Raw genomic sequence first — 57,671 nt, 5'->3', positions numbered from 1 at the left:
TCACTGTCACCAAACATTGTGATAATGTACTCATGCTTTTTGCACCTCTACCATTTATAAGACTGTTTTAGTGTACAAACATTTTTGTTGTTTGTCAACTTATTTTTAATCAATTTGAAAGGTTGATTTCTATGTATCTCTCACAAGGTGATTACCTTGAATCCTCATGAACACCACTGTCAAGTTATTGCGATTGTTGGATATCCTCAAACAGGTAAAAAAACAATCATTCATTACTTATCTTCACTTCATCCCCAAGATCAATTCATCCCTTTTCATGTCACACCCGATAATTACAATAACATCGCAAAAATGATATCTTCATTTCATTGTCATCAGATTGTTATTGTTTGTTATGCCGGTCAATTCAAAAGAGATTTAAAACTCTTTACTCATATTCACCCTTACTTCCAAAATATTATTGTTTGTTTAAACTTTATGGATCAAGCCTATCTTCAACAAATAGATATTCCACTTTATCCATTGGCTCAGTTTCTTCAAGTTCCACTTATCACAACAATTGCTCATCAACATAAAGGTTTATCTTTACTTGAATTTTGTTTATATCATAGAAAAAGACCAACTATTGAGAAATCTCAATAATTGGCATTTTTTATAAATCATCTTCAATCGCACTTGATTTGGCATAAGCGGTTGATTTGGCTTCAAAAAAGTCTGTTTTGATATCATTAGCGTTGCTATAAAGGCTTACCCATTTCATTGATTCAGGTTCTTCACGATAACCATCATATAATGGTTCAAAATGCAATGAAGTGGCACGTAAATTACCAAGATAATGAATATAATCACTGACCATGTTCATTGTTAAGCCTTCAATACGATCACCTAAAACATATTGACCCCAAGCAATTTCTTCTTCAACACCACGTTTTAACATTGAGCGATAAACTTCAATTTTATCTGGCGTAAATAAATCAGGTTCTTCTTTTTGTAATTCTAAAATCATATTTCTAAATAACCAAAGATGGGTATTTTCATCACGGTTAATATAACGAATTTCTTGGGCAGAACCAGGCATTTTTCCCATTCGGCCTAAATTATAGAAAAACATGAAACCAGAATAGAAATAAATACCTTCTAAAATATAATTAGCCATAATCGTTTTCATCAAATGGAAACTGTCACGATTTTCTAAAAAGGCATTATATTGTTCGCCAATAAATTGATTTCTTTTCAAAAGATGTTCATCATATTTCCATTGATACAAGATTTCATCTCTTTTTACTGGTGAACATATTGAATCAAGCATATAGCTATAACTTTGTGAATGAACAGCTTCTTGAAAAGCTTGAATCGTTAAACACAGATTAATTTCATTAGCTGTAATATATTCTCCCACATGAGGAAGATTCGCGGTTTGTAGAGAATCCAAGAAAACCAGAAAGGAAAGAATTTTATCATAAGCAACTCTTTCTTCATCTTTTAGTAAACGATAATCTTTCATATCCTGAGTTAAATTAATTTCTTCTGGAATCCAAAAATTATTCATGGCTTGTCGATACCAATCACTGACCCATTGATATTTCATATTATTAAAATCATTAAGATTTGTTGTATTTCCATTAATCATTCTACGCATTCTCACATCCGTATCACCGGATGCATTAAATAAAGCTTTTTGTTTTAATTCCATAATTTCCTCCTATGCACTGCATGATTCACATTCATCAACTTCTAAAGATTGACTTCTCACATAATATAATGTTTTCATTCCAAGTTGCCATGATAAGATATATAAATCAAGTAACTTTCTAAAAGTAAATTCATTGGTTATGTAGAGATTGACTGATTGAGATTGATCAATGTGTCTTTGACGAATAGCAGCAGCTTTGATCACCCAAGTTTGATCAATATAATGCGCATTTTTATAAAGCCAAAATGTTTTCATATCTAAATCAGGAGCGACTCTTGTAATCATGCTTCCCTTTTTTTCTTCTAAGAAAAACTTTTTCATAATAGGATCAACAGCAGCCGTTGTCCCAGCGATAATGGATGTTGAACTGGTTGGAGCAATCGCTAATAAATAACCATTTCTTAATCCATTGTTTGCTATCTTTGATTGAAGTTCTTGCCATTTTTGATGAGTATAATGACGCTTTTTAAAATATTGACCATTTTGGAAATCACTTCCCTGAAAATAAGCATAACTTCCTTTTTCTTGAGCTAAGTCACATGAAGCTTCTAAAGTCATATAATTGATTTTTTCATAGAGCTCATCAACAAATTGTAAATGTTCCTCACTTTCAAAAGACATACCAAGTTTCACTAACATATGATGATATCCACTTGTACCAAGTCCAATAGGACGATACTTTTGATTTGTGACTTTAGCAAAAGGAATTGGATAATAATTTAAATCAATCACATTATCAAGTGCTCTCACAACAACTTGAATAATATGTCTTAATTCTTCATCATTTCTAACATCAATATGCCCTAATGTTAATGAAGCAAGATTACAAACAACAAAATCACCTGGTTTCGTTTTTTCAACAATAATTGTTTCTCCATCTACTTGAACTTCTTCATAAGGTAAAATATCCATAGCACTCATATTTTGAGCAATCTCACTACAAAGATTACTACAATAAATCATTCCTTGATGAGGATTAGGATTCATTTCATTGACATGATCACGATGAAAAGTAAATGGTGTTCCTGTTTCAACTAAAGATTTGATAATCAAACGAACAATTTCTTTGACTGACATCACACGTTTAGAAATACGTTCATCATCAACACATTCATAATACTTTCTTTCCCATTCTTCCCCATAACAATCCTCTAAAAAGTACCCTTTGACTTCATGAATTTCATGTGGACACATCATATACCAAGGTGCATCTAAATCGTTTTTAGCCAATTTCCAAAACAAGTCTGGATAACAAACACCAGGAAAAATATCATGTGCCTTCATACGGTCATCTCCATTATTGGTACGGAGCTGTAAAAATTCTGGTAAGTCCTTATGCCATGCATCCAAATAAACCGCTGCTGCCCCTTGACGAACACCTAATTGATCCACAGCTGTTGCCGTATCATTTACAAGTTTTATCCAGCGAATGACACCACCAGCAGCCCCTTTGAAACCACGAATACTGCTGCCATTGGCACGTACTTTTCCAAAATATAAGCCCATACCTCCACCATGTTTAGAAACCTTCGCAAAGTTATCTATACTCTTATAAATTCCAGCTAAAGAATCATCAACAGTATCAATAAAGCAAGAACTCATTTGATGAAATGGTTTTCTTGCATTAGACATTGTTGGAGTTGCCATAGTCACTTTCAATGTACTTAAAATATCATAGATTTCCTTTGCCCATTTGACACGCTCTTGTTCTGGTATAGCCAAGTGCATAGCAATCCCCATAAACATTTCCTGAGGTTTTTCTAAAATTTCACGTTCATGATTTTGAATAAGATATCGTTTCATAACCAATTCCAAACCACTATATGTAAATAATTCATTTCTTTCTTCTTTGATATAAGAACTTAATTCATCAATATCTGCTTTTGTATAATTTTCTAAAATATAACGACCATAATACCCTTCGTTTGTTAAATACTTTATTTTTTCATAAAATGAAGATATGTTTAACTGTTGCATTTTTTCTTTTATTGTCTTATGAATTTGATAATTTAAAAAACGGGCTGATATCATTTCCCATTTTGGTGCATCTTTACTAATTAACTCAACACTCGCTTTGATTAACATTTGAAAAGCTTCTTTTTGATTCATATTGTTTTTATAAAAAGTTTTCAATTTAATCAAAAGAAACTTTAATGAATATTCATCTTGTGGATAATCTTTTTGAATATTTTCAAAAAGTTCTATCAATTCCTTATCATTCAATATTTCTATCAAGTCCCAAATCACTGCACGATTTTCACTATGTTTTTGACGATATAAGATATATGCTTTTGCCACTTGATGATATCCATATTTCATTAAAGTTTCTTCTACAACATCTTGTATCTTTTCTACTGACATCTTTTCATAAACTTGTTTTTCAACATCATAAACTAATTCGTTTAACTGTCCTTCATCAATTTGAACTTGTAAACTTTGAAAAGCTTTTTGTATAGCTGATTTAATTTTATAAGCATCATAGTCTTGATAAAGACCATTGCGTTTTTGTATTAACATTTCTTTCACATCCTTTATGCCATTCTAGCATATCTTAAAAACAGTCTGCCACTTATATGCTTGAAATAAACATGTTTTATATTTTATAACAAATATAACAAAGAGCATTAAACATGTATGAATAAAAGAAAAATTATTATATAATGAGTCCACAGGATGGTGAATACGAATGATACTTTATATCGATGAAACTGAATCAGATGACTATTTTATAGTTGCAGGATTGTTAACTTCTTCTAAAGCAGCAACAAATCTGACATACAAACATTTTAAAAAGAAACTAAGATCAATGAAGATATCTGACAAAGAAAAACAAAGAATTTTTTATGAATTTAAAGCGGTTCTTCTTGATAGACATTATCAAAGAATTAAGATAAAGATGTTAGAGGAATTACAACAACTAGATCATAAAATTATTTATACAGCATATTGTAAAAAAGATAATATTTTTAATCAAAAAGAGAAAGAAAAACAATACATTAAAATGTTAAATAAAATTGTTCATTTTATAAAAAATGATGTAGATATTATTTTTGACAGTTTCAATAAATGTGATTTCGAAAATAGAATTATTACTGAAATCAGTTTACATAATCATGTTTTATCAATATGTTCCAAAGAATCATTTGCTGAGGAGGGATTACAGTTTATTGATAATATTTGTAGTTGTATCCGTTTATATAAGTCAAATCTAAATAAAGATTTTTATCAAATGATTGAAACAAATATTATCGAACTTGAGCATTCATAAAATGAAATCTTGTTCTATTTTTAATACATATCTTTATTTTTACAAAAACACTGAAAAAGTATTGATTTAATTGACTTTATTTCTAAATAGTGGTATATTTTTAGTAGAAAAAAGATATACTTTTTATGGATATGGATTTCTGGCTTCTTGTAGCTGGATGTGCAGATTGATGCGGGTCCATATCCTTTTTATATATAAATGATTCATATATTTTCGTTTCAAATCAATAGCATTATAAAAAGAAGTTCAAACACTATTCAATAGTGAGAACTTCTTTTTTCTATATCTTCTTTTGTATCAATATCGAGCAACTCCAATTCATCTTCAACTTTCACTTTTAAACATGCATTTTGATAACGATTGATAATCTTTCGACCACCTTCATCGTTTTTTAAAGACATCAATTCATTATAAAATTGACAATGAAACAAAGTTGGATTTCCAACTTTTTCTTGGTAAGCTAAAGTTGAAAGTATAGCTTTTTGTAAAAGTGTTTCATCAATAAGTCTTTGAATTGTTGATGCTTTTATATATGGTTGATCAGCCACTAGAAAAAGAAAATAAGCATCTTTTTCTTGATTATACTTTTTGATTCCAGCTTGAATAGAATAGGCTATACCTAAATGACTTTTTGGACTCTTAATAACATAAAGTCGAGGATAATTAAATTGCTTTATATCAAATATAATTTCTGGATATTGTGTAACAACATCTAAAGTATAATTATCATTGGATAAAAGTTTTAACAATTGATTAAATCCATAACGATATAACGGTTGCCCTTGATAGTTATAGAGCAATTTATTATCTTGAAAGCGACGGCTATTTCCCGCCGCTAAATAAATCATATGAATTTTCATTCTTCACACAAACTCATCGCGATTTTTTCTGGTGTCATTGGTAAATCTCTTAACCAAACACCAGTTGCATTATAAATAGCATGTGCAATGGCAGGAGAAGGCGTATTAATAACAATTTCACCAATTGATTTTGCTCCAAATGGACCAGTTTCTTCATAACTGCTTTCAAACTCAACTCTTAATTTTCCAATATCTAAACGGGTTGGAATTTTATATTGCATAAATGAATTTTCAGCAATAGCTCCCTTATCATTGTATTGAACATTTTCATAAAGTGCCATACCAATTCCTTGAACAATTCCACCTTCTGTTTGTACACGAGCTAAATTTGGATTAACCACAGTTCCACAATCAACAACTGCAACATAATCTAAAATATCAACTTGACCGGTTTCTTTATCTAGCTCAATTTCAACCATACCAACCATAAACGGTGGTGGTGAAACTGGTGAAGAATGAGTCACTGTAACTTGTGTTGCTATTGTGTTTCCACACATTGATTGTGTCGCAATATCATGAAGTGTCACTTGTTTATGATTACTTAAACATGTGACAACTTTTCCATCAAACTCTACATCATCATTTGAACATTCAAGCATTTGTGCAGCAATCATACATATATTTTCTTTTAATTGACAACATGCCTTTTCTACAGCTTTTCCTGTGACATAAGTTGTACTTGAAGCATAAGACCCAGAATCATAAGGTGATGCATCACTATCAGCTCCAAAAACAATGATATCATCAACTTGACATTCTAAACATTCAGCTGCCATTTGCGCTAAAATCGTATCACAACCTGTTCCCATATCAGCAGCACCAATAGATAATGCATAGAAACCATCATCATTTAATTTAATAGTAGCAGACCCAACATCAACTCCAGAAATTCCTGAACCTTGCATTGCCATTGCTACCCCAGCAGCGCGCACTTTACCATTTGGCATCACACGAACTTTTGATTTATCTTGCCAATTGAATAATTTTTTTGCATGTTCCATACAACGATTTAATGCACAACTCTTTGTCATTTCGTTATAATAAGCACTCATGACTTGTCCTTCTTGAACCATGTTTTTTTCACGAATTGCCACAGCATCGATACCTAAACGAGCAGCTAATTCATTTACTGCGGATTCAACCGCAAAGATTCCTTGCGTTGCTCCATATCCACGATAAGCCCCAGCAGCTTGAACATTGGTATAAACAACATCATAAGCAAAGCGAAAAGCTTCTAAATGGTTGTTATATAAAGGAATTGATTTATGACCAGATAATCCAACTGTTGTTGGCCCATGTTCACCAAAAGCTCCAGTATTCGATAATGTATAAACATCTATCGCACGAATCGTACCGTCTTTCATTGCGCCAACTTTCACAGTGATTTCCATTTCATGACGTGGCGATCCAGCAATTTGACATTCTGTACGTGAATAAATCATTTTTGATGGCTTCTTTGTCATCCATGTCACAAAGGCTGGATAAACTTCGGCAACAACTGTTTGTTTTGCTCCAAAACCACCACCAATTCTTGGCTTTTCAACATGAATCAATGATTTTGAAATATTTAATGCATGTGCTAAAATACGACGAACATGGAAAACAATCTGTGTTGAACTAATAACATGTAAACGACCAAAAGGATCAATTTCACAATAAGTGCGGAAAGTTTCCATCATGGCTTGTTGATTTGCACGCGTATGATAAGTTCTTTCAACCACTTCATCACAACTTGCCAATACAGCATCAACATCTCCATCTTGGTTATATTCACTTGCACAAAGATTTCTTTGATTATCTGCTCCGACAGGACACAGTGCTTTCCAATTATCTTCTGGATGGACTAAAACCGGATGATCTTTAGCTTGATGAAAATCCAAAACAGCTTCTAAAACTTGATATTTAACCTTAATTAATTTCATCGCTTGATCAACTGATTTTTCATCTGCCCCAGCTACAATCGCAACTGCATCACCAACAAAACGAACGCGTTGATCTAAAATCAAACGGTCATAAGGACTCGGTTCGGGATATGTTTGTCCCGCCATTGTAAAACGATTTTGAGGAACATCATGATATGTATAAATAGCTTCAATCCCTGCAACTTTTTGAGCATCACTCACATCAATATCTTCAATCATTGCATGTGCATGAGGCGAACGTAAAACTTTCACAACCAAACAATTTTGTGGTGTTATATCATCTACATATGCTGGCTTTCCTAATAAAAGATTCATGGCATCTTTTTTACGAACAGGTTGATTAACTTTTTGGAGGGTTTCTTTCATGATAAATCCTCCTTTCCACTTCTTTTTAAATAAGCAATATAATTTTTAATTCCTCGTAATTGTCCTTCATATCCTGAACAGCGACATAAATTTCCTGCTAAATAATTCAAAATATCTTCATCACTTGGATCATCATTTTCTCTTAATAAAGCCATCGCATTCATCATCATACCTGGATTACAAAAACCACATTGTTCAGCCCCTTGATCAGCTATGAACTCAGCAAATCCTTGTGCTTCTTTTTGCATTCCTTCAAGCGTCACAATTTTATGTCCAGCCGCTCTAGCAGCTAAAACACTACATGATAAAATCGGTTGATCATCTTGAAACACAGTACATAAACCACAATTGCTTGTATCACAACCACGTTTGACACTTAAACAACCCTGTTGACGTAAAAAATCAATTAATAAAGTATCAGGTTCAATAGTTGAAACAATATCTTTACCATTTAAATTTATTTTAATTTCCATGATTGTGTTCCTCCCTTAATTGCCATAACGCTCTTTTAATAAGAACCTTTGTAAGATGACGACGATAATCAGCACTTCCCCTTAAATTGCTTCCTAAAGTTACTCTTTGTGCAATATCATCAGCAAATGCCAAGATACTTTCATCACTTAAAGAACTATCTAAAAGATGTTTTTCATCCAATAGTAAAGTTGCTTTTAAAGGACGTGCACCAATAACACAATAATAATCTTGATTCATTTTTGAAATGGCACATGTTAATACTGGAAAATCTGTTTGGGTATTTCTTTGAGAAAGATAAACAACTTGCATAGGTGTCTTTTTCACAATAATACGAACCAAAATATCTAAACTTGGTCGCATCTCAACAAATTCACGGATTGAAACAATTCCGCCATGATACAATTCAACATACGCATCTAAAGCTAAAAACATTGTTAAAACATCAGAAAATCCATAACGCCCAAATAAGCTTCCACCAATTGTCGCAAGGTTTCTAAATTGTACACCAACAATATGTTTTACACTTTCTTTTAAAGCATGATGGGTATATTCATTAAGTAAAGGATCTAATTCTAATTGACGAAGCGTAACCATAGCACCAATATGAATTTCATCTCCCTTATCTTCAATCTGATTTAATCCCAAATCGCATAAATCAATAGCAGTATCAACACTTCGATTTTGCATTTTCAACCAAAGCATTCCTCCAATGATCACATTACGTCGATTTTGACATAAATCATAGGCTTCTTGTAAACTTTGGACACGGACATAATTTTTGATATCTAACAAAACAATCCCGCCTTTCTATTTGACTTTTTCAATTGATTTTTCTTCAGGTAAACAGATGTTTAAAATAATCGCAACTAATGCTGCTGGGACAATTCCTGAACCACCAAAAATCATTTGCACTGCTTCAGGTAAACCAGCTAAAACTGCACTGTTAGCACCAAGCCCATAACCTAATCCTAAAGCGACTGATACGATTGTCATACGACGTGCATTTAATGGTTCTTTAGTAATTAATTGAATCCCACTCATTACAATTGATGAGAACATAATAACAGCAGCTCCACCTAACACGCTTTGAGGCATAATAGAAATTAATGCTGCTAACTTAGGAAATAAACCACATAAAATAAGGAAAATAGCTCCACATGCTAAAGCAAAGCGATTAACGATTTTTGTCATGGTAACCAAACCAACATTTTGACTAAATGATGTATTAGGTAAAACTCCAAAGACAGCAGCTAAACTTGAACCAAGACCATCACAAATAACACCACCTGATAATTCTTCATCAGTTGCTTCACGGTCCATTCCACCTTCAATAACACCAGAAATATCTCCGACTGTCTCTACCGCTGTAACAATAAACATAATTAAAACTGGTAAAATGGCACGTAAATCAAAGACTGGTGTGACTGGTAAAATCTCAGGAATCGCAAACCATTTCGCATTGGCAACTGCATCCCAGTTAATGACCCATGATTTTACAAATTCAACACCTTCACCATTGACTCCAGTTGTTGGTAAAACAAGTGCCATAATACTACAAAGTATATAACCACAAATAATACCAATTAAAATACATGAAGAACTCATCATTCCATGTGTTCCATGTTTTAAAACCAAAATAATAATTAAAACCACCAAAGCTACAAATAAATTTTCCAATGAACCATAATCCTGTGCACTACTTCCTCCACCAAAAGAAGCAACTCCTACCCCAATTAATGAAAGTCCAATGGATAAGACAACAGTTCCTGTCACAACAGCTGGGAAAAAGCGACGTAATGGTTTTAATAAGAAACCTAAAACACCTTCAAATAAACCACCAATAATAGAAGCTCCCATAATAGCTCCATAACCTAAAATTCCGCCACCCATGACTTTAGCAACACTTTGGAAAACACCGATAAATCCTGAACTTGTTCCCATAATAATTGGAACTTTACCACCGACTGGACCAATTGCAAACAATTGAATCAAAGTGACAATTCCAGCAATCAACATTGCATTTTGTAATAATGAAACTTGAATGGCAGCAAATTCACTTGCATCACTCATTGCTGCACAAGCACTTGTAATAATTAAAATTGGGGTTAAATTCCCTACAAACATGGCTAAAACATGTTGTAACCCTAATGGTATCGCTTGTTTTAAAGGAAGTTTTCCTTCAAAATCATATGGCGATGTATATTCTTGATTTTTTTTCATTGATAAATATCCTTTCTTATTTCATAAAATAATAATATTGTTGTAAATCTTGATCTTTTTTGATAATGATATCTGGATAAAGATTCTGTATTTTTAAAGTGATTTCATCACTTGTTTGTAATGAAGGAATAATTTCATCAATTATCTTTCCTTCACTCATTAATAAAATGCGATGACAATACATTAAAGCAAAGAGTGGATCATGAATAACAACCAATCCAGCTTTTTGTTGAGACATGATTGAATTTTGAATCATTTGAAAGATAAAATGACGATTATCAAAATCCAAGGCATTATCGGGTTCGTCTAATAAAAATACGGGTGTATTTTGCATAGCTAAACAGGATAATTGAACCAATTGTTTTTGACCTTCACTTAATGTTGTATAATCTTGATCTAATAAAGAGAAGATATGATAATCTTTGGCTAATGTTGTTATGGTTTGATTATCATCTTGAAAACTAAAAAAAGAAGATGAAGCATAATTTCCTAAAGCAATCATTTCACGTACCGATAATCCCTCAATCACATTGTTGCGTTGCGTCAGCATTGATAAATAACCAGCACGTTTTTTTATATTCATTTCAAAACAGTTACGTTCTTGTACTTGAACATAGCCCTTTTGAAGTGGACAATTGCCCATAATTACTTTTAATAAAGTTGATTTTCCACAACCATTACGTCCTAATATTCCAACAAGTTCTCCAGCTTTTAATGTCAAAGATACATCTTTCACAATATAGTCTTGATAACCCGCAAAAAGATGTTCTACTTTTAATAAAACACTCATAATAATTTTCCTCTTTGTTTATACATATAGAAAACAAGAACCGGTGAAGCTAAAAAGATAGTTAAGATACTTAATGGTAATTCGCCTCCAGGTATCAGACATCTTGCCAAAAGATCACCTACTAATATAAGAATAGCACCTATAAATCCACTGCAAATAAAGAACGCTCCCGTGCGTTTATGTAACAATAAATAAGCAATATGTGGAGCAATTAAGCCAACAAAGGAAATCACACCTGTTAAAGCAACAACAGAAGCGACCATCCAAGTCGTTAGTATAAAAATAAAGATTTTAAATGTTTTGGTATTGAGACCTAAATAAGTTGCATTCTCATCACCTAAAGAAAGCATGGTAATTTGTCGATGACAAAGCAAAATCAATAACATAGGAATCATCACACCGATTAAAGACATCATCATTTTTTCCAATGTCATAGAAGCTAAACTTCCCATTGTCCAAAACTCGATAGCTGCTAATTCTCCTAAAGGATCTGCCATATACTTCAATAACATGATGAAAGCATCACCCACTGATGAAATAACAATCCCCGCAAGCAGATAAGTCATAGTGCGGTGAACCCCAGTTAATTTAACTAACAACAAAACAAACCCCAGTGATAACATACCCACCACAAAAGCTCCACTCATCATTTCATAAGGAGTCCCAGCTCCTAAAACAATCGCTAAAGCCGCTCCCAAACTTGAACCTGTTGCGACACCCGTTAAATCAGGTGATGCCAAAGGATTAGAAAAAACCATTTGATAAACTGCTCCAGCAATACCTAAAGCTAATCCTGCAATCACAGCCATCATGACCCTAGAAAAACGGAGATTAAAAAAGACTTGTGATTTCATAAAATCTGTTGATTGACCAAGTAAAATATGAAAAATATCTGAAATTGATAAAGCAAAACTGCCTTTTGTTAATGAAAATAAAAAGAGAGTTATTAAAAGAAAGCATAAAATGATGACATAATGTTTTGTTTTCATCATTTTGTTATGAGGCTCTCATCAATTTCAAAGCCATAGAATGTTTGATAAAAAGATTTAACATCCTTCACAAATGTATCAAATGAATATTCCTTTGGATGCAATAAACTACTTAACCACATTGTTCCTAAGATTCCTGAAGGAACTGGTGAATCCCATTCTTCTAAACCTTTTGGCATTTGATAAATAGCCTTATTTTTTACAGCTTTTAATGAAGATAATTGTTTATCATTCATGATATCTTTTTTTGAATAATGAGCAGATGATGGGATTACAATCATATCTGGATTCATATGAAGCAAACTTTCATAAGACACTTTACTCCAATAGTTACCTGGAATATCTTTAGCAGCATTGCTCCCTCCTGCTGTTTCAATCAAAGAACTTTGATACATGGAAGCTGGTGCAGTTTCTAAATAACTAGAGTTTCCACCCATATAAATAGTCTTTTGAATATCAGGCAATTGTTTCATTTTATCCATTTGTGTTTGATAATAATTGACAAGTGATTTTGCTTTTTCTTCTTGTCCAGTTGCTTTTCCGATTAAAGTCAACATCTCAACCAATTGATCATGGGTTTCGGGATTAACAATCAAAACAGGAATTTGTAAATCTGTTAAAGCTTGTGCTTTGTCTTTTAACTTCATTGGCATTAAAACCAAATCAGGTTTTAAATTTGCAATGGCTTCAATGTTTAATTCTTTTAAACTTCCCACTTGTTTTAAGTCTAATAACTTTTCATTTGCCATTTTATAAATAGGTCGACTCTCTGCTTTCTTTTCAATTCCTACCAATCGATCACTGATTCCTAAAGATAGTGTTGCATAAGTTGTAATATAATAACAACTGACAATCTTTTGTGCTGGTTGTTTTAAATTCACTTGACGCCCAGCTTGATCTGTTAATTGAATGGCTGATGATGTTTCTTGTTTTGTAGATGTACATCCTATTAAAGACATCCCCATTGTAAGAGTAATAATAAAACATAATATCTTTTTGAAAAATCTTTGACTCATTTCATTCTCCCTTCTTTTTGTAATTGAAAAATAATGGCTTGAAATGCTTCTTCAAATGAAATTGTATTGAGATCATATAAACAACAATCTGTACGTTGTTTTATCTCATTGAGATAAGGAATTGGCTCATCTTTAATCACTGCTAAAACAGTCTTTGAACTAGATAATAAATCATGGACACAAGCAATAAAATCCTGATTATGTCTTTCAAACCTTCCCAGTTCATCCATAAGAACATAATTTTCAGACGCATAAAAAGCATTTTTTAAACATTGAACACCTAATGTTGAAAAAGTCTCAGGAATCCCTTGAATTTTTAAACCATCATAAAATGAAATAGGTTGTCTTTCTTTCGTTTTGATATCAACAAATTGATATGTCCAGCCTATTCCTACATTTTCATTTTGTATCGTTTGAAAACCAACACAGTCTAATTGTAATGTTTCTATGATGTGTTGTCGTAATGTTGATTTGCCAATATGGCGTTTTCCCGTAATCAAAATATTCATCATTTCCAACTTTCCTTAAAAAATCCCCATTTCATAAATAAAAAAACATTTTCCACTTATTTCCTCTAAGCTTTTACAAAGCGCCACTATTATAACATAATCGTTTTTATTCTACAATCTTCTTAGCTTTTTTATAAATGAAAAAAGGACTTATAAAGTCCTATAATAATGAATCCAACCATTCATCAACTTGTGGTAAATTCTGATATGTTGGTTTATCAATCAAATGACCTCTTACCATAACCATTTGAATATCTTTTAAACGTTTTAAATCTTCTAACGGATTCTCTTTAACAACAATCAAATCTGCACATTTGCCTATCTCAATACTTCCAATTTCTTCAGATAAACCAATAATTTTAGCATTACCTAAAGTTGCCGTATGAAGGGCAAAAGCATTGCTGACATCATAGAATTTATGGAAATAATAGATTTCTCGCCACATATTATAAGCTGTTACAAGAGGACAAGATTCATCAGTTCCAAGTCCTACAGGAATATCATTTGCCAAAGCTTTTTTCGCTCCATCAATCATGCCTTTTAAAACAACTTCTGAATTATAAACACATAAGTCATTGAGTTTTGTAATTTCTGGAGATAATCTGGCTAATGGCAAAGCTGGAGAAGTCGTAACAATAAACGCAGATTGTCTTTCTTTAAATAATGCAATGAGTTCATCATCTAAGAAACTTCCATGTTCAATGGTGTCAACACCACCCTCTAAAGCAATACGAATACCTTGGGAACTTTCGGTATGAGATGCGACTTGATAACCATAGTCATGAGCTCTTTGACAGACAGCACGTACTTGTTCAAGATTCATTTTGACAACACCAGGTTCTCCTTTTACTTTCGCATCCATAACTCCACCAGTTACACAAATTTTAATACAGTCAACATGATGATTATAATTTTCATCAACATAACTGGCTAAAGTTTGTGGATCATTGCTCGTTACTGCAAAAGTGCCATCACCATGCCCTCCAACACATGTGATTGCTGGTCCTGGAACAAGTAATCTTGGACCTAAAATTTCATCTCGATTAATCTTATCACGAATTCTAACATCTGAATAAACAAAATCACCTGAACTACGAATTGTTGTTACTCCAGAATGTAATGCTGTTAAAGCATGTTCCTTTACCATTTTATCAATCACCGGTTTTCCTAATGGTGAATGAACAAATTTCATCAATGCCTTTTGTGAACCTCCACCACCAAGTGTTTTACTTGGTTTTCCTGTTCCAAATAAATGAGCATGAAGATTAATCAAACCTGGTAATAAATATTGTCCTTTTAAATCAACAACTTGAAAATCTGATGGAATACTTGCACCATCGGGAACAATCTTTTCAATTACTTCATTGTTAATGAGAACTGTTTGATTTTCTAAAATTTCATCAGTATCATAGCCAATCCATACATTGGCGTGAATTAAAGCATACCTCATAATAAAGCCTTCTTTCATTATTTATTGATATTATTATATCACAAATTTTTATTGAAGAATAAAATATAGTCTTATAAACAATTTTATTTCATTGACATAAAATTTTTATCCTGTTAATGTTTTATTTGAGGAAGATCTGACTCACACAAAAAGGAGGAAGATATAATTATGTATCATGTAAGATTTAAAAACAATCATTATCAAGCAGGTTATAACTTTGGTCAAAAACTTTATCAAAAACAATTATTACTGGAAGATAAAATAGCTCTTTTTCAAACTTCAAAAAGAAAAGCTTTTATGCAAGCATGTTTGCCCATATATCAGAAATTTTATCCAGAAATATTAGAAGAAATAAAAGGAATTGCTGATGGTTTGAAACTTACTCATGAAGATTTATATACATTTTTATTGAGTATGTATTGTTTTGAAGTTGAAAATAAATGTACTTGTTTTGCATTTCATAATGGAAAAGAAACCATTCTTGCTAGAAACAGTGACTTTTTAGTTGAATTAGAAAAAACAAATATGAATTGTCTTTATTCTCTTGAGCATGTTTATGCTTTTCAAGGTAATACCACAGCATTTGTAGAAATGGAAGATGGTATGAATGAACATGGACTTGCGATTGGTTTAACTTTTATCTATCCAACGATAAGAAAACCAGGATTCAATGCCGGTATGATTGTGAGGTATTTATTAGAGAAATGTCAAACAACAAAAGAAGCAATTGATAAACTCAAGTCTCTCCCAATTGCTTCTTCACAAACATTAACAATTGCTGATAGAAATGGAGAGGTTGTTGTGGTGGAGTGTAATCCTGAACAAATGGCTATCATTCGTCCTCAACAAAATGAATCATTTGTTGTTACAACCAATCATTTTCATACCTCAAAACTCTATCCCTATAACAATTTCAATATTGATAATTGGAAATCAGAAGAACGATATCAAACAGCTTATCATACATTAAAAACACATCAAAATTATTCTGTTGATCTTGCTAGAGATATTTTATCTGGAAAATATGGATTTATGTGTCAATATGATAGAAAAACTGGTGCTGATACAGTATGGTCAGTTATCTATTGTTGTCAAAGGAAAACAATTTTTAGAGCTGAAGGGAATCCTTCTAGAAAGAAATTTCGTGAAGATAAAAGATAATGATAAAAAGCAGTTCGATTTGTGAACTGCTTTTTACTATTTTTTAATATTTTTTTGTAAAGTTTTTTCATTAAAGAATAAGATTGGTCCATCTTCCATAATACGATGACTATCCATAAATTGTCTAATATAGCGAAAATATCCATCTTTACCAAATTCCTTATCCCAAAAATCAATACTATCTAAAACCTTATTTAAACATAAGAATACATTTTTAAAGATATAATCAAAGTTTTGTGGTTCATGAATATTAACATAAGGTTTTAATACTTTTTCTAATTCTTCATTAATATAAGGATTACAAATTTCTTCTAATCCATCAGCCATATATAATAAATCTTCACCTGCAAAATCACTATAATCTGTTGAATCTTGATTTTCAATATCTAATAATCTATTCATCACAATATGAATGATTTTTTGAGCATCACGCCCAGAAACTTGTAAAGCATCATTTAAGACCATTAAATAACTTTCAATCGCATAAAGCTCAGCTTCAAATACTTTTGTTTCATTTTTTATAGAACCAAAACGTTTTTTTATTTTTCTAACATTTTGTTTTGCATCAAACTGATCAAAACTGTATTCACCATTATGGAGTTTCACAGGAACTTGATTTAAAAAATCTAACCATGTTTCTTCTTTGAAATCTTCACTATGACGAGGATTTTGTCGAAGATAAACTTCATAGAAATAAGCTAATGATTCTTTAGCACGTTGTTCATTTAATCCTTTATCTAACAGTATTTGATAATGTTGAACAGTTGCGGGAGATAATTCGTTATTGATTTGGTTTTCAATGATTTTTACAAATTCCTCTCTAATGATTTTTCTTGCCATTGGGCATCACTCCTTTGTTTTTAGTTTTTGAATATCTTCTAATAAAAAATTGCGACTTTTTTCTTGTTTTCTTAAAAATTCATCAAATTTTTCTTGACCCAGTGCCTCTACTTCTAATTTTAACTCACGCGAAGACATTCGTCTAGCCCCACGACCTATCACGATAGTTTGTTCTAAAGCATCGGATGTTGCGACAATGACACGATAATCACTGGCTAAATGATGAGTTACCCGTTCAATATACATATCAGCTGTTTGTGCTTCTTTGGTATAAACAACATACACATTATGATTCTTTTCTAATGTGCCTTGATTATCTTTGACCTTGTAAGCATCAAAAACAATAATCATTAAACATTGACGATAACCTTGATAATTACTTAAAATATCAATCAAACGTTCTCTTGCACTTCCGAGGTTGACACTTGCTAAATCTTTGAGTTCATCCCAGGCATGAATAACATTATAACCATCAATCAAAAGACATTCTGGTTTCATTTTGACTTGCATAGATTCTTGAACAGGTTCTTTACGATAATAATCATCGGCTAAGCGACGTTGCACAGGTCCATAGGTGCGGGTAAAGATATCATCTAATTCTTCGTCTTCATTGGCATATGTACGTGTTGTTTGTTGACTAGTGGATACTGTTTTTTCTTTCAAACCACTTTGAATATGCATATAGCTACGAACTTGATCCCAGCTCACATAAAAACCTGCCCCATGAGCACAAAAAACAGAACCTGTTGGATAATGCATATCTGTTTCACTATCATATCCTATTTTTTCTATCACTTCATCTTGATTATGACAAGGTTGATATCCTTTAAGTGAACATGATAACTTTCCTTTTCCTTTACTATAAGCAATCACTTCTTGATGGTAATTTTGCATACAAGCAACTGGTGCTTCTCCTTCAATAATAATTGTTTCTAATGATGTATCTGGCATTTCAAAAGTTCCATGCATTTGCTCAATATCATATAACGCACGACTTAAACAAGTTGAAGGAATTTCTAATCGAAATTGATAATAAGGTTCTAGTAAAATAGATTGTGCCATTTTTAAACCTTGTCTTACAGCACGATAAGTTGCTTCTCTAAAATCCCCACCTTCGGTATGCTTTTGATGTGCTTTTCCACACAAAAGTGTTATTTTCATATCGGTAATTGGGGAACCTGTCAAAACACCTAAATGTTCTTTTTCTTGAAGATGCGTTAAGATTAAACGTTGATAAGAACGACTTAAAACATCCTCAGAACAATCGGTTTCAAATTGTAAACCACTTCCCACTTCTAAAGGTTCTAACAACAAGTGAACTTCGGCATAATGGCGTAAAGGTTCAAAATGTCCAACACCTTCAACAGGATTTAAAATCGTTTCTTTGTAAAGAATTTGTCCTTGATCAAAGGATACATCAACATGAAATCTTTCTTGTATGATATTTTTCAATATTTCAATTTGAATTTCACCCATTAATTGTATATGGATTTCATCTAATTCTTGATGGTAAGTCACATGTAATGTTGGATCTTCTTGTGATAATTGTTGAAGATTTTTTAACATTTGATGTTGATCACAATCATCTGGTAAAACAATTCGATAATTCATATAAGAAGATAATAGTGGGGATAGCGAAGTTTGTTTATAACCTAACCCTTCTCCTGGTTGAATACTACTAAGACCTTTTAAAGCAACAACCATTCCAGGAGTTGCAATTTCTAACATTTCGTACTTATGTCCAGAATAACGTCTGATTTGATCAACTTTTTCATCATCTTTGATTTTTTCTTTTGTTTTTAAAGAACCGCCAACAATTTTCACATGTGTCAAGCGATGTCCACCTTCATGTGTCACTTTATACACTTGCGCTCCAAATTCATCTGGATAACATGGCTCTTTTGTATAGGTATCTAAGGCATCCATAAAAACTGTTACACCGTCAGTTTTTAAAGCTGAACCAAAATAAACAGGAAAGATTTTTCTTTGTTGAATATACGGAATTAATGATTGTGTTTGGATAGTTTGATGTTCCATATATTCATCCAATAAATCATCATCAACAAGTGCTATTGATTCAAAAAAGATTTCATCTTGATTTGTAAAATCAAAACAATGTTCATCAAGACGGGATTGAATATTGCCCAAAAGATGTTCTTGAGAATAAGACGTGATATCCATTTTATTTATAAATAAGAATGTTGGAATATGATAATGTGAAAGTAAATTCCAAATGGTCTCACTATGGGTTTGGACACCATCTAATCCATTAATCACAACAATAGCATAATCTAAGATTTGTAAAGTTCTTTCCATTTCGGCTGAAAAATCAGCATGACCAGGAGTATCAATAAGTGTGATTTCTACATCTTTCCAATTGATAATAGCCTGTTTAGAAAAAATCGTAATCCCACGATTTCTTTCTTGCATATCATAATCTAAAAAAGCATTCTGATGATCAACACGTCCAAGTTGTCGGATACGCCCAGATAGATAGAGCATGCTTTCAGATAAAGTTGTTTTTCCTGCATCAACATGAGCCAATATTCCAACAACTAATTTTTTCATTCTTTACACCTTCAATCTTTTAAATAATGAGAATGGAACTTTATATAATATAGTATAAATAAAATTGACGTCACTGTCCATGTTATTGGATAAGAAATAATAACCATCTTAAATGATGTAAAGAATGGAGAAACAAACATCACCCATAAAATTCTTAAAACACAAACCCCAAAACATACCAGTAACATTGGCTTAAAGGCATCTCCACAGCCACGCATGATCCCAGACATAATTTCAACACAACAAAAAGTAAAATAGAATGGAGTTAAGAAATGAATGATTTGATTACATTCTTGAATAATCTGTGGATCAGTTGAGAAAATATGACATATTGCATTGCCAAAATTCCATAATAACAAACTGATAATTGCTGCTGAAACAAGAGACATCATTAAACATGTTTTGAGTCCATCTTTTACCCGTTGATAGAAATGTGCTCCATAATTTTGTCCTGCAAACGTTGTGATTGATGAACCAAAAGCTCCTGAAATCATCCAATATAAAGCATCAATTTTGATATATACAGCCCAAGATGCAATCGTATTTGTTCCAAAAGTATTGATTCTTGTTTGTAAGACTATATTTGAAACAGAATACATTGTTGATTGAATTCCTGCTGGTATTCCTATTTTAATAATACGTTTTAAGATAGGATAATCAAAAGCAATTTCTTTTAATCTTAATTGATAACAATCTTTACTACGCATTAACTTGATACTCACTAATATTGCACAAACGAATTGAGCAATCACAGTTGCTATGGCAGCTCCCGCAATGCCACTATTGAAATAAACAACAAAAAGATAATCAAATAAAACATTTACAAAACAACAAACAGCAAGATAATAAAGTGGTGTTTTTGAATCACCAATGGCTCGTAAAATACCTGCTCCAATATTATAGACAACGCCTGGTAACATACTTAAAAAATATAAACGCATATATAATGAAGAAGCATCAATAATATCATTAGGGACTCCTATCATTTGTAAACACTGATAAGCAAAAACGAGTCCAAACAATGTCATGAAAATACCACAGACAAGTGACATCGCAATCGATGTATGCACGGCTTTAGATACACGTTTTTTCTCATTAGCACCATAAAATTGAGCAATGACTACTGTTGCTCCAGAAGATAAACCAACAAAGAAATTAACAATTAGGTTTGTTAAGTTTCCTGTTGAACCAACAGCTGCCAAAGCAGAAGTTCCGACATATTGCCCAACTATAATAGTATCAACTGTATTATACAACTGTTGAAAAAATGTTCCTATTAAAATAGGAAAGAAAAATAATAACAATTGTTTCCAAATCGTCCCCTCAGTTAATCCTAATTTTCTTGAATCCATAACTATCCCCTCTCATCTATGAAATCATTTGTTTTAACTCTTTTCTCTTATAAAGCCATCCTACAACAAAAACCACATCAGCAAAAAGCCAAGCTAATGGATTAGCAATACAAATAGCATCAAAGCCTAACATTCCAACAAAGCAAAAAGCCACAATACATCTGGCAATCATTTCTGCAACTCCACCAAACATCGCTAAGAAGCTATAACCTAAACCTTGCAATAAATTACGTAAGATAAATAAAATACTTAAAATATAATAACAGATAGAATTGGCAATTAAGTATTGCTTAATTTCACTAATAATGACTGTTTCACTGGCATCAATAAATAATAGCGAAAGATAATCAAATGTGAAATAAACAAAGACAAAGGCAACCACACAATAAATGGCACCAATGATATAACTCACATGAACACCTTTAAAGATACGTTCAATTTGATTTGCACCTAAATTTTGACCACCATATGTTGCCATTGTTAAACCTAATGTTTCTAATGGCTGTGTTAACATAATTGATATTTTCATTGCGGCAGTAACAGCTGCTACAACATCAGAACCTAAACTATTGACAGCGGACTGAATGACAACACTGCCAATTGCTGTAATTGAAAATTGTAATGCCATTGGTAATCCCATTTGTAATAGTTTTTGACACATTGCTTTTTGAAATCTTTTTTCATCATGTTCAAAAGTTAAAATATCTGTTTTTTTCTTCATATAAATAAAACATGCTATACCAGAAATAAATTGAGCAATGACTGTTGCATAGGCTGCTCCTGGAGCACCCATATGAAATTGGGTAATGAACAATAAATCTAAAAGAATATTAATAACTGATGATAAAATCAAAAAATAAAGCGGTGTTTTTGAATCCCCAATTGCTCTTAAAATACTTGATAACATATTATAAATCATAGTTGCAAATAATCCTAAAAAGATTACCACAATATATCCATACGCTTGTTCATAAATATCAGCCGGGGTTTGCATCCAAGTTAAAATGGTTGGTAAAGCCAATACTGTCACAATCGTCATAATGACTGTTATCATTGTACAAAGATAGAAAGAATGAATAATATATTCTTTCATTTGTTTGATTTTCTTTCCACCAAAACTTTGTGCAATAGGTATTCCAAAACCACTACATATCCCAATTCCAAAACCAATAATCATAAAGTTCAATGAGCCTGTTGAACCAACTGCAGCTAAAGCCGTTTTTCCTACATATTTTCCAACAATAATACTATCAACCATATTATAGAACTGTTGAAATATATTCCCAATAACCAAAGGAATCCCAAAAGCCAAAATGAGCTTCCAAGGGCTTCCTACTGTCATATCTTTTTTCATGATATCGCCCTCCCATTTCAATACTTATCTATTATACATTTCTTGTTGATGATTATAAATATAAAAATTGACTTTTTAAACAAATTTCTAATTTTGAAAAAAATATACGCTCGAGCGTATATTTTTATCGTCTTATTCATTAATTGATGGTAATTCAAGAGGACTTAAATCCTCTTGAACAGGTGCCATTAAAACCTTCCCAGTTCCTCTATAGACATTAACCAATCCTTCACCTGAAACAGCTGAGCCTGCAAGTGTTTTGCCTGAACGTTCAACAGTAAAGTCAAGACTTCCACTCCATGCAATAGCCATATTTCCATCAATCTTTAAAACATCATCTTTTAAAGTAATTTCAACAAGTTCTTCCTTAGGACAAGCAGATTCAAGACAAACAACTCCATCACCTTGAATACCTAAATTAAACAATCCTTCATTTCCGGCAATGGCAGATGATAGATTTGAACGCATCACCGCCTTATGTTTAAGCTTAGAATCACAAGCTAAAAACAACCCATCATCTAATACAATAGAACCATTCCATTCTTTTAAATCAAGCAATATAATATGTTTATATGTTGGTTCTAAAACTAATGTTCCATCACCTGTATATTCTGGTTTAATTGTATCTTCACCAGTTACTTTTCCTCTTACTGCTTTTGATAAAAAATCACCTACACCTTTTAATCCTGTTGTTGCTGCTACATTTCCTACCATCCATTGCATAGCACCAGACTGAACTGTTATATGGGCTTTACTTAAATCACATATAACTTGTCGTTTACGAATATTCATCTTATCACAAAAATAAGCCTTTTGTGCATCATGAGGCATTACACTTAAATCTCTTTGATATTCAATGACTTGAAATGGTCCTAATTCTTCTATCACTTTAACGTCATCATTATGAGTAAAATTTGAAATTGTATACATATATTTTTTCTCCTTTTTCTATTTATCCTTATTATAACATGATTTTTATTTTTATTCTTGAAAAACAAGCGTAAACATCATTCCATCTTTCTTTTTTTGAGCATAAATCATTCCTTCCATCTTCATCATCAATTCATGACAAATATATAATCCTAGTCCATTACCAGATTTGCCTTGACTATTTCCTCCTCGATAGAAGCTTTCAAAAAGATGATTCAGTTCACTATCGCTCACAGTATCTCCACTATTAAAAATATGAATCAATTGACAATAATCTTCTTCCTCAAAAGTGATTTCAATTCGACGACCATCTCCATATTTCAATGCATTTTCAAACAGATTCTCTAAAACTTCCTGACTTCGTGATAAATCACCACGAAGTAATTTATTATCAAAAGACTGAACAATCAATTCAATTTGTCGCAGAGCACATTGTTCGTTATAAATTGAGAAAACATTTTGTAATAAGTCATTTAAATAAAATTCTCCTTGATGAACTTCTAAATCTAAGATATCAACACGTGCTGAATGAATAATTTCATCAATGTATTTTTCTATTTCTCTTGATTTGATTTCAATTTGTTCAATTGCATGTTTTTGCTGTGAATCTGTTTGATAAACATCATTTAAACAAGCTTTACTATAAAGTTGAATAAGATTCAATGGTGTTTTCATATCATGTGAAAGAGATAATAACAAAGTCTTTTTCTCTTTCATTAATTCTAATTGTCTTTTTTTAGAAACTTCTAATTCATCTTTTAATTGACTCATACTCCACATGAATTTTCCAAAGAATTGACTTTTTGCTTCTTTAACCTCACCTTTAAAATGACCTTTTGCAAGATGAATTGGTAAGTCATTTAATTGTTGAAAGGGTTGAATCAATTGCTTTTTCATATACCATAAGATAATCAGAATAAAGAGTTCTAAAACGAATAAACTGATTTGCATAATCAAAAAGACATGTAAAATATCAAATATTGGGAGTTGATAAGTGAATTTTAAATAACCTTGTAATTGATTGTTTTGATAATAAGGTAAGATTTGTGTTTGACCAAGGTTTGATTCTAAATAAAATGAATCTAATTGATTTTGATTGATAACATTTGATTTTATATAATCAATAGCTTTTACATATTGATAATCTCTTAAGTCTATTTTTTCTACTTGTGAGATATCTTGAATTTGATTGATAATCCGTTGGCTTTCAACTCGGTAAGCATGACTTTGTTGATTTTGACTAACCAAAAGGGCATTTCCTGATAGAAATGCCAAACCTAAATAAATGATGATAGATAAAATGATGATACGATTATATTTCTTCATAACGATAGCCAACTCCCCAAACTGTTTGAATACGTTTTGGATGTCGTGGATCATCTTCAATTTGTGTCCTTAACATCTTAATATGAACAGTCAATGTTTGATTTTCACTTTGACTGTCAACACCCCATATTTGATTAAATAAATAATCTTTATGCATTGTTTTTCCTGCATTTTTAACCAATAAGACTAATAATTCATATTCCTTCACATTAAGATCTAATAATTGATTTTTCAAGTAAACTTTATGTGCCTCTTGATCAATTGTGATATCTTTTGAAACCAATAGATTATGCTTGGTCTGTTGACTTGAAATGCGTTGAAACAAAGCGCGAAGCTTCGCACAAAGAATATCCGGATCTACGGGTTTTTCAATATAATCATCAGCGCCCAATTCAAAGCCTAATAACTGATCTGTCTTTGTTGACCTAGCACTCATCATAATAATTGGAATCTGGCTATGTTGACGGACAGTCTGACAAAATGCAAAGCCATCCATGCCTGGTAACATAATATCCAAAAGAATCACTTTTGGTAGATGGTTAAAAAGCCATGACAAAGCATCTTCACCATTTATAACAGGATAACATGTCCAGCCTTCTTTACTTAAAAATGTTTGAATCAATTCAGCCAATTCTTGATTATCTTCAACTAGCAAAATATCTGCCATGATTACCACCCCAATTTAATTAACCATTCATTTAACTGTCTTTCACGTTGACGAATATCTGATGTTGATATACATTTACCTAAAATAATCTCATCACGAATATTTCCATCCTCGATATAAAGAACTCGCTCACATTTACTTGCAACACGCATATCATGTGTCACTAACATAATACTTGTTCCTTCCACATTAATTCGTGTCAGTTCATCCATAACTTCAATTGAATTTTGTTTATTTAAAGCTCCTGTTGGTTCATCAGCAAAAATAATCTTTGGCTGATTAATCAAACTTCGACAAATACAAGCACGTTGTAATTGACCACCTGAAACTTCATTGACACCATTATCAGAAACATCACTAATACCCAGCTTTTGCATTAAGATTTTTGCACGTTCTTGAATATCATGACGATTCTTTTTTTGATTTGCTTGATATGCTGGTAAGATAATATTATCATAAATAGACAGATTTTTCAGCATATACATCTGTTGAAAGACAAATCCCATCTCTTGTAAACGTAAATCACTGATTTCATTTGGTTTTAACATTGTTAATTCTTTACCAAAGAAATTCACTTTTCCTGCAGTTGCATCATCCATTCCACTAACTGTGTAAAGCAAAGTTGTTTTCCCTGAGCCAGATGGTCCCATAATCGCGACCATTTCCCCAGCTTGAATTTCTAAATTAACATTTCTTAAAACATTATTTTGACGTTTGTTTACAACATACGTTTTACATAAATTAGTTACTTTTAAACTCTCCATACCACTTTCTTCTCCTATTCCAAATTATTCATTTCACGAATATTAATATTTTTAACACTATGTGTTGCAATAAGTGTTGAAATCATAATTCCTATTAATAAAATACCAGGATAAATCAAATATGCTTGTAATGGATCTACTTGAATATTGACTTGAGCTCCCATAATTGCAAATATTGGTTTAAGAATTATTGTATTACTTAATAATGATAATGGAATTGATACAATCATTGCTACAATAACAACAAAAGCCATTCGCATCATTTGCCATTTTTGAATTGTCTTATGTTGAAAACCAATACTCTTTAACATGGCAATTTCACCTTTTTCACGTGTAATAAATAATTTTTCCATTAATAGGGTAATAAGCATAATGACACCACATAATAGGATTGTCATCGGGATAATCATCTCTTGTAAACTTGTTTGAATACCGCCAATTGTTTCATCGGCAAGTTCTTGTCCACTTTGCCATTTGTATTCAGGAAATTCTTTTTGTAACGTTTGTATAAGTTTTTCTTGTGATTGTGAACTATGCACATTAACCATGATACTCCAATAATCAAACATCGTTTCTTGATCACAGTTAATTTGTGAATTGAGTCTAGCACTTTTTCCAAGTTGCATGTAATCAGTAAATGTTCCACTGATAATCATATTTTGTTTTTTTCCATTAATGTTTGCTGTAACAAAATCCCCAATTTGCCAATGATTTTCTTTCATAATATCTTTTGAAAAGGCAACTTCATTTGGAAGTTCTGGGGCATATCCTTCATCATAATCAAGAAAATCTCTAGGATGACCAACCAATTGTAAAGTCATAAGATTGTTATTTTTTTGTTTCTTATGATTGGTGTAATTGATAAAATAAAGTGGTTCACCTGTCATATCTACTTGATAACCTTTATCCTCCATTTTCTTTTCTACTCGTTGCATTCCTTCAATCAGATCAGTTACAAAATGATATTTTATACCTTGAGAGACTTCAATATTTTTTAATAAAACTGAAGCATTAGGATCAATGGAAAACTTTTTTAAAATTTCCTGACTGTGCATTGTATTAATTGTATTTAATGGAACTGTAATTAAAATAAAACTTAAACAAAAGGTAATAATCAAAACAATGTAACGTGTTAAATGGGTTGTGATATCATTAAATCCAAGATAGTTAGACACTGATAAATATTTCATTTTAGATAAATGAAATCCCCGATAACTATGGTATCTTTCGCCTGTATAACCACCTCGAATAGCTGTGATTGCTGAAACTTTGTTGAGTTTTCTTGTTGATAAATAACAAAACATAATAACTAAGGCAATAATTGATAATGCACAACCGATATTAATTGCTAAATTAAGTTCATCACTTGCCATAATCATATTTTGACTCACACTTTGAATCATCACTTGACTGACTGGAATACTCAATAATGTTCCTAACACTGCCCCCACAACAACTATCACAAAATATTTGATAAGATATATTTTTTTAATATTCCTATTCTTTAATCCAATGGCTTTCAAAATTCCTATTTCTTGATATTGTTCTTCGATTGAAAAAACAAGAGTAAAGCGTAAAACCAATAAGGCAATACAAATCAAACAGATTCCTACAGCAATTAACAATCCTGCAACAATCATATCAAAGGCATAAACCATTTTATATGTGTCTATTGAAATAATATTGATGATTTGTGTGAATCCTTGATGATTTAAAAGCTCAGTAAAAGCATCAATATCCGGTGTCATAATATAATAAACGCCTAAAGCATAAGTTACAGGCTGATAATCCTGAAAATCTTTTTCATTTAAAAGAAAACGACTTATCCCAACCATTTCATTTCCAAATGCAGCATCTTTAACAGCTGCTTTGATTGTTAAATCTTTAGAAACACCTTTACTTTGAATTGTTATTTTTTCTCCAATATGCAATTTTTCTGTTTCTAGCATTGTTTTGGATACAAGAACTTCGCCTTGATTGACGATAGGAACGTTTCCATAATCATCATAAACTTTACTGTAATCAACATCCATAGTTGATAAATACAAATTAGCCCCTTGATTTTCTATCGTTTCTTTTTGTTGGCCTCTTTTGACACTCACAGACTTTGCTGACACTTCTAAAAATTGATTATATTCAAAATCACTGATGAGGTTTTTTTCTTTTTGCTGTTGTAACCAATGATCAATTTGTGTCTTATCTTTTTTTGAATCAATAATTATATTGACATCAGGTACATGGGCATAATCCATATAATAATCAACGGCTGAAGAAATAATCGTAATGTTGTTGATACTACTCGCTAAAAAGACTGTTGATAATGTAATAAAAAGAAACAAGATTATATTAACCCCTTTACGTTTTAACATATCTTTTTTTAATATTTGATAAAGCATAACTCTTTCTCCCCTCTCTTATCATCTTCATTATAAATAATCAATTCTTAAAAAATCCTTAAATAATAAAAAAATCTCATTTTCATGAGACTTTCTATGATAAGACGATACCTTTAACAACGGTAAAGTATAAAATCACAATAATTGCAATAGGAGCAATGTAACGAATAGAAAACGACCAAGCTTTTTTTAAAGGAAATGTCACACCTTCTTGTTCAATTTCAGCAATTGCATTTTGAGGTTTCCATACCCAACCAACAAAAATACAAAAAGCCAATGCTCCTAAAGGAATTAAAACATTATCCGTTAATTTTTCCATGACAGCATTCATTGCGAGCATTTGAAAACCATTAGAAAAATCAAACCAAGGCAAGTTGATTCCTCGTGTTGAAAGTTGTGATAATGAATAACCACAAGAAAGTAAAGTTAAAGGAATAACCATTATTGCCATACTTTTTTTACGACTGATATGAAATTCTTCACTGACACAAGCAACTAAGCTTTCTAAAATACTCAATGCACTTGTTAAAGCAGCCAATAATAACAAAACAAAGAAAATCAATCCAAAAATATGACCGATTCCTCCTGGTAATGTTTCAAAAACATGTGGTAAAGCAACAAAAGCAAAGCCACCACCCATTCCAAGTCCATCTGGTCCAACAGTCACAAAGACACTTGGAATAATGGCTAGTGCAGCAAGTATAGCCACAAAAGTATCTAAAATACAAATCCACTTTGCACTATTAACCATATCAGTTTCTTTGTCTAAATAAGAACCATAAGTAATGAGGATTCCCATACCAACTGATAATGAGAAAAAGGCTTGGCCAACAGCTGCCACAATCATATCCGAAGTCAAATCTTCTAGACGGAATGTAAACATAAAACGCAATCCTTCATCAGCACCAGGGAATGTCACTGATCGAATAGCAATCCCAATTAATAAAACAAATAAACCTGGCATTAAAACCTTACTTACTTTTTCAATTCCTGCAGAAACACCCTTAGAAATAATGAAAATACAAACACCTAAAAATAATAAATCCCATAAGATTGGTTCAACTGGCGAAGTGATAAAATTAGTAAAATAAGTTGCATAAGCATTACTTCCATTACCAAACTGGGCTCCTGTTAAGTAAGTGATAACATATTTAGTAACCCAACCACCAACAACTGCATAATAAGATAAGATAATAAATAAAGCAACAATTCCTATAACACCAGCAAATTTCCATTTTTTATTCAACATAGCAAATGCCCCTACAGCATTTTTATGTGTCTTTCTTCCAATCGCAAATTCTGCCATCATAACAGTAAAACCAATAATTGCCACAACAATCATATATGTGAGAAGAAAAGCTCCACCTCCATTGGCACCAACTTTCCCAGGAAACTTCCAAATATTTCCCAAACCAACTGCCGATCCAGCAGCAGCTAATATAAAACCTAAACGACTATTCCATTGTCCTCTTTTCTCTTTCACAATCAATCCCCCATTTAATAAATGTGATTTTTATTATACACGAATTGTGTGAACATATAAACAAAAATTTGCATTATTATGACAATTTTTATAATAAAATTCTTTTTATAACAAAAAATCATATCATAAAGATATGACTCCTTGATTATTTTTGAAACATTTTTTCTTTATGAATCATCCAGTCAATAGCATCTAACACAGCTTGATCATTGTTAGAGCCAATCACATAATCAGAAACTTCTTTTACAGATTCTTTAGCATTTGCCATGGCAAAACTATATTCAGCTTCTTCTAACATTTCTTGATCGTTACCACTATCACCAAAGGCCATTGTTTCTCCATCTTTGATTTGCCATCTTTCTTTTAGAAATTGAATACCGTGTGCTTTATTGATACCTGGAATAATTAAATCTATTCCAAAATGACCACAATCAACTGGTGTCATAATATGTCCAATTTCTGCTTTTAATTCCGTTAAGATCGTTTCAAAATTATCCTCATTACAATGTAAAAAGACTTTAAAAATTGTATCATCGAAAGAATCAAAATGACTAACTTTCTTTAAACGATGATAATAGAAATTCATATGTTGATAATAATCTTCATCCACCTTGTCACTTATATAAGCACTTTTTTGTCCACAAACAACTTTTTGAACTTCAGGATATTTGTTGATTGCTTTTAAAACTGTTTGGATATCTTCTTCCTCTAATTTTGCAACAAAAACATCTTCTCCCTTATCAACAATATAAGCCCCATTTTCAGCAATGAAAGTTAATTCTTGTTGAATTTCTGGGAAGAAAGAACGTAATTGATAATATTGATTACCACTTGCTACAACAAAATGAATATCATTGGCTTTCATATATTCATATTGTTTCATAAATCTTTCTTGATCATATGTGTTATCACTTGTTAAAAACGTTCCATCCATATCTACTGCAATTATTTTGACACTCATCTTCTCTACCATCCTTTTATCTTTCGTCAAGTATTGACGAATCTTATTTACTCATATTATAACGTAAATAAAACAAGATACAGTAGAAATTTCAGAAAATGAAAAAAGAACTTTTATTGTTCTTTCATTTTGTTTGTTTGACTTAAAATATTTTTTAAGTCATTGATATAATTGGTTTGTTGCTTTTTTAAGTATCCTTTCACAAAAGGTTTCATAAAGATTTTTTTAGCTTCAACATTTTCTGTAAAATCAAGGGTTGTTATTCCATCATGATATGTAAATACACCTACCCAATGTCCTTTCATATTTGTGTTTTCCATATTAAACTCATAACGTTGAAATGGATCTTTAACTGTAATCGTAAATGTTGTTTGATAGCCCTCTGGTGTATGTTCTATAAATGTCTTTTCATCAAGAATTTCAACGGACGCAACATCACGACGCCAAAGTTGCTGATTTAAATTTGTAACAAACTCCCAGACATCTTGAATATCTGCTGATAATGATACTTTTATATTTGAATAAGCCATATTTATTCCTCCTTTTGAATAACTGGTAACCAATACTCATAAATAGCGTTTTCAGGATTAGGATTGATATAAACTTCAATATCTGGAATATTTGCATATTCATATCCTGAAGTTGGTAACCATTCTAAAATCACTCTTTTTTCTAGGTCTTGAATTGTCTTTGTATGGCCATGTCCTTTAAAAATTGCCCATGTTGTATTAGGAATAATGTATTCATTAAAATCTTGACTTTCTTTTTGTGAACTCACGGCAATCATATATTTCCACTCACTGGAATGATGAATGCTGACACCTAATAATCCTTTAGGTTCACTATCCATAAATGATATTAATTGTGTAATTGTGCCATTTTGGACTGCTTGATTCCATTGATAAGGAATGTCTTTAAAATTGTTTTCTAATTGATGACTCAAAGGGCAGTCAATGCCAACAACCCGAAATGAATCCTTTTCAACAATTTGAAATTGTAAAGGTACACTTCCTTGAATAGACAATGAAAAAGTAAAAGGTGGATAAGCTTGAATAGATTGACAAGTTTTTCTAATTACTGAAGGAGCAATTCCATGAACACTTTGAAAAGCACGATTAAATGCTGTTGGAGAATCATAACCATATTTATAAGCGACATCTATAACTCGCATATGATGATTCATTAAATCTACAGCTGCAAGCGACATTTTTCTTCTTCGTATATATTCGTTTAATGAGATATTTGTCATATATGTAAAGATTTTTTGAAATTGATAATAAGGACAACCTGCGATGTTAGCTAGTTGTTGATAATCAATAGTATCAGTCAAATGTTGTTCAATATATGTCATTGCATGATTGAATTGTTCTAACCAGTCCATCTTTATCCTCCTTCTTTATTCTATCTATTATGATATAATATATCCTCTCTTTTTACCAACAAAAAAAGAGAGATTTTTATAACTCAAATGTCTTTCATTAACTCTCTTATTTTTTATTTATATATGGTGCAAAATTTATCATTAATAGAAACTTATAATGATAATGCAAATTCTATGACTTGATATAATAATTGTTTTCTCAAATCTTTTGTCATTTTCCATTCCCAAGTTTCATTTTCTTTTGAAATTGGATGTTTATCAGAGACCATTAAAATGGAGACAACTTGCAAATCAAGATACTTACCAATACTCATCAAAGCAGATGTTTCCATATCCACTCCAACACAACCTTTTTTTCTCCATAACGCTTCTTTATAAAATGTTTGTCTATAGATTGCATCAGTTGAAATAATTGGAGCCACTATATGTTTTGGAATATATTCAATTATTTTGTTAAATAGCATCAAATTTGGGGTACTATGTTCAATTGTCTCATAATAATGTAATGATGTTCCTTCTTCTACATATGCTTTATTTGGTATAACTATATCCCCTATATTAATATTTTCAACAAAGCCACCTATCAAACCAACAGAGATTATATTTTTCACTCCCATAACTTTAAGAACTTCAATAGTATCAGCAGCCATTGGCGCACCACGTCCCCCATCCAAGAAACAAATATCATTTTGACCTTTTATTTTATAAATCGGGCAAGCATTCAAAAATCTTGGAAAATGATTAGTAATTAATTGTACATCATATTTTTCCTTAATATAATCAAGTCCACTCATATACAATAAAATTGCGGTTTGAGGAAGCAAATATATTTTTTCTCCATGTTCTGATTTTGCTTGTTCTGTACTAGTCAATACTGGGCTAGTTTTATCGTTTTTATAAAACCACATTTTTTCAATTCTCCTTTTAACTCCAAAATTAAAAACATTTTAATCTTTCTTATATTCTTCTAGCTCTTTAAGAAATTCTTGATAATCAGAATCATTCCAATAAAAAGTAAGTTCTTTTTCTGAGTATGCTTTTTCTATCGGCCACATAAATTTGTCTTCAACATCATATCCAAGGCTTTTAAGAACCGCCATAGCAAACTCTCTAAATGCAAATCCAATTGCTGTAATTATTCGTTTTTCTTCAACAAGTGGTTGATGAACAAAGTTTTCACGATGAATAAATGGAAATACATCTATCATTTGCATGAAAAAACCAGCTGTAAATTTAACATCATCTAAAAGACCTGCTTTTGCTAGTAAGAGTGGTGCAGCAGAAATTGCTGCAATTAACACATTTGTATTCTTTACTTGTTTCAAAAATGTTATTATTTTCTCATCATATAATGCTGGTAAAGGATTGATAATTCCTGGTAAGATAACACATTTATAATCCAATACAGATGCATCATTTAATATTTTTGTAGGCATAATAAAAAAGCCATCTTCACTTTCATATAGTTTCATTTCACTTCCCAATATATCAATTTTTTCTCCGTACCAAAGTGTTAAGCAGGATGTAAGGATGGTTATTTCCTGTAAAGAAAAATAAGGATATATTAATACTGCAATCTTCTTCATTATACTCATCTACTCTCTTTCTATCTAAGACATGAACATATTTGTAGCTTTTTAAATATTCTATCAATTATGATCTCTACATTCAATCAATATCATATAGACAAAAAAGAAAGTGTCTCCAGTAAAGACACCCTCTAAAGTTACTTAACGCTTATTTAAGAAAGTAACACATTAATTATATGACTTACATAGTTTCAAAAGCTATAAAAATTTAATCTTTTTTTCTTGCAACAATGTAAAATCTGTGAATTTTTCCTTCAATAACTCCTTTTTCTTCAAGAATTCTTTGAGCATTATACAAATTTTCTAAACAAGACTCTACTGAAAAACCAACAAATTCCCATTCGATAATTCTTGCAAACCAAACTAATGCTCCAACATCATAAAATTTTATTGGTTGAAAAACTTCACCACTTTCAATGATTTCAAAATGATTGTCTCTTAATTCTTTTTCTTTTATTTTGAGGTATTGATTTGGAAATGGAAGTTCTATGTTCTTAGACAATAATAATTCTACAAGTTCCCTATCATTTTCAGCACCAACTTGTTGTGTCATGAACAAACCATTATTTTTTAGTACTCGTCTTAATTCTGATACATTATAATTTCCATGCCTATTTGTAATAATATCAAACTTTTGATCTGTAAATGGTAAAACATCTTCACCATCAGCTTCCTTAAAATCAATTCCAAGCGGAAGCAATATTTTTCTACAATAATCGACATTTGGTTTATATCCCTCAATAGCAGATGTCATATTTTTAGGATGATTTAAACTTAATAAAAATTCTCCACCACCAGTTTCCATATCTAATAACTGCATATCGCTTGTAAGATATTTTTTTATAACGGCATAAAAATCCCAAGGAAGTTGATCTTCTTCGACATATCTATCTTGAAGATGTGAAAAATCCCAACCTTTTATATGTGCAACTTTTTCTTCTTTTAACCATTCATTTTGTAATTGTTCTTTATTCATTTTATAACTACTCCTTTTCGTTTTGATTATTTTACGATAAGTGCAGTTACCTGATAACATGAATTATAGCCTCGATGCAACCTGTTACCAGATTTTAAAACTGCACCGAGTTATTATCTCGAATCAAACGCATCATTGCTTCACCGCCTTTCAAAAACCAAATGGATCAATACTCATGATTATTTTTAATTGGTCTTCTATATCTACTCCATCAAAACTTATCAAAAGAATTGCTTTTAAAAATCATATAATATAATTAAAAATTTATCTCATTTTTAAAGTCATATCTCCTGTCTTTCTTGAGCCTCTATACTCAATATAGATTGATATTTTCCTTTTAATTGAATTTTTAATTTGATCTAACATAATAGATATATTTATTTTTTCTAATTCTTCTTTTATTTCTGAAACCTTGATTCTAGGATGATTAAATATAGTTTGAAGTATCACTAAATTCAACTCATTTATTTAGTCACTCTATATAGTAATAGTTTACCATAAGAACAAATAAGATACATATGATTATATATGATATTATTATTGCAAAATTCATTGCGTGCACAGAGTAGTTCTTTCATACAAAATAATGACATAAAAAGCAAAATTGTTATTTCTCCCACTCGGATAGTACCATTTAATATTAAACATATTTGTTCACATATCACATACTATTTAGCTATTTTTAACATGATTTATCTCAATTATATTGATTATATGAGCTACTGGTATCAAAATGCTAGCAATTTTCTCTAAAGATACACTACTTAAAAATTTTCGTGGTTCTTCATAAATTCAATAATATTAATATGTTTAATTCCATTGCGCTTTTGCAATAAATAATCTGTCGTTGCTACATACTTTGGATAATTGTTTTTAATTTGTTCCAATGGTCTAAATTCACGATTTTCAGTTTCTTTACTCAACATGATCGTATAGGTAACTTGAACATATGCATAATTCATATCGTAATCACACAAAATAAAATCACATTCTAATTTACCAATTCTTCCAATACTAATTGAATAATCTAAACTTTTTGCATAAATATAAACAATATTCTCTAAGCAAGGCCCATAATTCATTTGATTTTCTGTATTCAATGCATAGTAGAAACTCAAATCAGCAAGATAATATTTCTTTTCTCCTTTAATAGATTTTTTGGATTTCATATCATATCTAGAACATTCATAAATTATCTTCGCGTCTAATAATGCTTGAATATATCTGCTAACTGTAGCCTTTGATATTAAATTACCATTTTTTCTTAAAGCATCTACGATATTATTAATGCTCATTGGAGATGCATAGTTATTAATTATAAAGTTTTTAACTATTTCAAAAGAATCTCTATCTCTAATTTTTATCCTTCTTCTTATATCTTTTTCAAATATTTCTTTAATAACATTTTGAGAATAAGTTCTTCTATCGCTTAAATTATCAAACTGGATTGAACGTGGAAACCCACCCTCTAAAATATAATGACTTAATTCTTCTAAAGAATTATTGCTAATTGGTTTATGATAAAATTCTTTCATAGCTTCATATTCTTCAAAACTTAATGTATAGATTTCGAATTCAATATATCGTCCAGTTAATTTTGTTACTAATTCTCCACTAAGTAAATATGAGTTCGAACCTGTCACAAAAATCGAATAATCCTCTTCTGATCTAAATCCATTTAACACTTCTTCAAATCCATTGACATTTTGAACTTCGTCAATAAATAAGTACTTAACTCCCCTTATGTTTTTTGTTTTATCTTCAATCAATGCATCTAATTGTTCTGCATCTTTGATATTTCTATATCCTCGTTTATCCAAATCAATATAAATGATATTATCCTTAGAAATTCCTTTTTCAACCAATTCATCAGTAATGGTTAACATCAAAGAAGACTTACCACATCTACGCACTCCACTAATAACTTTAATGATGTCAGTCGCATCATAAAAGCCTCTTATTTTCTTTAAATAATTTTCTCTTTTAAATAGTTTCATTTTTATCACCATATTCATTATATCACAAAAGCATACTTATACACAGTTTAACGTTACCATTTTTTTATTTTTTTCAATTTTGGCAACGTCAACTACGTTTTCGTATATTCTTTTATTAATTATTTAGTTAAAATGATTATATCAAACGCTATTAGCCAGAATTTAAAAAATTCATTTTTGGTCAATAAAAATAAAAAAGGTACCCATCCAAGGATACCTATAAACCACTATTTACTATTCCCACTCGACTATGTCTAATAATTCATTGTAATTCATATTGATTAAACAAGGCGTTTTATGTCTATTACACCATTATTATTCTATTTTAAAGCGACTTCCAGTTTTTTTGTACTCAAAGTGTACTCACAAACAAAATGACATATATCATGGAATTCAAACAACATCATCTTTTAACATCGATGGTATCAAAATGCAGTAATAGTCATTAAACAAATCAATTTAAGAATTAATGGTGCAATCAATTATTTAGATTTGATTACTTCAAAACAAACTTATTTATTTTCTAAGTATTCCCGTCTTACTCGATTTGAAATTTCATCTCTTGAGTAGTTTGTAAAATAAACCAAAATTTAGATTCAAACATATTTATCGTCATTTAAATATATAAATTTAAAATATCAATTATAAAGTACTCATTTATATGTTATTTTGCCTACATTTTTAACATTACCAACGATTTCGTAAGTTGCTTGTTAAGCCACAACATCAATGTCCATTAAACTTATTATAAGATCGAGTAAGTTTTGTACGATATTCTTTATCTATAGCAACCTCATATAGTTTTTTATAAAGCTTTTTGTTTGAAACTAATTTTGACTGGATTAACTTATTCACCACAAACATCATTGTTTTCTTATTTTCAAAACCTTCTATTTCCGAAAAATATGATAATTGATTTTCTTCATCAAACATCTCAAAAACGTATAAACATAATTCGTATGTTTGTAGACATTTCCTTAGTTTTAATAAATCTTCTTCAGATAATTCTTTATATAGATTATTTTTTACAATAAAATCAAGGAAGCCGTCGTTTTCAATCATAACTGGCTTAATACTTTTTAGAGATTCGTTTTTAATATACATATTAAAACATTTACTATTAAACTCATAATCATCTTTATGAGTTTCGAAATCAAATTTTCCAAGTCTTTTTATCCTGCTATACAAATACATATTGTATATTTTTCTTTTAAAAATTATGTTTTCTACACTTTCATCAAACAATGCATAATGCCCAAACTTCTTAATATTATTAGTGGTCGTTTTAGTAATGTCAGAACTTATAACACTATTAATAAGTTCTGTATAAGTCTTTTCAAATTCAGTATTTTTTAACGAAACAGCACTGAACTCTTTTTCATAATTTACACTCAGGATTTTTAAATTTGACATGATTGATAGTCGAGTTTCATCATCACTTACTTCTTCGTTAATCATTACAAAATATCTATTTCTTTCAGTTTTAGTAAATTGATTAAATGGCACTATATTACAATCAATCTTATTAATGATCTCAACAATATTTTCCTTAACAGGCAAACTGAAAATATAATCATAAATAATTTTCAATTCATTTCTTGATATTTCAAATCCTTTTATGTAGTCGATAAAGTCTTCATAAATCACATTGAAAAATAAATTTTTATCAGATAAATACAGCAAATATTCAATAGATTTTGAATATTTCATTTCCTCTTTCGTTAAAGGGTTACCATTCATAAACAAATAGTTCCACTTAATTTGTTTACTTACAATCGTTTTTCGTAACACTATAATTTCATCTTTCGTAAATTTCGCATTATTATTTTCAATACTTATTAATATATTGTCATCGTCAAAAACCAACTCATTCTCATACCCGTTATAAAGCATTTCTTTAATAAATAAATAGCAATTATGTTCATACAATTCTTGAATTGTACTGAATGGCAGCTTTAATAGAGTATTCGAAAACATAATAACTTGTATTGATGAATTCGTAATATCTTTTTCACATGCAAACATAACTTTAGAATAAGCATCGTTAAATTTATCAAGATCATCAATATTGTTTGATAAATAATCATTCAAACATTTAGGTTCTTTTTTAATAATCTCTAATATTTCGCAATAGCTATTTAAAACTGAATAATCTTCAAATGTCCTAAATGAATTAATATAGAAATTATCTATAAGCTTAATTATATTATCAGAAGCTGTATCATCCACTAGCAACTTTATTTTATTGTTAATAAATTTGAATTTATTTAGATTATATAATTGCGATTTCAAGTTAATAACATTTAACAGCAACTGCAAGTCTTTTGTTTCAACAATTTCTTTATCATTAATAAACAAATCACCACCTATAAATAAACTATTATATTGAGGCCAACTATCTTTGTGATTTTTAATAAGTGACATTCTAGCTGTTGTAACAAATTTCGAATTGTTTTTTAAAGGTAAATCTGAAATAATTTCGTTAAAACAACTAAAGCAACAACTCACTTGATTATCTGTTAAGCAAAAACTTTCATCCTTGGTTTTTTCTCGTAGACTCGCCACCAAATCTTTTCTGAAAGTATTTACACATATTTTAAATAGAAAATCACTATCATAAATATTATTTGGTAGACCTTTACCATAATCCAAGTATTTATCAATAGCTTTTATAGTAACATTAACATTTACCGTATCGAATTTTTGTTCTTCATAATTACCTATTTTCTTATTAAAAATTATTGTATTGTAAACAACCGACTCATCGATATTAAGAAATTCTGCATTTTTTGGAGTATTATTCGAATAAAATCTATACGACAAATCAATAAGTTGATTTTGAATCATATCGTTCAACTCGTCAGAAAAATATGTTAATTCAATATCTGAAATATTTAATAATTTACTTAGGTCTAAATCGATAGCTTTTTTCAACAATGATACATCAATAGTTTTACCAACTATATGATCACTTATTAAATCATCTAATCCATCATCTTTCAAACAATAGAACACATTAGTATACTGAGTCTGTAAATAAACAGAAATTGCACACTTTTGCAAACTAATAGTTTGTTGAGGATGGCTTTCTTTAATGCTGTAATATAATTGAAAAGTTCGATTAATTCTTTCCTTAACTTTTCTAATCGATAGATTATCACCCTTTGCTAGCCAGAATAATTCTATCTTCATTTTTGCAATATCCATTTTTTCATTATCACAAAACGCCTTGATATTCGAATCGCTATCTATCAAATCATTTAAAACTATTGAATAATCTACTATATTGATTTTAGGAACATCAACAATATAATCAAATAATTTTTCATACGAAATTCCTAAATCATGCTTATAATCAATATTTATACTTTCATCAGGTAAATTTCGGTTATTTTTCGACTCATTTTTTTTCTCTTGCTTAACAAATCCCTCTAGTAGTTCTATTTCACTTTTTATCGTTATTATGAACACTAAATTATGTTTCCCATGATAACTATCCGAAAATTTCTTAATCTCCATTAAAAATTGAATAAGTGATTTATAATCTGTAGTTCTATCTAAATCCTCAATTGCAACAATTAAATTCTTTTTAAGCAAACCATTTTTATTAATAATTTCATTAAACACACGATAATAATCAACTTCATCTAAATCACGAACTGACTCTGATTTTGGCGAAGAAAACACAATATTCACACAATTAATGACCAATAGTATCACAGTGAAAACAAATATCGCCAAAATCAACAATGAAACAGTTTCATAAATATCATTTCCAACTTTAAAGTATTGTAAGAATACACTTTTTACAAGATTATTATTCTTAATTAGTAAGTATGACATGCCACCAAGAATACTTATTAATAATTTCAAAATAAACGGTAAATCAATACTAATATCAATTACGCCAAAATTTTTACTTAAGTATTTTGCTATATAAGAGTTTTTGTTCCCTCTTTTTTGGGATAAATTATAAAGAAAACTTGTGCGCAAATTATTAATATTACTTGATTCGATTTGATTCCACATACTTACATTAATAAATTTATATCTTAATTCCCACCATTTATACTTATTCTTTAAGTTTTTAATTATACTAGATTTACCTCCACCAAAAGTTGATGTAACCCCTATTATTTTTGCACCAGAATCTATAGCTTGTTCTATACTATCAACATATATATTTATGCCAAAAAGATCAGATTCAGTTGATTCTATTGGATTATTTAATAAAATTACTCTCTTCTCTTTTTTATTACACATAATTTATCCATCCATATCCTTGTATTCCCATATCAATAAAATGATTCAACAATAAATCAGTTTTCGCATTAAACGAATCCTTGTCATAACAAGTTGGTAAATCCTTATCTAAAGTAAGTTCTATAGTATGTCTTACTTTAGCTTTTGGTTGTTCATCTTTATACCAATCAACTACTAATAATCTTGAACGTTCAGCCGTAATAGTTGTATACAAATGTTTTGCAGCTAATTTAACTTGTTGTTCCTCTTTTTGATTCAATTTCTTTCCTCTAATAAGTAAATCGTATAATTCAAGTTCTTCTTCAGTTAAACCTTCAAATGTAGGTCTTTCAGATTCTTGTTTTAATTCTTCCATCAATTGAATCAATTGTTCATAGTAATCTTCATTTTCAGTTCCACCTGCATTATATCTATCAATAATACCTTTGTAACGTTCTGAAAATTTAATTCTCGTACAATTTTTATTAATCATTTGTTGTAGAAGTTTTTCTATAAAATCTTTCATGTCATCAATTTCAATAGCTTTATATGGTGATCTTTTTATTTCATTACGAAGTTGATCAAAATCAACCTTTGATAAATCAATGACTTTTGTCCCCTTAATAGCATAATTATAAGGTGTTTCATCTTCTTTAACCATAAATTGATTTGCCATTACACTCCCATCTAAAACTTGTTGCATTCTTCTACGTGCTCTATCTATTTTTTCATCATCAATTGTGTTATGTAATAATCCATGTAGATATGCTAGTGGAGAAAAATTAGAGTTAGACCAATCATATTCAAATATTTCTGGTTTACTAGATTCATAAAGATTAATCATTGTATTTGTAATGACTTTAAAACGTTCTTTATTTTCATCCATTTGAACAATTGTATTATAAGCTTCTCTTAATTTATCAAGTTTATCCAATGTATCACCTTCATCAATTATCGTTTCAAGATTAACACCAATACCTTTTAAGAAAGAATCCCCTTCAGAAATACTATCATCTAGCATTTCAATTAATTGGTTCATATCTTTTGCTGGAAATTCACCTTCATCATCACCAGTAGCATAATCACGTAATGCTTCTTTCATATATTTAAAGACATTTACGTAATCAACGATAATACCACAAGGTTTGTCTGGATAAACTCTATTTGCACGAGCAATCGCTTGCATTAATGTATGACTCTTCATAGGTTTATCTAAATATAATGTTGATAGATTTTTAACATCAAATCCTGTTAACCACATAGCACAAACAAATACTAAACTTAACTTATCATTAGGATCCTTGAATCTGTCTTCTAAATCTCTACCATTAGAATCAATAGAATTCATTTTATCAATGTGTTTTTGTAAATCTAATCCTTGATCAGCAAATTTTTTAACATCATCGCCATTATTTGTTGAAATAACGACTGCCATATCTACTTGATTCATATAATTTATAATATTTGTTATCTCATCACGTTTTTCTCTTGTTGTAGCAACATTACGCTCTTTAACAAGTTCTTTAATTTCTTCTTGCCAATAACGTTGTACCTTTTCATACATCTTGACTGTAGTAAATTTATCAACTGAAACAACTAAACCTTTTCCTAAGAATCCACGTCTAGGGAAATGATGAGCAATATCTTTAGCCACTTTATCTAAACGATCTTCACGTTTAATAACTTCTAATATTCTTGATGATGAATTTTCTAATAAACGAGCTTCATCTTCATTTAAATCTTCATTTTCAATAATATCCACAATATCATCATCTAAGAAATTGTTTTGTAATCCTACTTCAGGTACTCTACGACTATAGAATAATGGTACTGTAGATCCATCTTCCACAGATTGAGCAAAGTTATATTCAGAAACATAATCACCAAACCATTGATTCGTTAATCTACGTTTTCCTAATAATGGTGTTCCAGTAAATGCAACAAAATTAGCATTTGGCAATGCTGTTCTCATATTTTCCGCTAAATCTTTATATTGTGTTCTATGAGCCTCATCAACTAAAACAAAGATATCATCACGTTTTGTTAATACTGGATATTTCTTAGTTTTGTCATATCTAAACTTATGAATTAAAGTAAATATGAATGGTTTATTAGTTTGTAGATATTCACGTAATTGTGCACTATCTTTAGGTCTACATTCTTCTTTAGCACCAATAACTTCTGTTCTTAAAAAGTTCTTCCAAATTTGTCCATCTAAATCATCTCTATCAGTAATAATCAAGAATGTGAAATTACCAGTAACTTTACGCTTAACTTTTCTAGCAAACATTATCATAGAATAAGATTTACCACTTCCTTGTGTATGCCAGAATACCCCTAATTTACCATTTAATTCTTTACGATTATCAACTGATTTCATTAAATTATTAACACCGATGTATTGATGATTTTTCGCAATGATTTTTATTTTTTGATTTTCGAAAAGAATAAAATTCTCAATATAATCAATTAAATTCTCTTTATTAAATAAACCATCAATTAATAATTGTATTGATAATCCATTTGTTTTAATCGCTTCTCTATCAATCTTTTCTTTTTCATCATTGACTTTTAGCCATTCAAAGAAATATTCATAGTAAGCATTAAATGCTCCTACTCGTGTTTCATTACCGTTTGATAATACACAAATTTGATTAAATGCAAATAAGTTAGGAATGTCACGTTTATAATCTTGTAAGTTTTTATCATATGCTTCTTGAACCTTAACAACACTATTCTTTAATTCAATAAATACCAAAGGAAATCCATTCACAAATAAAATTATATCTGGTCTTCTATAGTTATATCGTCCTTGAATCCACATTTGTGATACAGCTGTAAATGTATTATTTTCTACATTATCAAAATCAATGAATTTAACAAATCCAAAGTCTTTCTTACCATTCTTTATTACATCAATCTTCTTATTATTTCGAATCATTTGATATAAATTATAGTTTGTTGTAACAATATCTGTTCCTGTGTAATCTTTTTTATATTCTTGTACTAAATCTATTAATTTATCATAAGATATATTAGGATTTAATCTTTGTAACGATTCAAGCATAACAGAAGGAAGAACACATTCTTTTTTTGACAAACGTCCTGTCCCATCATTTAGATCATCACGCTTTGCTGGATCACTGTCACAAATAATGATATCGTAATTAAAAGGTTGTTGTTTTAATTTTTCTAGTATTGCTTGTTCAATATCATCTTCTGTAATAAACTTAGCCATTCTCATGACCTCCCTTCTCATTCAATGTGTTTAACAAAATTTCTACTTTTATTTTACTTCTAATTTACCTGATATTAATCTAGGTAATAGTAAATCACGTTGTTTGATTAAATTTTCGTTTTGTAAATTCAGTTTTTCTATTTCGTCAAATACCGGTTTTACATTTTTAACAAACAATTCAATTACTTCATTATTTGCAATTGGGATCTGAACATTTTTTATCATATCAGGACGTAAATGAAGTACATTGGCACCATTAGCAAATTGAGAAATATACTTAGAAATTCCTCCGAATTTAAATAAACAGTATAAATAAATATTATTAATCTTAGATTTTATCAAAACTAAATCAGCAGAAATTACTGAGTCGAATTTCACTGTAGGAATCAATGCCACTGATCCAACTGTTCTTCTATCCTGAGTCATATCAGTAATTCCCATAATTAAGTCATATCTTTTTACAACTTGTTCTTTTTTAAATTTACCATTATATTTTTTGTAACCATCTCTTCTAAATCCTCCATATGAATTAATATTTTTTAAATTTATTAAATTCATTCCATCTTCACATGAAATTTCCTCAGACGAATATGAAATGCCTCGAATAAACTTAAGAATATCTTTAATTTTATAATATGTACAAATTCCCGCATTTTGATTATTAATTCTTTTTCTAGAAAACCACTCTCTGTAAAATTCTTCAACCATTTGTTCAAATATTTTAATGCGCTTGTTATTGTTTTCAATTAATAAATCATACTTTTCTAAAACACTGATCATTTTCAATTGGATATCATAATCATATTTTTCGATATTTATAGAATTTAAAATTGGTAGTGTCAAATATTTAGTTGCAGTACCAGAAGCATTCTTTTGCATTTGTTTTAATCTTAATTGAATAGCATAATATAAATATTTTGTTTTATAATTTGGATTTATCGATTGAATTAAATATGTTCTTTGGTAGGCATCAAATTTACCATTGTAATAAAATACTGGGAAATCCCCATTAGCGTTATTGCCACCTAATAAAACATATTCTCCCTCATAAGAATAACTATTAATCTTGTATATTTCATGAGCACATGTAAAAAAAGGATATTCGCCATCTTCAACAGCCGCATTAGAATTTAGCTTTCCTGTAGGATATTTAGCTATATATTTTAATTTTTCATATTCTAACATATTCATTCACCAAACAATCCTTTAATATTTAAAGCTATTTGTTCTTCTAATTGTTTAGCTTCTTCGTTTAATTTAGATAATTCATCATTTAAAGACAACATTGTATATTTGAATTCTTCTTTAGTCATACCATCATCTTCAATCATAACGCCAACATATCTACCTGCATTTAATGAATAGTCTTGATCTTTAATACCGTCTTCACCATCTATTTTAGCCACTTTACATAATCCAATAATATCTTGATAAACACCATCTGGGAAACGTTCATTCAGCCAATCAATTTGCTCTTGCCAGTATTCTTTATTGTCTTGTGTTTCTAAGTTCGCTTTATATTCATTTAATAAATCTTGAAATGCTTGTGTATCTCCTTCATATAATCGAGTTATGATTCCTAAATTCTTGATTTGTTCCTCACTGAACTTACGATGAGCTTTACCTACTTGTGTAAATACATTTCTAGCATCAATAAATAAGATTTCATCTTTTTTACTTGTATTAGGTTTGTTCTTATCAAAGAACCAAAGAGTAGCTGGTAATGTGACAGTATTAAACATATTTGAAGGAAGAGTAACCATTTGAGAAATTACACCTTCTTCAATCATTTTTATACGTATTTCAAGTTCGCTTTTAGCTGCATCAGATGCACTATTTGCCATAACTAATGCAGCTTTACCATTTTGATTTAATGCAGATGCGAAATATGCAATCCATAGATAGTTAGCATTTGGAACGGTTTCTTTTTTATCTGAATCTTTTTTGCCTGACTTCTTCGTTTTATTTCTAGGTATTCCATAAATGTTAAATCTTGGATCATCTTTAACACGTTCATAATTGACTTCATCAACATTGAAAGGTGGATTAGCCATTACATAATCAAATTTTCCTACTGCATCATAAGGATCTGAATAAAATGAATTTGCTTCTGTAATTTCACCACGAACGTTATTAAGTAATAAGTTCATTTTAGCAATCTTGTTAGTGTCTGGATCCTTTTCAACACCATAGCATCTGAAATTCATTAAATCTTCTTCATTTGCATTGTGATTATGCATATATCTTGCTGCTTGAACAAACATTCCACCTGATCCACAAGCTGGGTCTGTTACCTTTAGGTTATTGATACAATAGAACGATTGTACTTTTGAACGATATGCACAGTGTGCATTTTTGCACACCCCTAAGGCATAAAAAAACACCCAGGTTGGTTAAACCTGAGTGCGTAAAGATATTGCACAGCAGACAGCTCAGCTCACCGAATTTGATGAGTCACTGGTACAACGCTGGGGCAAGCAGATAACCACCTGGGAGACCACCTCACGGTTGACCTGAAATCTGGTGTTAACATCGATATCAACGCATCAACCCATAGGTACACGAAACCCTCCTGACCATAATGGCTAGGAGGGTTGTTTTTATTACTTATATAAAATAGAAACAAAGACTATATCAACTTTTTCCTCAGAATTTACATTTCCATTTGTTGAAAGCATCCTTCCACCACCGGAGATTGAATTCGCAACCTTATTATTATATTCTATTGTTCTAAAATTGAATTCATCCTTCAATGTATAATAATAAGAGTCTGTATGCTTTGTAATCGCTTTTGTTCCTCTATCTATGATATGTGCGGCAACTCCTTTTGTAGAAGCCAGTCGGCAGGCATTCCATATAATTAATTCAGAGTAAGATGACTCCGGATTTGCCGCTATCTGCTGTCTATCCAATCCATATTCAAGCATAAATGGAAGGTAATACTCTATCATTTTTCGATTCCAATAAGACCCAACATTCCAACAGATTACGACATCAAACTCGAACCGATTAATTAAATCATTTCTAATATCATCTTCAGCTATATCACCTTCAATAAAAATAACGTTTTGTTTTGAATAGCCTTTATCTGAGAGCAGTTTTTTTGCCTGTGTGATACAATCCATATTTTTCTCAATTGCAATAACTTGATGCCCCTTTTCAACTAAAGCCAGTGTACTATATCCTGTTCCACATCCTATTTCTAGAACAGTGTTGAATGATGACAGTTTTTCTTCCATCCACGAATAGTATCCCTTTTCATAGAAATATTGTGCACTTGTATTCCACTGGTTTGCATATAATAATTCATCTGTCATGATGATTCCTCCATTTTTCTCCTGTTATCTATTTCACTGCCAAGCCTACCGCTTATTATCGAGTGGCTTGAACTGCGATCAGTCTTGTTATCTAAATCACTGTAACAACCCCTAACGTCTAAACCCTACAAATAGCAATTTACATTGCTTTCTGTCATCTAGCTTATCTGTTTTACTGCTATTCCTCGTCATAAAAGTCATCAAGAACATATGTAGTAACCGGAGTTATAAACAACTCATACTTTATAATAAGTCTGATAAGATCATTTCCATCAATCAAAGTAATTGGTGTTCCTTCTCTTGCTGCAACTCTAGCTGCATTTGTAAATCTACTATTAGTAATAAACACACCATAATCAGCTTTGAACTTATTCATCGCACCTAAAAATTGGTTGATATCTGGTTCGCTAACAGGTGCAGTATTATATCTCTTGCATTGAATTACAACACGAGTAGTTCTGAAATCGTCATCATCAGTATGATAACCATACCCATCGATACCACCATCGTTTGAAATTTTTACACTTTTATCTGTAAACTGCACTCCCATTTTTGTAAGCAATGCTCTAGAAAATTGTTCAAACTTTTTAGGTGTCATATTTGCAATCGCACTTTGAAGTTTCACCTTTACATCATCAAGAACATCATCTTCATTAGATTTACCGTCTTCTTCTAGTTCATCTGTAACATTTACTTTTTTATCTTTATTCTTAGCTGCCTTTTCTTCCCAATAAACTGATGCTTTTTCACGCACTTCTGTTTTAACATCAAAGTCGGACAAATCTATTGCAGCACCTTTTGATGTTAAAGTAACAAGAGGTTTATACTTTTCGTATGTCAAAAATCCAACATAGCTTAATTCCTTAAGTGCAAAGTTGAATTTAAAATCAAATTTTTTATACTGATTTCCGCTCTTGCTCGCTGTATAGAGTTTTTGTTCAAATTCAGCAATACGCTCATCTTTTTCACTAATTCTATCTCTTATTTCTGAACGTTCTAATTGTCCACCAGCCTCTTGCAAAACTTCTATAATAGGTTTTATCAAATAAGAAACTTGCTGTTCAGAATTTAATGTATCATAATACATACTACTCCTCCGTCCTTTTTACATAATTCAGCTCGATATCATATCCCAATTCTTCCATCATCTTAATGAAAGTGTTGTTAATGACACCATCTTTTTTCTTGATGACACGATTTACATATGAACTTGTTGTTTTGATGTTTTCTGCAAGCTGAGCTTGCGTAATTCCTAGTTCTATACATTTTACCTTTACATCTACTTCAATGTTGTTCTTAAGCATGAGTTCTCCTTTACTAACAACAGTTATTTCACTATTAAGATAATTTATTATACCACTAAAATCAGCAAATAACAATTAGGCAACTTCCACATAAAGCAAAAAAACACCCAGGACTTAGCCTGAGTGCGTCATGTAAATATTAAACTGTTACTTCTGTTCCATCCTTAAAGACTACCGTAATATCTTCCTTACTTCTAACTACAATCTTTTCTGCAAGGCTGCTCCATAACCCTTCATCAAATTCTGTAATAATATCCGCTTGTTCTTTTAGAACTGTAATTAATCTTCCCATCTGTTCATACTTGGCTTCTTTATTAGAAATGGTGCTGCAAATCTCATCATACTCGCTTTTTAATTTATCGTATCGTTCCACCAAAGCATTATATCTTTTATTGTAATCATCTTGATTCTGTGCTTTCCTTGCATTTTCTTCAACGATTGCTTGTGTCATGTCAACTGTAACTGCTATTTCTTGTTCTAAGTTATCCCTTTTCTTCAGCAATTCCTCTTTGTCGCATAAGGCTTGCCTTACCAATTCAAGGTTAGCAATAATCTCATCTTTTTCTGTTATTAGCTCATTAACTGCTTTGATGAAGATTTCCTTTAATTCATACTCAATGAAATGAGGAGTAGAACAACCTGTATTATTTCTAAACTTATTATTACATTGATAGATAACTCTTCGGTATTTGTCATTGGAGTGCCACACCTTTGAGCCATACCAACCACCGCACTCAGCACATTGTACTTTTGATGAGAACATTGTTATTCCACTATATCGTGATTTTCCTTTTCCTCTTCGTTCAATTTCCACTTGTACCAAGTCAAAAAGTTGTGGATCAATAATTGCCTCGTGGTTATTCTCAACATAATACTGTGGTACTTCACCCTCGTTTTTCTTCATCTTCTTATTTAAGAAATCAACAGTGAACTCCTTTTGAAGAAGTGCATCACCTTTATATTTTTCATTTGTAAGAATACTTTTCACCGATGATTGACTCCATACATCTTTACCTCCGGGAGTCTTAATTCCACGGTTTGTAAGTTCTTTAGCTATTGTATGAAAGGTAAGTCCATCTAAGAAAAGTTTATAAATGAGTTTTACTGTCTTTGCTTGTTCCGGCACCACCACTATCGTACCATCTGCAGCCTTTTCATATCCTAAAAATCTACTGTAAGCAAAGCTGACTTTACCATCAGCAAATCGTTTTCTATGACCCCAAGTAACATTCTCTGAAATACTACGACTTTCTTCTTGAGCTAATGAACTCATAATAGTAAGAAGAAGTTCTCCCTTACTATCAAAAGTCCATATATTCTCTTTTTCAAAGTAGCACTCTATGTTGTTTTCCTTTAACTTTCTGATGGTAGAAAGCGAATCAACCGTATTTCTTGCAAACCTTGAAACTGACTTTGTAATTATTAAATCTATCTTTCCATCAAGTGCATCAGCCACCATTCGATTGAATCCATCTCTTCTTCTTGTATTTGTAGCACTGATTCCTTCATCTGAATAAAGTCCTGCAAACTCCCAATCATCTCGGCTTTTGATGTAGTTTGTATAATAATCAACCTGTGCCTCATAACTGGTAGTTTGATCTTCGTGGTCAGTACTAACACGAGCATATCCTGCAACTTTTCGCTTTTTCTTACTGTCCATCGGTTTTGCAGTATATTTATTTATAGTAGCAGGTATCTGAGTTACTTTTCTTTTTGCCATTTATCACCACGATCCTCTCTTAGTTTTTTCATTCTTTGACTCATTTTTTCTCTTCGCTCATCATCCCATATCTGTTTCATGCATTTGCTCATATATTCCTTGTATTCCTCAGTGTGAGGAGTACCTTTTTTCTTTTCCTTATAATCTAATGTTTTAGTAGAACCATCTTTGAAATGAAAGGTAACAGTTTTATTCAAAACTACTGCTTTATCTAATTTTTCATCCATTATCTTTTCTGAAAATTCATCAAGCTCTAACACTTCACAAACAAGCCTTTTCAAAGTTGATTCTTTAATTGCAGTGTTTCCGCAACTTTCTGAACATCGCCTGGTTCTTTCTTTCGTTCCATCAGAATAAGTGTTTGACTGCCCTCGATAATTATTACTACAATTCCCACATACCACAAAACCCGTGAATTCAGTATGTCTTGTTGGGTTTGTGGATTTTTTCTTATGAAGTTCTCCCCAGGCTTTTCTTCTTTCAGATGTCCAACAATCCGTTCTTGCTGATGATTTCCATTTTTGAAGATATGTACTTCCATCTTTAAAATGAAATTCAAGCGTATCATCACCAATAACTACAATCTTATCCACTCTTTCTTCAAAGACAGTTTCATCAAATTCCTCAGTGCCAAGAACCTCAGCACAAACCCTCTTCAATGTATTTTCCGGTATGCTCTTAGCATCGCAGTACCTTTTTCCCTTTTCTGATTTAGTTAAACAAATCCAAATGTAATAGACCTTATCTGGGTCTTTTCTTTGACGCTTGCCACTCCTTCGATAGCTTTTACCACAGTTGGAGCATTTAATCTTACTAGTAAAGCAAGTAGTAGGAATACTCCAATTTGCTCTAACACCAAGTTCTCTTCGTCTTTTTATCTCATCTTGAACTTGCTTATATACATCCATTGGGATAATTGGCTCATGTGTGTTCTCAACAAAGTATTGTGGAAGTTCTCCTTTGTTTTTCTTTGATTTTCCAGTGATGGGGTCAACAACATACTCTTTTTGAAAAAGCAAATTTCCTGTATAAGTGAGGTTACTTAAGATTTGACGAATTGAAGTATTTCCAAAATGACCGCCCTTATACGATTTCACACCCATCTCTTCAAGTTGCTTTTCTGTGCTTTCTGCAGATAAACCTTTTAGAAAATTATCGTAAATGAGTTTTACAATCTTTGCCTCATCCGGTTCTATCACCAATTTATCATCTTTCCATCGGTATCCATAGATTTGAAACTGTCCATTAGGTATGCCTTGTTCAAACCTTTTTCTTGTAGCCCATTTGACATTTTCAGAAATGGATCTACTTTCTTCTTGAGCAAATGAGGCAAGTATTGAAAGCATCAACTCACCATCTCCACTTAGGGAGTTTATATTTTCTTTTTCAAATCTAACTTCTACACCTATATCTTTAAGTGCTCTTACTGTTTCAAGTAAATCGACTGTATTTCTTGCAAAACGCTGAATGGATTTTGTAAGTATAATATCAATCTTTCCATTTTTAGCATCTTCAATCATTCGTTTAAATTCTTCACGCTTAGCAGTGCTTGTTCCGCTAATACCATTATCTGCATATACTCCGGCAAACTCCCAATCAGGATTCTTTTGAATGAAGTTATTGTAATAGCTTATTTGTGCAGAAAGTGAATGGTTCATTCTTTCGGATTCCATTGAAATTCTGGCATAAGCAGCAACTCTTTTTCTATGCTGAATAACTGGCATTGTATGTTCAATTTTCGTTATTTTTCGCACTTTACAGACCTCCTTTCTTCAGTACATATATCACTCTAAAGCCTTAATTTATCAAGTCTATATCGGCAAATAATGTAGCAAAAGTTGGTCCGTATTTTTCTTTCATTTTTGTATCAATTATGATGTATTCCTCTTTTGATACAATCCCATCATCAAGCATTTTCTTTACCATACTCATAGTGGCAAGATAGAGTTTTTCACTGTTAAGTTCTTCTTTACTCATCGCCTGCCACCTCCAAATCTGTCGGCAACATAGCAATCATGAGAACAATATTTCTTATCTGAATTTCCATAAACCTCGAACTCTTTATGGCAATATGGACATGCTTTAACTGTTACTTTTTTATGTTTAACCCTATCTCTATGAGAATTCCACCATGCCATTCTACATTTATCTGAACAAAACTGTTTCATTTTTCTTTTGTCATTTTGACTAACTACTACACCGCAATTTTTACAAAATACCTTGTTATCCTTAATCACCTTTATTTCATCAGTACTAGTTAGATTATTTCTTCTGCAATACGATTTGATGGTATTTTCAGAAATACCTAATTCTTTTGCTATGGACTTATATCCTGCTCCCTTTGCCCTCATAGAAGTAATTTGTGTTTTTTGAATATCGTTCATAAGTAAAAACACCTCCTAAGTAACAGGCAAAGAAAACATCTCGATTTTTACCCCTAAAACAAAAAAAGACCCGTAAGAGAACAAAATCTCCTACGGGCATACACACTAACTCAATATTTCATTTACTCGTCTTTGGACTGCATTATAGTCATATCCAGCTGCGATTAATCGTTTCTTCCTATCCGTTCCATTTCCCCAATCACCACGAATTACTTCTCTGGCAATTGTATCAATAGATTTCTTTGTTGAACCATATAACAATTCATTAACTCTGTTTTGAACAGCATCATAATTATAACCTGCAGAAGTCAATCTGTTTTTTCTGTCAAATCCATTACCCCATAAACCTTTGATAACTTCTCTTGCAAGTTCATCAATAGATTTTTTATTTGTTCTAGGGTAGACCAAAATACCTCGTTCATCAAATACACTGTATCCTTTGTGGGAATCAGCACATCTTTTCGCATTTTCTAAAACACTAAAAGCACCTACTTGCGATTTAGAATCGGACCAAGATTTTCTGACTCTGTATAAACCTTTACTTGGTGCAACAGAAGAACCACCTAGCTCTGCTGTTACTTGTTTGGCAAGGTCACCAAGTCTGGAATAAAGCCAATCACCAGGACAGGATTTGCTGGCAAACCATTTGTGTACAGTAAGTACCATTTCATCTGACTTTGGTGAATAATTCAGCGACTTATTCTTATCACCAAACCAAAGAAGCTTCTTCTTTCCATTTCTCCTACAGATATCGACACAAAGTTTAATAAGGGTAGAATAGACTTTATCATTCATCCAATAAGGATGTTTTGTATCTGATGCACATTCGATTGTTACTGCTCTTTGGTCATTTGAATTTGAAGAAGAACACCAGGAACGATTCTTTTCTTCTACATACATTCCAATTCTTCCGTCAACACCAATTCCATAGTTACAGCTTGCTTCTCTTGATGTAGGAGCAAAGATATTACCTAAAGTTTCAACGCTGCATTGACCTACCACACAGTGCGGTGTAATACGATCAATGGCGTGAGTTCTTCTTCCTGAATGATTAGGACTAAGTCTTGTAAAAGATACTAAATTGCTATTTGACATAAATTATTCCTCACTTTCTGCTCTATCATGGAGCTGTTCTAAAACTGCTTTGATTTTTACTGGAATTGGAAGTCCCAAGTGACCTGCATTTTCAAGAAGGCTCACACCTTCATTTGAAATGTAGAAGAAGATAACAGCTGTCCTAAGAACACTGCCCGTACCGATAACCTCTACATCAAGAATGTTTGCAATTCCGACAAGTAAGAAAATAAGCACCTTTCTGCAGATGCCCTTAAATCCGACAGCACTAGATAATTTCTTATCGGCTACTGCACACATCACTCCAGTGATGTAATCGATGACTACAAATAATAAAAGTGCGAAAACCAAACCATCGCACCCACCTAGAAAATACCCAAGCCATCCTCCAATTCCTGTAAATACAAGTTGAATTACATTCCAAAATTCCTTCATAAATTTGTTCCTCCTTTTCAAGAATTTTTGATATAGAAAAAGCGACCATCCTTATTGGACAATCGCCTTATATAACTTTATTAATTTGTTCTTTTCCACATATAAACTACTAAATATGGTGGCATATTGTTATGCGCTGAACCTGAGCCAGTAGCTTGAGCAGTCCCGTTTATTGAATGGGTATGTGTTCCTGCATAACTTGTATAACGAGTTGTAGTTGCTGATCTATTCTCATGATATGTATATGCACTATCTGAACCTGATCCATTAGAAAAATTAGCAACAACATTGTGTCTATGATTTCCTTCACTTGATGTTGTTCCTGATATTGAATGAGTATGCGAAGGTAACTGAGCAGTTGAAAGTGTAACTGTCGTTTCTCCACCAATAGCACCATTTCCATAAGTGTTTCCAGCACCAAGTAAAAATCTATCCTTTAACTGTACCCAAGTACCACCAAACAAAGTAGTAGGATTTGTTGAATTAACTGATAGATAAATACTCCCTATCGGATAAATATAATCAATTATTTTTTTGCCACGAACTCTAAAATCCCATTTTTCAGAAATTTCAAAAGTATTATCATACTCGGCAACCTTTCCAATGGCGATTCCTTTACCACCCGCTTTATAATCCATAAGTACAGATGCAGTTGAAATAGTATCTGTTATTGATACTGAAATAAAAGCATCCGATATTGTGTACTTAATATCGTAAGAATACTCAGATGAAATACTTCCGCCAAATACAAATGATGATCCACTCGAAAAAACCTTATTTGCATTAATCCAAGAACTCTCTGTTGATTTTTTGTAATACACTGAAGTAGTTATTGTATTCTTGCTACTACAAGAAGAATAACTAAATGATACTAATCCTTTTACATAAGTTCCATCATCCAAAAGTACACCTGCACTATTACACCTTTGCGATGAATAAGAAGATATAACAGGTGGACTATAAGCAATTACTGTTATTGAAATCGTCTTTGCATCCGATACTCTACCTCTTGAGTCAGTAACTTTAGCGGTAAAGGTTATTGTTCCAGTAGTATTTAAAAAACCTGTGGTAAAAGAAGAAGAGGTAGAACTAAATCCACCTCCACTAATACTATATGAACTAATTGTTGAACCTTGAATGCCCGTTGCACCATTAATTGTAAGTGTTACTTTTGATTTTCCTTGCACATAGATGCCCCAGCTAGATGGAACATCTCCATCAACTCGAGTAGCTGTAACACTGGATAGACTAGGTTTCATTGAATCCGGTATTTTAAGTGATACTGTAATGCTTTTTGAACCAACGCTTGTACTTCCACTATAAGTTGTACAAGTAATTGTCACTTTGCCAGAAATAGAACTTGGTATTTGCTGAGCAAGTGTAAGCGGCGGCGTCCAAGATACAGAAGTAGCAGTTGTCTTTGAAACAATCGTACCTTTAGCATTTCCAAAAGCATAAGTCAAAGTGTGAGTAAAAGAACTTGATGCACGAGAAATACTAATAGTAGATGCACTTCCCATCGTGCTGCTTGCCATTGATATTGACGAGGCTCTTGGTATTGTATTTAAAGTATGTGTTCCACTAGCTCTTACACTTACCGCATATGTATAAACACCGGCTTCACAACTCAAACTGAATGATTTAGTTCCGTCAGCGTTGTGCGTGATTGTTGTACTTCCAGATGCAATAACTTGGTCCTTTTTAAGTTGAATTCGTGTGTCGCTTGAGTATACTGTTTTACCATTAATAACCGCTTTAAAAGCACCCGACATTACCCAACTTCCACCACCGGCAGAACCAGATCCTTTTAAAGTCCAAGCAATCGTAGTGGTGTTATTTGCAACGCTTTGACTAGTTTGCGACCATGAAAGAGTAATGGATCTGCCTTCTTTTTCATTTGTTGTTATACTTCCTGATGATGCCATACATTACCTCCTATCTTGTTTCCGAATTTCTCCACACTACAGAAAGATTTCCTGATGTTCTTGGAATAAAATCAAACCATCCCCTTGATTCATTTCCTAAAGATAATTTGTTTCTTATTTCTGCATTGGTGATAACTAAGCTGTTATTTGAGATATAGGCTATTTTTTGCCCATTTTCCTTAAAGGCAAGTTCCTCATTAGATAGTTCAGCAGTGAACGCATTACCAATTCTTCCAAGCTCAATCAGTGCTCCTTTGAAACGAATATACTCTTCCAATAACTGTTGGTTCATTGCCACATTGTTTTTAATCTCATCAGTAACAGCAGTAAAATCCATTCTGATTTCCGTACTGTTTTGAGTGATACTTGTTTGGAAATCTTTTTGAATACTTTCAAGCTCTGTCTTATCAATATAGGTATCATGAACGATACTTAATATCTGATTAGAAGTCTTGGTTATCTCAGAAAAACAGCTATGAATTTGTTCTTTCAAAGCACCTACATCTTGAACTGTTCCATCAAACTCAGTCAGCTTATCGTTAATTGAATCCAATTTTTCAGTTTTAGAGAAAAATTCATCTTCAAGAGCAGATAGGTTTTTATCATTTTTTACAGCAATGTCAGAAAGCGTTACTCCACTAGCACCAATGGTGATTGTATTACCGGATGGCTTTAAATAATCCCTTGTTCTTGATAAACAAAGGTATGTTCCATTAATTCCATGTGGATTTGAAACACACTCGACATACATCCCAGCATGGATACTTCC

General features: G+C 31.3%; 47 protein-coding genes and 1 riboswitch (2 of these 48 cut by a window edge). Of the genes, 3 read left to right on the top strand and 44 right to left on the bottom strand.

Annotation, left to right across the window (positions count from 1 at the left end; all coding sequences use genetic code 11):
• Positions 1-58, bottom strand: a riboswitch (Lysine riboswitch); it reaches 110 nt to the left of the window's first position.
• Positions 59-156: 98 nt separating this feature from the next.
• The gene (locus EDD60_RS01990) at positions 157-603 is read left to right on the top strand and encodes a FeoB small GTPase domain-containing protein (protein ID WP_066444733.1); all 447 of its coding nucleotides are present in this window, start codon (positions 157-159) and stop codon (positions 601-603) included.
• A gap of 10 nt (positions 604-613) precedes the next feature.
• Here EDD60_RS01990 and EDD60_RS01985 read toward each other — a convergent pair whose 3' ends face one another.
• Together EDD60_RS01985 and EDD60_RS01980 are read right to left on the bottom strand one after the other, a co-directional pair.
• Positions 614-1,654 carry a ribonucleotide-diphosphate reductase subunit beta gene (locus tag EDD60_RS01985; RefSeq protein WP_066444740.1) on the bottom strand — a complete coding sequence of 347 codons (1,041 nt, stop codon included), beginning with the start codon at positions 1,652-1,654 and terminating at the stop codon, positions 614-616.
• A 9-nt stretch (positions 1,655-1,663) separates the two neighbouring features.
• Positions 1,664-4,171 (bottom strand): ribonucleoside-diphosphate reductase subunit alpha, encoded by a 2,508-nt coding sequence (locus EDD60_RS01980; protein WP_066444742.1) that lies wholly within the window; start codon positions 4,169-4,171, stop codon positions 1,664-1,666.
• 169 nt (positions 4,172-4,340) lie between these two features.
• Here EDD60_RS01980 and EDD60_RS01975 point away from each other — a divergent pair, with 169 nt between their 5' ends.
• Complete coding sequence (locus EDD60_RS01975; RefSeq protein WP_066444752.1) at positions 4,341-4,922, top strand: DUF3800 domain-containing protein; 582 nt, start codon at positions 4,341-4,343, stop codon at positions 4,920-4,922.
• Positions 4,923-5,179: 257 nt separating this feature from the next.
• On the opposite strand, the gene EDD60_RS01970 is transcribed toward EDD60_RS01975, so the two are convergent.
• From EDD60_RS01970 to EDD60_RS01925, 10 genes are all read right to left on the bottom strand, one after another.
• Entirely contained in the window at positions 5,180-5,782 is a 603-nt protein-coding gene (locus EDD60_RS01970) for a nucleotidyltransferase family protein (RefSeq protein ID WP_066444754.1), read from the bottom strand.
• Complete coding sequence (locus EDD60_RS01965) at positions 5,779-8,070, bottom strand: xanthine dehydrogenase family protein molybdopterin-binding subunit (protein WP_066444757.1); 2,292 nt, start codon at positions 8,068-8,070, stop codon at positions 5,779-5,781. The genes EDD60_RS01970 and EDD60_RS01965 overlap by 4 nt, the downstream gene beginning before the upstream one ends.
• Positions 8,067-8,543, bottom strand: a complete 477-nt coding sequence (locus tag EDD60_RS01960) for a (2Fe-2S)-binding protein (protein WP_066444759.1) — start codon at positions 8,541-8,543, stop codon at positions 8,067-8,069. The genes EDD60_RS01965 and EDD60_RS01960 overlap by 4 nt, the downstream gene beginning before the upstream one ends.
• Complete coding sequence (locus EDD60_RS01955; protein WP_066444762.1) at positions 8,533-9,336, bottom strand: FAD binding domain-containing protein; 804 nt, start codon at positions 9,334-9,336, stop codon at positions 8,533-8,535. Before EDD60_RS01955 ends, EDD60_RS01960 begins: the two co-directional genes overlap by 11 nt.
• A 15-nt stretch (positions 9,337-9,351) precedes the next feature.
• On the bottom strand, positions 9,352-10,764 hold the full coding sequence (locus tag EDD60_RS01950) for a uracil-xanthine permease family protein (RefSeq protein ID WP_066444763.1): 1,413 nt from the start codon (positions 10,762-10,764) through the stop codon (positions 9,352-9,354).
• A 16-nt stretch (positions 10,765-10,780) separates the two neighbouring features.
• Complete coding sequence (locus EDD60_RS01945; RefSeq protein ID WP_066444772.1) at positions 10,781-11,554, bottom strand: ABC transporter ATP-binding protein; 774 nt, start codon at positions 11,552-11,554, stop codon at positions 10,781-10,783.
• A complete protein-coding gene (locus tag EDD60_RS01940; RefSeq protein WP_243646604.1) occupies positions 11,551-12,546 on the bottom strand; it encodes a FecCD family ABC transporter permease in 996 nt (331 codons plus the stop codon). The genes EDD60_RS01945 and EDD60_RS01940 overlap by 4 nt, the downstream gene beginning before the upstream one ends.
• Positions 12,543-13,559 (bottom strand): ABC transporter substrate-binding protein, encoded by a 1,017-nt coding sequence (locus tag EDD60_RS01935; protein WP_066444774.1) that lies wholly within the window; start codon positions 13,557-13,559, stop codon positions 12,543-12,545. Before EDD60_RS01935 ends, EDD60_RS01940 begins: the two co-directional genes overlap by 4 nt.
• Positions 13,556-14,071: a nucleoside-triphosphatase gene (locus EDD60_RS01930; RefSeq protein WP_066444776.1), complete on the bottom strand. Its 516-nt coding sequence runs from the start codon at positions 14,069-14,071 to the stop codon at positions 13,556-13,558. Before EDD60_RS01930 ends, EDD60_RS01935 begins: the two co-directional genes overlap by 4 nt.
• A 157-nt stretch (positions 14,072-14,228) precedes the next feature.
• A complete protein-coding gene (locus EDD60_RS01925) occupies positions 14,229-15,518 on the bottom strand; it encodes an amidohydrolase family protein (protein ID WP_066444778.1) in 1,290 nt (429 codons plus the stop codon).
• Between the two features lie 168 nt (positions 15,519-15,686).
• Between EDD60_RS01925 and EDD60_RS01920 the strand changes: the two genes are divergently transcribed.
• Entirely contained in the window at positions 15,687-16,679 is a 993-nt protein-coding gene (locus EDD60_RS01920) for a C45 family autoproteolytic acyltransferase/hydolase (RefSeq protein ID WP_132226184.1), read from the top strand.
• Between the two features lie 36 nt (positions 16,680-16,715).
• Here EDD60_RS01920 and EDD60_RS01915 read toward each other — a convergent pair whose 3' ends face one another.
• The 32 genes from EDD60_RS01915 to EDD60_RS01760 form a co-directional block, all read right to left on the bottom strand.
• Entirely contained in the window at positions 16,716-17,519 is an 804-nt protein-coding gene (locus EDD60_RS01915; protein ID WP_066444783.1) for a hypothetical protein, read from the bottom strand.
• A gap of 6 nt (positions 17,520-17,525) precedes the next feature.
• The gene (locus EDD60_RS01910; protein ID WP_066444786.1) at positions 17,526-20,087 is read right to left on the bottom strand and encodes a translation factor GTPase family protein; all 2,562 of its coding nucleotides are present in this window, start codon (positions 20,085-20,087) and stop codon (positions 17,526-17,528) included.
• 11 nt (positions 20,088-20,098) lie between these two features.
• The gene (locus tag EDD60_RS01905) at positions 20,099-21,439 is read right to left on the bottom strand and encodes an MATE family efflux transporter (protein WP_066444789.1); all 1,341 of its coding nucleotides are present in this window, start codon (positions 21,437-21,439) and stop codon (positions 20,099-20,101) included.
• A 16-nt stretch (positions 21,440-21,455) separates the two neighbouring features.
• The gene (locus tag EDD60_RS01900) at positions 21,456-22,793 is read right to left on the bottom strand and encodes an MATE family efflux transporter (RefSeq protein WP_066444792.1); all 1,338 of its coding nucleotides are present in this window, start codon (positions 22,791-22,793) and stop codon (positions 21,456-21,458) included.
• 132 nt (positions 22,794-22,925) lie between these two features.
• Positions 22,926-23,723, bottom strand: coding sequence for an AIM24 family protein (locus tag EDD60_RS01895; RefSeq protein WP_066444795.1), 798 nt, complete (start codon positions 23,721-23,723; stop codon positions 22,926-22,928).
• A gap of 51 nt (positions 23,724-23,774) precedes the next feature.
• Positions 23,775-25,049 (bottom strand): sensor histidine kinase, encoded by a 1,275-nt coding sequence (locus EDD60_RS01890; RefSeq protein WP_066444797.1) that lies wholly within the window; start codon positions 25,047-25,049, stop codon positions 23,775-23,777.
• Positions 25,036-25,716: a response regulator transcription factor gene (locus EDD60_RS01885; protein ID WP_066444800.1), complete on the bottom strand. Its 681-nt coding sequence runs from the start codon at positions 25,714-25,716 to the stop codon at positions 25,036-25,038. Before EDD60_RS01885 ends, EDD60_RS01890 begins: the two co-directional genes overlap by 14 nt.
• A 2-nt stretch (positions 25,717-25,718) precedes the next feature.
• A complete protein-coding gene (locus EDD60_RS01880) occupies positions 25,719-26,480 on the bottom strand; it encodes an ABC transporter ATP-binding protein (RefSeq protein ID WP_066444803.1) in 762 nt (253 codons plus the stop codon).
• Positions 26,481-26,494: 14 nt separating this feature from the next.
• Complete coding sequence (locus EDD60_RS01875; protein WP_132226183.1) at positions 26,495-28,876, bottom strand: ABC transporter permease; 2,382 nt, start codon at positions 28,874-28,876, stop codon at positions 26,495-26,497.
• Between the two features lie 94 nt (positions 28,877-28,970).
• On the bottom strand, positions 28,971-30,359 hold the full coding sequence (locus tag EDD60_RS01870; protein WP_066444805.1) for a sodium-dependent transporter: 1,389 nt from the start codon (positions 30,357-30,359) through the stop codon (positions 28,971-28,973).
• Positions 30,360-30,504: 145 nt separating this feature from the next.
• A complete protein-coding gene (locus EDD60_RS01865; protein WP_066444807.1) occupies positions 30,505-31,320 on the bottom strand; it encodes a Cof-type HAD-IIB family hydrolase in 816 nt (271 codons plus the stop codon).
• 113 nt (positions 31,321-31,433) lie between these two features.
• Entirely contained in the window at positions 31,434-31,850 is a 417-nt protein-coding gene (locus tag EDD60_RS01860) for an SRPBCC family protein (protein WP_066444811.1), read from the bottom strand.
• 2 nt (positions 31,851-31,852) lie between these two features.
• Positions 31,853-32,701, bottom strand: coding sequence for an AraC family transcriptional regulator (locus EDD60_RS01855; protein ID WP_066444819.1), 849 nt, complete (start codon positions 32,699-32,701; stop codon positions 31,853-31,855).
• A 152-nt stretch (positions 32,702-32,853) separates the two neighbouring features.
• Positions 32,854-33,609, bottom strand: coding sequence for a nucleoside phosphorylase (locus tag EDD60_RS01850; protein WP_066444821.1), 756 nt, complete (start codon positions 33,607-33,609; stop codon positions 32,854-32,856).
• Between the two features lie 39 nt (positions 33,610-33,648).
• The gene (locus EDD60_RS01845; protein ID WP_066444855.1) at positions 33,649-34,287 is read right to left on the bottom strand and encodes a DJ-1/PfpI family protein; all 639 of its coding nucleotides are present in this window, start codon (positions 34,285-34,287) and stop codon (positions 33,649-33,651) included.
• A 211-nt stretch (positions 34,288-34,498) separates the two neighbouring features.
• Entirely contained in the window at positions 34,499-35,266 is a 768-nt protein-coding gene (locus tag EDD60_RS01840; protein ID WP_066444824.1) for a class I SAM-dependent methyltransferase, read from the bottom strand.
• Between the two features lie 764 nt (positions 35,267-36,030).
• Positions 36,031-37,263, bottom strand: coding sequence for an ATP-binding protein (locus EDD60_RS01835; protein ID WP_132226182.1), 1,233 nt, complete (start codon positions 37,261-37,263; stop codon positions 36,031-36,033).
• Between the two features lie 726 nt (positions 37,264-37,989).
• Positions 37,990-41,526 carry a DNA topoisomerase VI subunit B family protein gene (locus EDD60_RS01830; RefSeq protein WP_066451152.1) on the bottom strand — a complete coding sequence of 1,179 codons (3,537 nt, stop codon included), beginning with the start codon at positions 41,524-41,526 and terminating at the stop codon, positions 37,990-37,992.
• A complete protein-coding gene (locus EDD60_RS01825) occupies positions 41,519-44,743 on the bottom strand; it encodes a type I restriction endonuclease subunit R (protein WP_066451153.1) in 3,225 nt (1,074 codons plus the stop codon). Before EDD60_RS01825 ends, EDD60_RS01830 begins: the two co-directional genes overlap by 8 nt.
• A 48-nt stretch (positions 44,744-44,791) precedes the next feature.
• Positions 44,792-45,928 carry a restriction endonuclease subunit S gene (locus tag EDD60_RS01820; protein WP_066451155.1) on the bottom strand — a complete coding sequence of 379 codons (1,137 nt, stop codon included), beginning with the start codon at positions 45,926-45,928 and terminating at the stop codon, positions 44,792-44,794.
• 2 nt (positions 45,929-45,930) lie between these two features.
• Positions 45,931-47,106: an HsdM family class I SAM-dependent methyltransferase gene (locus EDD60_RS01815; RefSeq protein ID WP_257529037.1), complete on the bottom strand. Its 1,176-nt coding sequence runs from the start codon at positions 47,104-47,106 to the stop codon at positions 45,931-45,933.
• Between the two features lie 240 nt (positions 47,107-47,346).
• Positions 47,347-48,060 (bottom strand): class I SAM-dependent methyltransferase, encoded by a 714-nt coding sequence (locus EDD60_RS01810; RefSeq protein WP_132226181.1) that lies wholly within the window; start codon positions 48,058-48,060, stop codon positions 47,347-47,349.
• A gap of 178 nt (positions 48,061-48,238) precedes the next feature.
• Positions 48,239-49,147 (bottom strand): restriction endonuclease, encoded by a 909-nt coding sequence (locus tag EDD60_RS01805; RefSeq protein WP_132226180.1) that lies wholly within the window; start codon positions 49,145-49,147, stop codon positions 48,239-48,241.
• Between the two features lies 1 nt (position 49,148).
• On the bottom strand, positions 49,149-49,364 hold the full coding sequence (locus EDD60_RS01800) for a helix-turn-helix domain-containing protein (RefSeq protein WP_132226179.1): 216 nt from the start codon (positions 49,362-49,364) through the stop codon (positions 49,149-49,151).
• Positions 49,365-49,503: 139 nt separating this feature from the next.
• Positions 49,504-51,084, bottom strand: coding sequence for a recombinase family protein (locus tag EDD60_RS01795; protein ID WP_132226178.1), 1,581 nt, complete (start codon positions 51,082-51,084; stop codon positions 49,504-49,506).
• Positions 51,066-52,838, bottom strand: coding sequence for a recombinase family protein (locus tag EDD60_RS01790; protein WP_132226177.1), 1,773 nt, complete (start codon positions 52,836-52,838; stop codon positions 51,066-51,068). The genes EDD60_RS01795 and EDD60_RS01790 overlap by 19 nt, the downstream gene beginning before the upstream one ends.
• Before the next feature lie 43 nt (positions 52,839-52,881).
• Positions 52,882-53,061: an SHOCT domain-containing protein gene (locus EDD60_RS01785; protein WP_132226176.1), complete on the bottom strand. Its 180-nt coding sequence runs from the start codon at positions 53,059-53,061 to the stop codon at positions 52,882-52,884.
• On the bottom strand, positions 53,058-53,468 hold the full coding sequence (locus EDD60_RS01780; RefSeq protein ID WP_132226175.1) for a LuxR C-terminal-related transcriptional regulator: 411 nt from the start codon (positions 53,466-53,468) through the stop codon (positions 53,058-53,060). Before EDD60_RS01780 ends, EDD60_RS01785 begins: the two co-directional genes overlap by 4 nt.
• A 105-nt stretch (positions 53,469-53,573) precedes the next feature.
• The gene (locus tag EDD60_RS01775; protein WP_132226174.1) at positions 53,574-54,563 is read right to left on the bottom strand and encodes an N-acetylmuramoyl-L-alanine amidase; all 990 of its coding nucleotides are present in this window, start codon (positions 54,561-54,563) and stop codon (positions 53,574-53,576) included.
• Between the two features lie 3 nt (positions 54,564-54,566).
• Positions 54,567-54,977, bottom strand: a complete 411-nt coding sequence (locus tag EDD60_RS01770; RefSeq protein ID WP_132226173.1) for a phage holin family protein — start codon at positions 54,975-54,977, stop codon at positions 54,567-54,569.
• 80 nt (positions 54,978-55,057) lie between these two features.
• Positions 55,058-56,902, bottom strand: a complete 1,845-nt coding sequence (locus EDD60_RS01765; protein ID WP_132226172.1) for a DUF859 family phage minor structural protein — start codon at positions 56,900-56,902, stop codon at positions 55,058-55,060.
• 10 nt (positions 56,903-56,912) lie between these two features.
• Positions 56,913-57,671, bottom strand: partial view of a phage tail protein gene (locus tag EDD60_RS01760; protein ID WP_132226171.1) — the 3' portion only. 933 nt of this gene lie beyond the right edge of the window; the window shows 759 of its 1,692 coding nt (coding positions 934-1,692); its start codon lies beyond the right edge, outside the window — the gene reads right to left on this strand; its stop codon occupies positions 56,913-56,915.

This window comes from Longibaculum muris (genome assembly GCF_004343035.1).
Classification (GTDB): domain Bacteria; phylum Bacillota_I; class Bacilli_A; order Erysipelotrichales; family Coprobacillaceae; genus Longibaculum; species Longibaculum muris.
This window is presented reverse-complemented; position numbering and strand designations above follow the sequence as displayed.

Excerpts from the sequence above, each read along its gene's own strand:
- EDD60_RS01985 (WP_066444740.1), bottom strand. The coding sequence starts at position 1,654 with ATGGAATTAAAACAAAAAGCTTTATTTAATGCATCCGGTGATACGGAT.
- EDD60_RS01980 (WP_066444742.1), bottom strand. The coding sequence starts at position 4,171 with ATGTTAATACAAAAACGCAATGGTCTTTATCAAGACTATGATGCTTAT.
- EDD60_RS01975 (WP_066444752.1), top strand. The coding sequence starts at position 4,341 with ATGATACTTTATATCGATGAAACTGAATCAGATGACTATTTTATAGTT.
- EDD60_RS01970 (WP_066444754.1), bottom strand. The coding sequence starts at position 5,782 with ATGAAAATTCATATGATTTATTTAGCGGCGGGAAATAGCCGTCGCTTT.
- EDD60_RS01965 (WP_066444757.1), bottom strand. The coding sequence starts at position 8,070 with ATGAAAGAAACCCTCCAAAAAGTTAATCAACCTGTTCGTAAAAAAGAT.
- EDD60_RS01960 (WP_066444759.1), bottom strand. The coding sequence starts at position 8,543 with ATGGAAATTAAAATAAATTTAAATGGTAAAGATATTGTTTCAACTATT.
- EDD60_RS01950 (WP_066444763.1), bottom strand. The coding sequence starts at position 10,764 with ATGAAAAAAAATCAAGAATATACATCGCCATATGATTTTGAAGGAAAA.
- EDD60_RS01945 (WP_066444772.1), bottom strand. The coding sequence starts at position 11,554 with ATGAGTGTTTTATTAAAAGTAGAACATCTTTTTGCGGGTTATCAAGAC.
- EDD60_RS01940 (WP_243646604.1), bottom strand. The coding sequence starts at position 12,546 with ATGATGAAAACAAAACATTATGTCATCATTTTATGCTTTCTTTTAATA.
- EDD60_RS01935 (WP_066444774.1), bottom strand. The coding sequence starts at position 13,559 with ATGAGTCAAAGATTTTTCAAAAAGATATTATGTTTTATTATTACTCTT.
- EDD60_RS01930 (WP_066444776.1), bottom strand. The coding sequence starts at position 14,071 with ATGATGAATATTTTGATTACGGGAAAACGCCATATTGGCAAATCAACA.
- EDD60_RS01925 (WP_066444778.1), bottom strand. The coding sequence starts at position 15,518 with ATGAGGTATGCTTTAATTCACGCCAATGTATGGATTGGCTATGATACT.
- EDD60_RS01920 (WP_132226184.1), top strand. The coding sequence starts at position 15,687 with ATGTATCATGTAAGATTTAAAAACAATCATTATCAAGCAGGTTATAAC.
- EDD60_RS01915 (WP_066444783.1), bottom strand. The coding sequence starts at position 17,519 with ATGGCAAGAAAAATCATTAGAGAGGAATTTGTAAAAATCATTGAAAAC.
- EDD60_RS01910 (WP_066444786.1), bottom strand. The coding sequence starts at position 20,087 with ATGAAAAAATTAGTTGTTGGAATATTGGCTCATGTTGATGCAGGAAAA.
- EDD60_RS01905 (WP_066444789.1), bottom strand. The coding sequence starts at position 21,439 with ATGGATTCAAGAAAATTAGGATTAACTGAGGGGACGATTTGGAAACAA.
- EDD60_RS01900 (WP_066444792.1), bottom strand. The coding sequence starts at position 22,793 with ATGAAAAAAGATATGACAGTAGGAAGCCCTTGGAAGCTCATTTTGGCT.
- EDD60_RS01895 (WP_066444795.1), bottom strand. The coding sequence starts at position 23,723 with ATGTATACAATTTCAAATTTTACTCATAATGATGACGTTAAAGTGATA.
- EDD60_RS01890 (WP_066444797.1), bottom strand. The coding sequence starts at position 25,049 with ATGAAGAAATATAATCGTATCATCATTTTATCTATCATCATTTATTTA.
- EDD60_RS01885 (WP_066444800.1), bottom strand. The coding sequence starts at position 25,716 with ATGGCAGATATTTTGCTAGTTGAAGATAATCAAGAATTGGCTGAATTG.
- EDD60_RS01880 (WP_066444803.1), bottom strand. The coding sequence starts at position 26,480 with ATGGAGAGTTTAAAAGTAACTAATTTATGTAAAACGTATGTTGTAAAC.
- EDD60_RS01875 (WP_132226183.1), bottom strand. The coding sequence starts at position 28,876 with ATGCTTTATCAAATATTAAAAAAAGATATGTTAAAACGTAAAGGGGTT.
- EDD60_RS01865 (WP_066444807.1), bottom strand. The coding sequence starts at position 31,320 with ATGAGTGTCAAAATAATTGCAGTAGATATGGATGGAACGTTTTTAACA.
- EDD60_RS01860 (WP_066444811.1), bottom strand. The coding sequence starts at position 31,850 with ATGGCTTATTCAAATATAAAAGTATCATTATCAGCAGATATTCAAGAT.
- EDD60_RS01855 (WP_066444819.1), bottom strand. The coding sequence starts at position 32,701 with ATGGACTGGTTAGAACAATTCAATCATGCAATGACATATATTGAACAA.
- EDD60_RS01850 (WP_066444821.1), bottom strand. The coding sequence starts at position 33,609 with ATGTGGTTTTATAAAAACGATAAAACTAGCCCAGTATTGACTAGTACA.
- EDD60_RS01845 (WP_066444855.1), bottom strand. The coding sequence starts at position 34,287 with ATGAAGAAGATTGCAGTATTAATATATCCTTATTTTTCTTTACAGGAA.
- EDD60_RS01840 (WP_066444824.1), bottom strand. The coding sequence starts at position 35,266 with ATGAATAAAGAACAATTACAAAATGAATGGTTAAAAGAAGAAAAAGTT.
- EDD60_RS01835 (WP_132226182.1), bottom strand. The coding sequence starts at position 37,263 with ATGAAACTATTTAAAAGAGAAAATTATTTAAAGAAAATAAGAGGCTTT.
- EDD60_RS01830 (WP_066451152.1), bottom strand. The coding sequence starts at position 41,526 with ATGTGTAATAAAAAAGAGAAGAGAGTAATTTTATTAAATAATCCAATA.
- EDD60_RS01825 (WP_066451153.1), bottom strand. The coding sequence starts at position 44,743 with ATGGCTAAGTTTATTACAGAAGATGATATTGAACAAGCAATACTAGAA.
- EDD60_RS01820 (WP_066451155.1), bottom strand. The coding sequence starts at position 45,928 with ATGTTAGAATATGAAAAATTAAAATATATAGCTAAATATCCTACAGGA.
- EDD60_RS01810 (WP_132226181.1), bottom strand. The coding sequence starts at position 48,060 with ATGACAGATGAATTATTATATGCAAACCAGTGGAATACAAGTGCACAA.
- EDD60_RS01805 (WP_132226180.1), bottom strand. The coding sequence starts at position 49,147 with ATGTATTATGATACATTAAATTCTGAACAGCAAGTTTCTTATTTGATA.
- EDD60_RS01800 (WP_132226179.1), bottom strand. The coding sequence starts at position 49,364 with ATGCTTAAGAACAACATTGAAGTAGATGTAAAGGTAAAATGTATAGAA.
- EDD60_RS01795 (WP_132226178.1), bottom strand. The coding sequence starts at position 51,084 with ATGGCAAAAAGAAAAGTAACTCAGATACCTGCTACTATAAATAAATAT.
- EDD60_RS01785 (WP_132226176.1), bottom strand. The coding sequence starts at position 53,061 with ATGAGTAAAGAAGAACTTAACAGTGAAAAACTCTATCTTGCCACTATG.
- EDD60_RS01780 (WP_132226175.1), bottom strand. The coding sequence starts at position 53,468 with ATGAACGATATTCAAAAAACACAAATTACTTCTATGAGGGCAAAGGGA.
- EDD60_RS01775 (WP_132226174.1), bottom strand. The coding sequence starts at position 54,563 with ATGTCAAATAGCAATTTAGTATCTTTTACAAGACTTAGTCCTAATCAT.
- EDD60_RS01770 (WP_132226173.1), bottom strand. The coding sequence starts at position 54,977 with ATGAAGGAATTTTGGAATGTAATTCAACTTGTATTTACAGGAATTGGA.
- EDD60_RS01765 (WP_132226172.1), bottom strand. The coding sequence starts at position 56,902 with ATGGCATCATCAGGAAGTATAACAACAAATGAAAAAGAAGGCAGATCC.